We start from the raw sequence: 56,977 nt of genomic DNA, 5'->3' as shown, positions 1-56,977 counted from the left end.
TTCCGGACGCATGATTTCAAAGGTTTCTGCGTTTTTCAGCATGCCATCCTGGTGAATACCGCTTTCATGGGCAAAGGCGTTTTTGCCAACAATTGCTTTGTTGTATTGTACCGGGAAGCCAGACACAGTCGCAACACGACGCGAAATTTGCATCAGTTTGCGGCTTTCAATACCCGTGCGATAGGGCATGATGTCATTGCGCACTTTCAGCGCCATTACGACCTCTTCCAAGGCGGTGTTGCCTGCGCGTTCGCCCAGTCCATTGATGGTACATTCGATCTGACGCGCACCGGCTTCCACAGCGGCCAGAGAGTTCGCCGTCGCCATGCCCAAATCATTGTGGCAATGGGTTGCAAAGATGATGTCATCGGCACCCGGAACACGTTCCAACAGCATCTTAATCAGATCCGCACTTTCGCGGGGGGCGGTGTAACCGACGGTATCCGGGATGTTAATTGTGGTGGCACCCGCCTTGATCGCGATCTCGATTGTGCGACACAGGTAATCTTCCTCGGTGCGGGTCGCATCCATCGGGGACCATTGCACATTGTCGCAGAGATTGCGCGCATGGGATACGGTTTCGTGGATTTTATCCGCCATCTCATCCATGGACAGGCCCGGAATTTCGCGGTGCAAGGGGGATGTGCCGATGAAGGTGTGAATACGCGGCTGGGCTGCGTGTTTTACGGCCTCATAGCAACGATCAATGTCTTTGAAATTCGCGCGGGACAGGCCACAGATCACAGAGTTTTTTGAACGTTCTGATATCTCAGATACGGCCTTGAAATCGCCTTCAGATGCAATCGGGAAACCGGCTTCGATAATATCGACACCCATCTCGTCCAGCATTTCTGCGATTTCAAGCTTTTCGTCATGGGTCATGGTGGCGCCAGGGCTTTGTTCGCCGTCGCGCAGTGTCGTGTCAAAAATTAAGACGTGATCTTGGGTGGATGTATCAGACATAGTCGTATCTTTCGGTTCGGGCCGCAGCTTGAATATTTGTTTGCGGGGGAATCAGTTTCTTCTGTGAAGTCCGGCGCTGTATACCCTCTGAGCGGTCGCGCCGAAAGGCACGCTCAGAGGCGAGTAAGCAGAAGAAGAGCAGATAGCGCACGTACAGACTGCGCGGTGGCGCAGGGCAGGGTGGCGTTATGTGCTTTGATCAACATGGGCGCGATCATATCCGCAGTTTCAGATTTGAAAAGAGGGTTTGAACAAAAAAGTAAAATTACCGCCTTGATCAGTTTTCAACGGCTGGTGTCTCTAGCGCTCCCGGTACGGGTTCTGTTGGTGTCGAAACTGGCAATACATCGTTCTCCCAAACCCCTTCGGAAACCTCACCGCTGGCATAACGCAGCGTGCCCTGTCCATGGCGTTTATTGGCCATAAAGGCACCATCATATACATCACCATTTGCATGGGTCAGAATGCCTTGGCCTTCGATTTTTCCGTTAACCCACTGGCCAATATAACGGAAGCCATCCGGTACATCGAGTTCACCATGCCCATTAGGCAGATCCTGCGTATGTTCGCCGGTATAGATCGCCCCACTGGCATATGTTGTGACGCCTGGCCCATCTCGGTGACCACCAATCCAAGCCCCATCATAGGTGAATTTTTCGGGAACCTCGATCCGTCCTTGGCCATGGGGGCGGCCATCGCGAAAGCCACCGACATAGGTGACACCATTGCTATAGGTCGCGGTGCCTTCACCATCGATCAGGCCGTTCTTCCATTCACCATCATAGCTGCCACCACCCGGGTATTCGATGCGCCCGGTGCCATGGGCAACACCGGCGGCCAGATAGCCTGTATACACAGACCCATCAGGGTAGGTGACAACACCTTCTCCCATAATCTGACCTTCCGCCCATAGACCAGTATAGGCGTAACCATCTGTCAGGGTCAGCGTGCCCTGGCCATGGCGCAGGTCATTCTGATAGTTGCCTTCATAAACATCGCCATGTGTTGTAGTCATGACCGCCGCACCAGACCGTCGCCCGTTTTCAAAGTTGCCTTCAAAGACATCGCCGTTCTGATAAGTCAGACGGCCTTCGCCATGCATCTGGTTGTTGTCCCAGTTTCCCGTGTAATGCAGCCCGTCTTCAGACGTGAATTCACCTGTGCCATGACGCCGATTGTTAACCAATGCGCCGTCATAACGTGCGCCATCTGGATAGGTCACGCGACCCTCGCCTTCACGGCGCCCTTCTACCCATTCGCCCTGATAGACAAAGCCGTTGGGGTTTCGCAGGGTGCCCGGGCCATGGTGTTCAGATCGTTGAAAACCGCCTTCGTAGACAATGCCATTAGCATAGATCGCGATGCCATTGCCTGTGAAATCCCCCTGCTGCCAATCTCCTTCGTAGGTGCTGCCATCGGTTAGGGATAGTTTGCCAAAGCCATCAGGAATGCCTGCGATCAATTCGCCAGCATAGGTCGCACCATCTGAATATGTCATTTCACCCTGGCCGGAAATGGCATCGTCGCTCCATTGTCCGACATAGCGAAACCCGGAAGGCAGGCTGTAAGTGCCATGCCCTTGACGTTTTCCATTCAGCAATGTGCCTTCGAAGATACCACCATGGCTATCTTCGATACGGGTCACTTCCGATAACACCAAAGGGGTTTCTTCCTGGACAATCGGTGTGTTCGTGTCCTGTGCCTGCGCTGGCAGTATCAGAGGAACAAAGGCGACAGAGGCGAGGGGCAACATGCACAAACGATGAAAAATGCGAGGTTTGGCTGGCATGAAACTCTCCGGATGGGGGCAGCAGATGTGTGGATCTCGCCACGGTTTTTCCGCAGGTTAACGGTGCCTGGTGTGGCTGACAACGGAAATTCACATGTTTTACAAAACAGTTTCTGAACAATTCAGCCGGGGTGGTTTCACTTGCCGAAATCTCTGTTAAGAAGTTGCCAGAGTACCGGTTGTTCAACAGGTCGGAATACGGAGACTAACATGGCAGATCGTTTTAAACTGACACTGGCTCAGCTGAACCCAACCGTTGGCGCGATTGAAGCCAACGCGGATAAAGCACGGGCCGCTTTTGCCGAGGGGCAGGCCGCAGGTGCAGATATGGTGGCGCTGCCTGAAATGTTCATTTCTGGCTATAATACCCAAGATCTGGTGATGAAACCTGCGTTTCAGGCCGCCTGCATGACTGCTGTCAAAGCTTTGGCCGTGGACTGTGCGAATGGTCCGGCGTTGGGCGTTGGTGGGCCTTTTGTGGAAGATGGTAAGCTGTTCAACGCTTATTTTATTCTGAAGGGGGGCAAGATTGCATCAACCGTTCTGAAACATCATCTGCCCAATGAAACCGTTTTTGATGAAGTCCGGATCTACGACAGTGGCCCGCTTGGCGGCCCTTATTCCGTGGGCAATACACGCATTGGTACGCCGATATGCGAAGATGCTTGGCATGAAGATGTTGCTGAAACCCTGGCCGAAACCGGGGCGGAATTCCTGTTGGTGCCCAATGGATCCCCTTACTTCCGCAATAAAATGGATGTGCGTTATTCCCATATGATGGCGCGGGTGACCGAAACAGGCCTGCCGCTGATTTATCTCAATATGGTCGGTGGTCAGGATGATCAGGTCTTTGACGGTGGTTCTTTCGTGCTGAACCCCGGCGGGGAAATTGCCCTGCAGATGCCGGTGTTTGACGAAGCGATTGCCCATCTGGAACTGGAACGCACTGATGATGGCTGGCGCGCGGTGAAATCTGATTTGGCTTCACTGCCGGATGAGTGGGAACAGGATTACCGCTGTATGGTGGAAAGCCTGCGTGATTACATGGGTAAGACCGGTTTCAAAAAGGTGTTGCTGGGTCTGTCTGGCGGCATTGATTCTGCCATCGTTGCAACCATTGCCGCGGATGCATTGGGCCCGGAAAATGTGCGTTGCGTGATGTTGCCGTCTGAATATACATCCCAAAGCTCGCTTGATGACGCCAAAGACATCGCAGAACGTTTGGGATGCCATTATGATTTCGTGCCGATTGCTGAAGGGCGTAGTGCGATCACCAATACCCTTGCCCCGCTTTTTGCCGGCCGTGATGAGGATGTGACCGAGGAAAACATTCAGTCCCGTTTGCGTGGTCTGCTGCTGATGGCTATGAGCAATAAGTTTGGTGAGATGCTTTTGACGACTGGCAATAAATCTGAGGTCGCCGTTGGCTATGCCACGATTTATGGTGATATGTCAGGTGGTTATAATCCGCTGAAAGACATGTATAAAGTGCGCGTCTTTGAAACCTGTCGCTGGCGCAATGCCAATCATCGGCCTTGGATGGCAGCGCCTGCGGGGGAAGTTATTCCGGTGTCTATCATCGACAAACCACCTTCAGCGGAATTGCGCGATGACCAGAAAGACAGCGATTCACTGCCGCCCTATGAGGTTCTAGATGCGATCCTTGAAGGCCTGGTGGATGATGAAAAATCCGTTGCTGATTTGGTTGCCGAAGGTCATGACCGCGCGACGGTGAAGCGGATCGAACATCTGATCTATATTTCGGAATACAAACGCTTTCAATCTGCCCCGGGCACACGTCTGACGCAAAGTGCCTTTTGGCTTGATCGTCGTTATCCGATTGCCAGCCGTTGGCGCGATAACGGCTGATTAGTCAATGCCTTCGGGCATGTCCCCGACCAGATAACGCGCGCCGGTTCCATTGTGGCGGGCGTTGTCTAAGGGGTTGTAAAGTTCACATTTTTTCAAGCTGAGACAGCCGCAACCAATGCAACCGTCCAACTTGTCACGCAACCCTTCTAGGGTTTTGATCCGGGCGTCTAGGTCGGCGCGAAAATGTCGGCTGATCTTGCCCCAGTCGGCCTTGGTTGGTGTGCGGCCTTCGGGCAGGCGGGACAATTGTTCTGCGATTTCTTTTAGGGAAAAATCAAACTGTTGCGCGATCTGCACAAAACTGAGACGCCGGATATCGGCGCGACGAAATCGGCGTTGACCGCCTGCGTTTCGTTCTGAAAACACAAGCCCTTCTGTTTCGTAATATCGAATGGCGGACACCGCCAGGCCAGTGCGTTTGGCCAGTTGCCCAATGGATAGAAAGTCACGGTGATGCATGATCTGGCCTTTCGAATTTTTTGCTTGATCTCAAGTTAACTTGAGGAATTAAACATCAAAAATCAAATGAAATCAACGACAGGAAATGTCATGTCAGAAGCGATGCTTGAACATATCAATATCACCGTTAAAGATCCGGATGCCACTGCAGAGATGCTGAACCAGCTGTTTGGCTGGCGGGTGCGCTGGCGTGGGGAGGCGAAATACAAAGGCACGACGCTGCATGTTGGCGGGGAGAACAGCTATATCGCTGTGTATAGTTCCGGCGGCAATGATCCGGTGAATTTTGATCGTTATAAAACCCCGGGGGCCATGAACCATATTGGGGTGGTTGTAGAGGATCTGGATGCGGTGGAAGCCAAGGTCAAAACCCTGGGTTTCACGCCGCATAACCATGGCGATTACGAACCCGGTAAGCGGTTCTATTTTGATGATGCGGATGGGATCGAGATCGAGGTGATCAGCTATGTTTAAAGCCCGGATCTGGGGCTGAGTATGCCATGCACAAAGCATGCACATGTTATGCATATCTTATGCATACACAGCGTTCGCCCCGTTAACGGATATTAAGGGGGCGATTTCCCTTGAAACTGGACATTTGCGCGTGGGTATGAAACACCACGCGCGACCTGATATTGTGTCAGGGTTCAGAGGAAACGTATCAGATGACCACCACCCGTTTTGCACCGTCGCCCACCGGCTATATTCATATCGGCAACCTGCGCACAGCACTTATGAATTACCTGATCGCACGACAGAACGGCGGACAGTTTATTCTGCGCCTGGATGACACCGACCCTGAGCGTTCCAAAGAAGAATATGTCGATGGTATCAAAGAGGACCTGACCTGGCTTGGCCTGACCTGGGACCGGGTTGAACGCCAATCTGACCGTTTGGATCGTTACAATGAGGCGATGGATCAACTGCGGGCCTCTGGCCGTCTGTATGAATGCTTTGAGACCCCGGTTGAACTGGACCTGAAGCGTAAGAAGCAGCTGAACATGGGCAAACCACCGGTCTATGACCGGGCGGGTTTGAACCTGACGGATGCGGAAAAAGATGCGCTGCGTGCGGAACGTGGCAATGGGCACTGGCGGTTCAAGCTGGATCACGAACGCATTGAATGGAACGACGGTGTTCTTGGCGATATTTCGATTGATGCGGCATCCGTGTCAGACCCGGTTCTGATCCGTGCGGATGGGCAATATCTGTATACGCCTGCGTCCGTTTGTGATGATATTGATTTCGGCGTGACCCATGTTGTGCGCGGTTCTGACCATGTGACCAACACGGCAACCCAGATCCAAATCATCAAAGCGCTGGGCGGGACTGTGCCAGAATTTGCGCATCATTCCTTGCTGACCGATGCGGATGGCGGGGCGCTGTCCAAACGTCTGGGCACCTTGTCCCTGCGTGATCTGCGCGCGGCAGGGATTGAACCTATGGCGATGCTAAGCCAGCTTGCGCGTCTTGGGTCTGCTGATCCGGTTGAACTGCGTTCACAGATGCAAGAACTGGTCGATGGGTTTGACATCAGCAAGTTCGGATCTGCCCCGACAAAGTTTGACGTGGAAGACCTGAAGCCGCTGACGGCGAAGGTGAACCATGGGCGTGATTTTGCAGATGTATCTGATTACATTTCGAAAATCGGTGTGCCTGCGGATCAGGCCGAAGCATTCTGGACCTTGATGCGTGAAAACATCACGTTGCTGTCTGATCTGGAGGGCTGGTGGGCCTTGCTGCGTGATGGCGCCGAACCAGTGATTGAAGACGAAGACACAGATTTCGTTGCGCAAGCCTTGTCTATGATGCCTGAGATGCCATTTGACGAGACATCCTGGGGCACCTGGACCAAAGCCGTGAAAGACGCCACCGGACGCAAGGGACGCGGGCTGTTCATGCCGCTGCGCAAGGCACTGACCGGTCAGGCACATGGCCCTGATATGGGGCAGCTTTTGCCGCTGATGCAGGTCATTCGCGCGAAATGATGGATTTTGGCCTGCCCGATTTGATTGGTGTCTGCGGCACTTTGATGGTTGGGCTGGCCTATCTGGCGACACAGATGCGCTGGATGAATTCTGACGACCTGGCCTTTCCGGTTGTGAACCTGGCCGGGTCGTTTTTGATTGCATTTTCCCTTTGGTATAACTTCAATCTGGCGTCTGCCCTGATGGAAGGTTTCTGGATTGTGATCAGCCTGATTGGCATTGTGCAATATCTGCGCACACGTTGATTTTTTGCACAAAAATGTGAATGCCGCGGGTGATGTGTGCGCTGGCGCAGGTTTTCATTTGCGACCGGGCCGTTCACAGTAGCGTGAACAGCGACGGGAGCCAGCATGTCCGATAATCCTCAGGCCAAATTTCTTACGGGGAACTTATTCAAACACGTGACGACCATGTCGCTGACGGCCTCTATCGGGTTGATGGCGATCTTTATGGTCGATTTCGTGGATATGGTTTTCATTTCGATGTTGGGCAAAGCAGAGCTTGCGGCGGCGGTCGGATATGCGGGTGCGATCCTGTTTTTCACGTCAAGTTTTGGCATTGGCATGTCGATTGCGGCGGGGGCATTGGTAGCCCGGGCTTTGGGGCAGGGTGACACGCAAATGGCCAGTCGTCGGGCGGCCAGTGCGATGTTATACGGTGTTGGCGTGGGTGCGCTGTTTGCGGCTGCGATCTGGATGAACCTACATTTCCTGGTGGGGCTGATGGGCGCCACGGGGGAAACACAGGATTTGGCTGTCAGCTATATGCAAATCATTGTTCCGGCTTTGCCTTTGCTGATCATTGGGATGATTGGTGGGGCGATTTTGCGGGCCCATGGGGCGGCGAAACGGGCGATGTTTGCAACCATTCTTGCGGGTGTTGTGAATGCGGTTCTGGATCCGATCCTGATCTTTGGGTTGAACCTTGATCTGACGGGGGCGGCGCTGGCGTCTGTTGCGTCCCGTTTTGCGATTGCAGGGGCTTCGCTATATCCGATTTTCAAACATTACGGCGGGCTGGCGAAACCCACATCTGAAGAGTTCCGCGAAGATTTTCCAGCCATTCTGACCATTGCGATCCCGGCGATCCTGACACAATTCGCAACCCCCCTGGGCCAGGCGTTTGTCACGCGGTCCATGGCGGCCTATGGCGAGGCGGCGGTCGCGGGGATGGCGATTGTTGGGCGTTTGACGCCGGTTGCCTTTGGCGCGGTGTTTGCCTTGTCCGGGGCGATCGGCCCAATCATTGGCCAGAACGCAGGCGCAGGTCAGCAAGACCGGGTGAGCCAGGCCTTTATGGAGGGGCTGAAATTCTTGGTGCTTTGGGTGGTTGCGATGTCTGGGCTGTTGTTCCTGCTGCGCCCACTGATCGCCGGGTTGTTTGCGGCCGAAGGCCTGACTTTGACACTGGTATTTTTGTTCTGCGGGCCGCTGTCACTGATGTTCTTTTTCAACGGTGTGATCTTTGTCGGCAACGCGGCGTTTAACAACCTGGGCCACCCGTTTTATTCCACATGGATCAACTGGGGCCGTCACACATTGGGTACGATCCCCTTTGTTTGGGTTGGGGCGGCGTGGTTTGGGGCACCTGGCGTGTTGATCGGTCAGGCCGCGGGCGGTGTGATCTTTGGCGCGCTTGCCTTTGTTCTGGCAAAACGTGTGATGGCGCGGGGCACGGCACCTGCAAAACCGCAGGAGTTTTCCCGTCAGGGCCGGCTTATGGCCCTGTTTTCATTGCGTCGTTGATCACCAGAGCGGAAAGTCCGCCTGCAGCACACGCGTCTGGCCCATTGCGGTGAGGCGCGTGTTTGTTTCTGCCTGAAGGCCGGGATCACATAGTTGCGCACGCGGATAAATCGGTGCGGTGCGGTCATCCAGATAGCTGCCGGTCCAGTTGAAGGTCGTGCTGAAAAAGTGATCAACGCCCGCAGCACCGAAGACATCAAAATACCCCTGAACAACCACATCAAGATAGGACAGAAGGATGGGGTTCTTATCGCTGACGGGTTGCTGTTCATCCGGGGCGACGGAATAGACCACGGTGAGGCTGTCATCAGACATATCGCCCATCTTATGGGTCAGTTCCGGGCCAAGGGGCACGCGTTGATAGGCGGCTTCACGTTGATCGAGCGCGTCCCAGCCTTGATCCGGTACTTCTGCGATCAGCCCGTCTATGGCACTGGTGTCATCGCGAATGACGGACAGGTAAGGCAGGGCACGGGCGGGCGTTGCGACCCAGACGCGTTTCCATCCCTGCAACCGCGCAGGCGCATGATTGGCGTGATCATGGGTGCCTTTGTGCACAAGCGACCCGTAACCGAAGAAAAACCGTTTCATAGCTGATCCAGATGTGCGGCGATCATCTGTGCAAGCGCGGGTGCTGTGATATCTCGGGACATATATTCCTGGCCTTGATCGGCGTCGGTTTCAGACAGAACCGTGCCGCGACGGCTTTCAATCAAGGCGCTGGCGTAGTCTTTGGAAAATTCAGGGTGTCCCTGTACGGTGATGGCAAAACCGGGATACCAAAGGGCGGCATGTTCGCAGAAGTCAGAACTCGCGATGGTTTTTGCGCCTTCGGGCAGAATTTCGACCTGATCCTGGTGATAGGCCTGTAGATTAAGGCTGGTTGGCGTATCGCCTAGGGCATCGGGCCAAGCGGATGTATCATAAATATGCGGGCCAACGCCCCAACCTTTGTCTGATTTGCGCACGGTGCCACCCAGGGCCTGGGCGATCAGTTGATGACCAAAGCAAATGCCGATCATCAGGCTGCCTTTGGTCTTTGCATCGCGGATCAAGTTTTCAAGGGGCGCGATCCAAGCATGGTCTTCGTAGACGCCAAATTTTGACCCGGTAATCACCCAGATATCCGCCTGTGCGCCGTCCTGTGGAATGTCGCCAGACAGCACGGGATAGAAGGTGAATTCTGTGTTATACTGGGCGGAAAGTGGTTTCAGCCAGTTTTCGACCATAGACGGGTAATTGCCAAAATCAGGTGCCAGTTCTTCCGGGGGCAGGCCGGTTTCCAATACGCCGATTTTCAGGGTTCTGGTCATGGTGGGCTCCGGTCTTATGGTCCATCCTGGAATGTATACCAGCGATAGAGAAGTGGCAGAATGTGACGGCGATAGCGTCCAAAAGGGAAAGCTGCAAGGGGCTGTTCAAGGAAATTGGGGGCGGTGGTTTCATGCGCCGTGCCCAGCAGTTTCTCTGCCACCAGCTTGCCGCAGTAGCTGCCCATCGCCACGCCATTGCCATGATAACACATGGCAGCGTAAGCATTTGGCAGATCCGGGAGAGCGCCTGCAAAGGGCACAAAGTTGCGCGCGCCCGCGATCAGACCAGACCAGAAATAGGGCGTGCCGATATGGGCCCAGGCGGGGAACATGGTTTCGAAATGCTGACGGGTGGCGAGTTCTGCCTCTGCAAAGGCCTGGGGGGTGGCCGATGTTGCACCGCGCATCCCAAACAACATGCGATTGTCGGGAAGCAGGCGGAAATAGTGTAGCAGATTGCGCGTGTCGTAACACATTTGGCGTGAGGTCCAGCCTTGTTTGGCCAGCTCGTCTTGGGTCAGGGGGCGGGTCACAAGAATGTTGGATTGCACCGGAAGATAGCGTGATTTCAGCTGTGTTGGCAGATTTTCGGAGCTGTAGCCATTGGTTGCGAAGATCACTTTGCGGGCGCGCAGGGTGGCCTGTGGCGTGCGCAGGATGTGGTTGCCATCTTTGAATTCCGCGCTGAGGACCGGCGTGTCGCCATGAAGGGCCGCGCCGGATTTTACCACCGCATCCGCAAGACCCGTGGCGTATTTCAACGGGTTCAGAGCGAAACCAACGGGGATGGTCAGGGCGCCTGCGAAACGGGGGCGTTTGGTGTTAACCGTGGCATTTAAGCCTTGGTCGCTAAGGTGGTCCGCGTCGTGTAGCGGGGCGTCGAGCCCATAGATTTCCCGAATTTCGGCCTGTTCATGGCGCAGATTTTCCATTGCAGTTGCGGTGTGGGCAAGGATGGTTTCGCCGTCAGAATGGCGGTCAACATCTAGGGTGTGATCCTGCAGAAACTGGTCTACATGATCAACAGATGCACGTTGGGTCTGGGCCCAGGCCTGAGCATCCGCAGCACCAAATTTTTTCACAAGTTCAGAATATCCCGCGTGGGCCCCGCCAAGACAGCAGAACCCGCCGTTTCGACCAGAGGCCCCCCATCCCGGTTGCCCGCTGTCAAGGACGACAACATCTTCACCCGCGAGATGCAGAGCGGCGTGCAAGCCGGTGTAGCCTGCGCCAATGATTGCGATGTCACAGGTTTTGTCTGTGGTCAGCGCAGCGTAGGCAGGGGCATTGGTTGTCGTGTGCCAATAGCTGTTTTCATGGGGCAAAGGGCCATAGGCCTCTGCCTCATAAATTCGACTTAAGGGGGCGTCAGAGGCGGCCAAGATAGACCTCATATTCCACCTGTGTCAGGCGGGTGGCGATCTTTTGGATTTCGTCACGGCGCAGGGTGGCGTAGATATCGCGATACTGTTGTCCAAAGATTTCAGCGGCGATGTCGGCCTGTACAAAACGTTCCACGGCCATCAGCCAGTCATGGCCAAGTGGGGCGGATGGTGTTGCCTGTGGATCATCAAGTGACAGGGGCAGGGCAGGTTTGGTTTCGATCCCGTGCAACATGCCGCCAAGGATGGCTGCGAAGGCGAGATAAGGGTTCACATCCGCGCCAGAAATCCGGTGTTCCAGGCGTGCGCCGGGGCCTTTTGTCGCCGGAATGCGCACAGAAGCCCCGCGATGATCCAGCGCCCAATCCGGCGCGGTTGGCGCGAAACTGTTGGGCTGAAAACGGCGATAGCTGTTCATATGCGGGGCAAAGATTGCCTGAAGATCGGCCATGGTGGACAGCACGCCAGCCACCGCGTTTTGCAGGGTTTCCCCCACGCCGCTTGCTGCTGAAAACACATTGTCGCCAGCGCCATTCACAAGGGACGCATGCAGATGCATCCCGTTGCCGGGAAATTCTGCATAGGGTTTGGCCATGAAGCTGGCTTCCATCCCGTGACGCGCCACAACCGCACGCACGAGACGACGGAACAATAGGGCAGTGTCTGCGGCCCGCAGCACGTCGCCTGTGTGGTGAAAGTTGATCTCAAACTGGCCAGGGCCGTATTCCGCGATCAACGTGTCTGTGGCCAGACCCTGGGCCGAACATGCAGCCTGAATTTCAGTCAGGATGTCTTCCTGCCGATCCAGAATTTCCAGATCATAGTTCTGCGCATCGGGGGTGCGGGCCGGGGGGATGGGCGCATCTGAGGCATTGGCGCGCGGTTTGAAAATGTAGAATTCAAGTTCGCTTGCCACCACCGGAAACATATCTTTTGCAGCAAAGCGATCCAGAACAGATTTCAGTATGCCGCGGGGGGACAGTGGATTGCTGTCCTTGCCCGGTTCGACCATTTCCACCAGCATCTGGGCGACATTTCCCTTGGCCCAGGGGACGGGCGCAAGGCTGCTTGTGACAGGGGTAAGATGACCGTCGGGATCCCCGGCCACAATGCCGAGACCGGTTTCTTCAACCTCTTCGCCCAGAATGTTCGGGGCATAGGTGGAGAGGGGCAGGCGTACGTCACCTTTGGCGAATTTACCGGTCTGATCGCCCGGCAGCCATTTGCCCCGCAGGATGCCGTTGAGATCGCACAGCATCAATTCGATCCGGTCAGGTTCACCGAAGGTGGTGCAATATCCGGCAAAGGATTTTTCGAAGTCAGACATCTGCAGCGGCCTCTTGTTCAGCGCGTTTCTTGCGGGCGGCGGATTGTTTGGCGGACAGGGATGCCACGATGACGCCAATGGCCACGATTGTGATCATGATGGTCGACAGCGCGTTGATTTCCGGTGTGACGCCCCGGCGCACACGACTGAAAATTTCAATCGGCAGGGTTGATGCACCCGCACCTGAGGTGAAGCTTGCGATCACGAAATCATCCAGCGACAGGGTGAAGGCCAAAAGCCAGCCCGAAATCACAGAGGGCGCGATGATTGGCAGGGTCACCAGACGGAAGGCCTCGAACGGCGTGCAGCCCAGATCAAGCGCGGCTTCTTCCAAGGATTGATCAAAGCTGACCAGACGCGAAGACACCACAACTGATACGTAACACATTGAAAACGTGGTATGCGCCAGGATGATGGTGAACAACCCGCGATCAACGTTCAGAGCGATAAACATCAACAAAAGCGACAGACCGGTGATGACTTCGGGCATCACAAGCGGGGCGTAGATCATGCCGGAGAACAAAGTGCGCCCCCGGAATTTCCCACCACGCACAAGGATCCAGGCGGCCATAGTGCCAAGGACTGTCGCGAATGTTGCTGAAGCGATGCCGATTTTCAATGTGGCCCATGCGGCCTTAAGGAAGGCCTCGTTCTGCATCAATTCGCCGTACCATTTGGTCGAGAACCCCGCCCATACGGTGACAAGTCGGCTTTCGTTGAAACTGAAGATGATCAGCAACAGAATGGGCAGATATAGGAAGGCAAAACCAAGTGTCAGGGATGTGACATTAAACCATGATAAACGTCTCATAGGCCTGCCTCCTGGTTTTTCTGCTGGTTGCGCTGAAAGAGCACGATGGGGATGATCAGGATCAGCAGAAGGATGACAGCAACGGCGCTGGCAACGGGCCAGTCGCCGTTTTTCTCAAATTCTTCCACCAGAACCTTGCCGATCATCAGGGTGTTTGAACCGCCCAGAAGTTCCGGGATCACATATTCGCCAAGCGCGGGAATAAAGACCAAGAAGCAGCCCGCAATCACACCAGGTCGCGATAGGGGCACAGTCACCAGCCAAAAGGCAGATGTACGGGTGCAGCCCAAGTCAATCGCGGCCTCATTCAGGCTTTCGTCCAGCTTTTCGAGCGTCGCGTAGATTGGCAGCACCATGAACGGCAGATAGGTGTAAACGATGCCAATATAGACGGCGATATTGGTGTTCAAAATGACCAAGGGTTCATCAATAATTCCAAGCGCCATCAAGATCTGGTTCAGATAGCCGGTCTGGCTGAGGATACCGCGCCATGCGTAGACCCGGATTAGGAAAGACGTCCAGAAGGGCAAGATCACAAGCATCATCAGCATGGGGCGATATTGTTCGGGGGATCGCGCCATGGCCCAGGCGAAGGGGAATCCAACAGCTAGGGTTAGGCATGTCGAAAATAATGCGATTTTCAGGCTGGACAGATAGGCCGTGTAATAGAGGTGGTCTTGTAGTTCAACAAACCCTGACAAAGAGGGGAAGAACCATGAGAGAGCGATGACGCCAAGAATGACCAGAACGGCGGCGGCCGCAAGGCCCAGCAAAAATGCGGCGAGACGATCGGAGAGTGACCCGTCAGTTTCCCCACTGAAGGCCGAGCGGAGCCTCGGGTAAAACAGAAGGATTAATGCAGCGAGCAGGGCAATACCGGAGAGAACCGCAATCACGGCACCGGCGCCAATCAGGCGATAGTTTTCGAAACTCAGCTGAGTGATCAGGTGCCAAATGCCCGTTTCTGGGTCGTATTGCGGCATATAGCGCGGAATCGACAGGGCGTATTCCGACAGAGAGATTTTGAAAACGATCGCAAAAGGGATCAGGAACAGCATCAGCAGCCAGAGATATGGCGGCAGGATGAGGGCGGTGCGGCGCAGAATATTCATGATTACTGCGCCAGTACGACACCGGCGGTGTCTGTAAAGCTGAGGTAGACTTCGTCGTCCCAGGTGAAGCTGCGTCGCGAAATTCGGCGGTTGTTGGCGGCCTGCGCTTTGATCACTTCACCCGTGGCCAGCTTGACGTAATAGGTCGAAATATTGCCAAGGTAGGCGATGTCTAGAACCTTGCCTTTCAGCACGTTCGCTGCGTCGGGCTTTTCAGCAGAAACCGCGATCTTTTCCGGGCGGATCGCGTAATGAACGGCGCCGTGCAGGTCGGTGCCGCAGGATGTGTTGATCTTTGGTTGGCCTTCGCCCCAGGCAATGGCGCAGCCCGCGTCGGTCTTAGAGGCATGACCTTTCAGGATGTTCACATCCCCAATGAAGTCAGCCACATAGGTTGAATTTGGGTTCTCATAAATGCGGTCGGGCGTGTCGACTTGAACCAATTTTCCGTGGTCCATCACAGCAACACGAGAGGCAACCGTCATGGCCTCTTCTTGGTCGTGGGTCACGATGACAAAGGTGGTTCCGGTGCTTTCTTGGATGTCCATCAGTTCAAACTGGGTTTCCTGGCGCAGCTTTTTATCCAGCGCGCCGAGCGGTTCATCCAGCAGCAAAAGTTTCGGCGCACGGGCAAGTGCGCGGGCCAGTGCCACACGTTGACGCTGACCACCTGAGATCTGATCGGGTTTGCGTTTGGCGAATTTACCAAGCTGCACAAGGCGGATCATTTCATCCACGCGGGCATCGATATCGCCTTTGGCCATGCCATCACGTTTCAGACCAAAAGCGATGTTATCGGCGACTGAAAGATGTGGGAACAGCGCATAGGACTGGAACATCATATTGGTGGAACGCTTGTTCGGAGGGATCGGAGCGATGTCCTGACCATCCAGAATAATTGTGCCTTCGGTCGGGTTTTCAAAGCCCGCCAGCATGCGCATCAGGGTGGTTTTACCACAGCCAGAGGGGCCAAGCAGGGCGAAGAATTCGCGCTCATAGATTTTCAGGTTCAGATTGTCGATTGCGGTAAATTCGCCGAAACGTTTGGTGACGTTCTGAAATTCAATCAGTGGCGTTTCTTCGCTGTTTTCCCAAGGCGCAAAATTGCTGTCGATGGCCTGTGTATTCATAACTACCCCTCCCCGATATTAGGGCGCGGGCGATGTGCCGCCCGCGCCAATATTTTGACAATCTGGCTTAAACGCCGGACTTAATTTTTGTCCACAGACGTGTCACTACGCGCTGTACGCGGGCAGGGTATGCGTTTGTGATGTATAGGTTTTCCAGTGTCGCCTCATCCGGGTAAACGGCGGTATCGGCGAGGATTTCTGGATCAACAAATTCATGCGCGGCAGAGTTGCCGTTGGCATAATTCACATAGTTTGTTGCGGCTGCGATGTTTTCTGGCTGCATCAGGAAGTTGATGAATTTATGCGCGCCATCCGGGTTGGGGGCGTCAACCGGAATTGCCAGCATGTCAAACCACATCTGCGCGCCTTCAAGCGGGGCGTTATATGCGATTTCGATGCCATTCTCTGCTTCGGCTGCACGGTCGCGGGCCTGTAGAACGTCGCCTGAGAAACCATAGCCAACACAGATGTCACCATTTGCCAGCGCGTTGATGTATTCTGAGCTGTGGAATTTCTGGATATAGGGGCGCACAGCGGCGAAGACGGCTTCGGCCTTTGCGATGACTTCCGGATCATGGCTGTCTGGATCTTCGCCAAGATATGCCAGCGCGGCGGGGATCATTTCGGATGGGGCGTCGACCATCTGAACACCACAAGCGGCTAGTTTTTCCATGTTTGCGGGATCAAAGATCAGCGCAAGGGAATTGATCGGGGCGTCTTCGCCCAGCAGTTCCTGAACCTTGCCAACATTCACGCCAATACCGGTGGTGCCCCACAGGTAGTTTACGGCATGTTCACCATTTGGATCATATTCATTGGTGCGTTCTTTGATGGCATCCCAGAGGTTGCCGCTGTTGGACAGCTGGCCGTAATCCAAAGTTTGGAAAGCGCCCGCTGTAATCTGACGTTGCAGGAAGGTCGCGGAAGGGACCACAACATCATAGCCGGAACCACCTGCCAGCATTTTGGTTTCAAGCAGCTCGTTTGAATCAAACACATCATAGATCAGATCGATGCCGGTTTCGGCTTCGAACTTTTCAAGAATGCTTTCGTCGATATAATCGGACCAGTTGTAAACGCGGACTTCTTCAGCATACGCTGTGGTCGCGCCCATCGCCAGTACCAGCGGCAGTGTGAGTTTCTTCATGATTTGGTCTCCCGTTCTCAAGGTATTTGCACCTTTGATCAAGGATATGATCAAATTTATTGATTCGGCGCAACAGGAGACGTAGAACAGGTAGAAACCGGGGGAACAAGCATCGTACGGTATGGTGCTTTGTCTTTTGTAAAGATTGGGGAATTGCCCCACCAGGAGAGGTAACGTGGAACAACGAAAAATCCCGGAACATGAGGCAATTTACCTGCGTATTCGTGAAATGATCCTTTTTGGTGTGCTCGTTCCGGGGCAGCCTGTGACCATTCAGGGTTTGGTTGAAACGCTGGAAGCCGGGACGACACCTGTGCGTGAAGCTTTGCGCCGTTTGACGGCGGAAGGGGCCCTGGAATCAAAGGGCAATCGTCGAATTTCTGTGCCGCAATTGAATATTTCACAGGTTGAAGAGCTTTATTTTGCAAGGCTTTCTATCGAACCCAAGCTTGTGCAGATTGCAGTGCCCCGTATCGGAGATACTGAGATTTCTGAACTTCGGGACATTGATAACCAGTTGAATGAAGCCATTTCTTTGGGCGATATCGAAGGCTATCTGAAGTATAACTACCGGTTCCACTTTGCCCTTTATGAAGCGGCGGGGGCGGGGATTTTGCTGACGCTGGCGCAATCTTTGTGGCTGCGGGCTGGACCATCTTTGCGTGTGGTGCTGACACGTTACGGGGCGTCGGCCCTGCCGGATCAGCATGATGTTACGATCCGGGCGCTGGAAACGCGCGATCTGCAAAAAGCCTGTAATGCCATAGAAACGGACATTCGTCAGGGCATGGATCAGGTGCGACAGGTGCTGGTTTTCGGTGAAACTTCGGCGTGAAGGTGCCTCTTGGATTGACAGCCTGAATATTTTGATCATATTTTTGAATCACCGGGATATCCCGCTGGATAAGCCCCGAAATCAGGAAAACTCCCATGGCAAAGCGCCCCACACCCGCAGAGAAGACGACCACCCCTTGGATTGAAACCTTGCCACCGGCCTTTATGGAATATCTCGGGGATCGGCGCCTGGATGAGGTTGAAATTATCACGCCTGACCTTGTGGGGATGTCCCGTGGTAAGGCGATGCCGTCTTATAAGTTTGACCCTAGCGGCACTTTCTTTCTGCCTATTTCACTGTTCTATCAGACAATTTCCGGTGAATATGTGGACATGGAAATTGAAAATCAGTGGCTGGAAAAGGACATCGTCCTGCGCCCTGATATGAGCACCTGCACGGCTGTGGCCTGGGCCGAAGATCCGACCTTGCAGCTGATCTGTGATCTGGAAACCCGGGATGGTGAACCGCTGGGGATCGCGCCGCGCAATGTTCTGAAACGCGTTCTGAAGCTGTATGAAGACAAAGGTTGGAAACCCGTCGTTGCGCCGGAAATTGAGTTTTTCCTGACCAAACCACACACCGACCCGAATGAAGACATTGAACCACCCCTAGGCCGGACTGGCCGCCGTTCTGCATCGCGCCAAGCCTATTCGATGGATGCGGTTGATGAATACGGTGAAGTTATTGATACAATTTATGATTTTGCCGAAGCGCAGGGTCTGGCGATTGATACGATCATCCAGGAAGGCGGTGCGGGGCAGATTGAAATCAATCTGCTGCATGGCGATCCGTTGAACCTTGCGGATCAGGTGTTTTTCTTTAAGCGGTCGATCCGTGAAGCGGCTTTGAAGAACGGCATCTTTGCAACCTTTATGGCGAAGCCGATGCGGGATGAACCGGGGTCTGCGATGCATATCCATCAATCGATTGTGGATGCCAAAACTGGTGAAAACATCTTTTCCGATAAAGATGGAAATCCAACGGATCATTTCCATCACTTCATTGGTGGATCGCAGAAATACCTTGTGCATTCGGTGCCGCTGCTTGCGCCTTATGTGAACAGCTTCCGCCGGTTCAGCAAAGAAGGCATGAGCGCGCCGACCAATGTGGAATGGGCTGCGGATAACCGGACAACCGGGATCCGAATTCCGAATTCTGGACCGGAAGCGCGCCGCGTGGAAAACCGGGTGATTGGCATTGATACCAACCCGTATCTGTCCATCGCTGCCAGCCTTGCCTGTGGTTATCTGGGGATGGTTGAAAAGGTTGAACCGCGTGAACCTGTTAACCATGAGATCTATGAGGGCGGGGCGGAATTGCCTGGCAGCCTGACCAATGCGTTGGACCTTTTTGAAGAAGACACAGCCCTGCGAGACGTTCTTGGGGAAGAGTTTTGCCAGCTTTATTCTGATATCAAACGCGCCGAACTGGAAGAATATCAACGCGAGATTTCCCCATGGGAACGTCAGCATCTGTTGCTGAATGCGTGAGCGAAATACATCAATAAATATCTGAAATACCTCTGTTTCTGCAGGAGAACACTATGAACAAGATCACAAACCATCTGCCCACCGCAGAACTTCAGGCGCTGGACGCGGCCCACCATTTGCACCCGTTTACAGACGGCAATGCCCTGGCCGCCAAAGGTGCACGTGTCATTACGCGCGCAACGGGCGTGACCCTGACGGATAGCGAAGGGAATGATTACCTGGATGCGATGGCGGGTCTGTGGTGCGTTAACATTGGGTACGGCCGTGACAGCATTGCCGATGTGGCCGCACGTCAGATGAAGGAACTGCCTTACTATAACACGTTCTTTCAGACCACCCATGTTCCGGTTATCGCGCTGGCAGATAAGCTGGCACAATTGGCCCCTGGTGATCTGAACCACACGTTCTTTTCTGCCGGTGGATCTGATGCGAATGACACCAACATTCGTTTGGTGCGTCATTACTGGGCGGCCAAGGGCAAGCCTGAGAAGAAAGTCATCATCTCTCGTCACAATGCTTATCATGGCTCTACTATGGGCGGCGCAAGTCTTGGCGGTATGAAGCCAATGCACGCCCAGGGTGGTTTGCCGATCCCGGATATTGCCTTTATCGATCAGCCGAACTGGTATGCGGAAGGCGGCGATATGGATCCGGCTGAATTCGGTCTGGAACGTGCGCGTCAGCTGGAAGCAAAGATTGCGGAACTGGGCGAAGGTAAGATTGCGGCCTTTATTGCGGAACCTGTGCAGGGTGCGGGTGGTGTGGTTATTCCACCAGAAACCTACTGGCCCGAAATTCAGCGCATTTGTGATGAACATGAAATCCTGCTGATCGCGGATGAAGTGATCTGTGGCTTTGGCCGTACCGGCAATTGGTTCGGGTCTGAAACCTTCAACATCCGTCCTGACGTGATGACCATCGCGAAAGGCCTGTCGTCTGGCTATGCGCCGATTGGTGGTTCCATGGTGACGGATGAGGTCGCGGCGACCCTGAACGCAGGCGGTGATTTCAACCACGGTTACACCTATTCCGGCCACCCGGTTGCGGCGGCTGTTGCACTGGAAAATCTGCGCATTCTTGAAGAAGAAAATATCGTGGAAACCGTGCGCAACGAAACGGCGCCTTATCTGGAAGAAAAATGGATGCAACTTGGCGATCACCCGCTGGTGGGGCAGGCTGGTATCTGTGGTATGATGGGTTCCATCGCGATGACACCTGACAAAGCCGCACGCGCAGCCTTTGCCGGTGGTGCGGGGAATATCGGTCTGATCTGCCGTGATCATTGTTTCAACAATGGCCTGGTGATGCGTCACGTGGGCGACCGAATGATCATTTCTCCGCCACTGGTTCTGACCAAATCTGATATCGACACACTGATTGACCGGGCGTCCAAAGCTTTGGACCTGACGCTGAAAGATGCGACGGATCAGGGTTTGATGAAGTCTGCGTAATGGCGCTGAACCTTCTCACTGCAAATGACCGACCCGGGGCATACCCCGGGTCTTATTACGCTGCATCCGCCGATCAGCTTGCACCTTTTAGCGTTGCAGAAGGCGACATGCGTGCGGATGTCTGCGTGATTGGCGGTGGCTTTACAGGCCTGTCCGCGGCGCTGCATCTGGCAAAGTCTGGTTTTGATGTTGTGCTGTTGGAAGCCCAGCGTGTCGGATTTGGGGCCTCTGGTCGCAATGGCGGACAGGTGGGCATGGGCCAGCGTCTGGAACAGGATGAACTTGAAGGTATGGTTGGCCTGCCCCGTGCGCGGGAGCTTTGGGATCTGGCCTGTGAAAGTGTGTCCCTGACGCGTGAACTGGCCGAGGCCGGTGGCGTGACGTTTCATGAAGGCATCATCCACGCCGATCATAAACCGGGGTTTGTGCCGGAACACCATGAATATGTTGAGAAACTGCGCGATGAATACGGTCACGATAAGATCCGTTCGCTTTCAAAAGATGCGATGCGCGAGATGGTGGGGTCGCCCGTCTATCACGGTGGTTCCATCGATATGGCGGCTGGGCATCTGCATCCGCTGAATTACGCGCTGGCGCTGGCGCGGGCCTGTGTTGATGCAGGCGTACGCATCCATGAAAACAGCACCGTGTCTGAGGTTGTTGAGGGCACACCAGCGACCGTGAAAACGGATAAGGCGCAGGTTGTTGCGGATTATGTGCTGTATGCCTGTAATGGATACCTTGGAAAATTGCAGGGCAAAGTTGCCGCGCGTACGATGCCGATCAACAACTTTATTGTTGCCACGGAACCGCTGTCACCTGAGGCGCAGGAAGGCCTGATCAAAGGCAATCACGCGGTGGCAGACAGCAAGTTTGTGGTGAATTATTTTCGCTTTTCTGATGATGGACGGATGCTGTTTGGCGGGGCGGAAAGCTATGGCTATCGTTTCCCAAAAGATATCCGCGCGCTGGTCAGTAAGCCGATGCTTGAGATTTATCCGCAGCTGCATGGGATCAAACTGGATTACGCCTGGGGTGGGACCCTGGGGATCACGATGAACCGTATGCCCCATTTTGCACGCCTGTCCGGCAATATCCTGTCCGCATCCGGATATTCCGGTCACGGGGTGGCTATGGCAACGCTGGGTGGCAAGCTGATGGCCGAAGCCGTGCAGGGCCAAGCAGAGCGGTTTGATTTTATGGCTGATGTACCTACACCGCGCTTCCCCGGAGGTGCCGCCCTGCGCAGCCCGCTATTGGTGCTGGCGATGCTGTGGTATTCCTTGCGGGACAAGCTGTAAATTTCGGAGCTGTCACAGCCCAGAAATCCCATTAGAAGTCACTTTGGCCTGCCGCAGGTAAATCACCGGGCAGGCCATGTTATTTTGGGAACGTTTATTTCAGTCGTTTGCGCAGTTCGAACTTTTGGATCTTGCCTGTGGATGTTTTGGGCAGTTCTCCGAATTCAAAGGCTTTTGGGCATTTGAAACCGGCGAGGCGGTCGCGGGCGAAGGTGCGGAGATCTTCGGCACTGACCGATGCGCCATCTTTGAGTTCAATGAATGCGCAGGGCACTTCGCCCCAGGTTTCATCGGGTTTCGCAACCACAGCACACAGCAGCACGGCAGGGTGGTGCATCAGGGCGCCTTCGACTTCGACGGATGAGATATTTTCCCCACCGGAAATGATGATGTCTTTCGCGCGGTCGGTGATGCGGATGTAGCCATCGTCATGCTGATAAGCCACGTCTTCGGAATGGAAATACCCCCCGGCAAAGGCTTTTTCCGATGCTTCTGGGTTTTTCAGATACCCTTTCATGACGGAGTTGCCCCGGATCATGATTTCGCCCGCGGTTTCGCCATCCCATGGCACTTGTTCCATGCTATCCGGATCCAGCACGGTGATGTCTTCCATATGCGGCATGAGGATGCCTGTGCGGGCTTTGATGTCGGCGCGGTCCGTCCCTTTCAGATCAGACCAGCGGGTGTCATCCCAGAGACATTCGGTGACATGGCCATAGGTTTCGGTCAGCCCGTAGACCTGTGTGACGTTAAAGCCCATGGGTTCGATGGCTTCGAGAACCGCAGCGGGGGGTGGGGCACCGGCGGTGAAAACTTCGACGATGTGATCGAATTCGCGACGATCACTTGCGGGCGCATGGATCATCATATTCAGCACAATTGGCGCGCCGCCGAAATGGGTGACGCCTTCGTCAGCAATCGCGTTAAAGATATTTGCCGCAGAAATATCGCGACAGCAGATCAGCGTGCCGCCAAGCGCGGGCATCATCCAGGTATGGTTCCAGCCGTTGCAGTGAAACAGCGGCACAATCGTCAGGTAACGCGGGTACATGGTCATGCCCCAGGAAATTGGCGTGCCCATGGTTTTCAGATACGCGCCCCGGTGATGACAGACGACGCCCTTGGGGCGGCCAGTGGTGCCTGAGGTGTAGTTGAGGGAAATGCTTTCCCATTCATCCTGTGGCATGATCCAAGGAAAGTCAGTATCGCCACCTGCGATGAAATCTTCATATTCCACATGGTCGCCGCTGGCGGGAATGCCTGCCTGTTTATCTGCAACTTCGATGATCAGGGGCTTTGGGCCAGACATTTCAGACACGGCAGTTTTTGCAAGCGTCATAAGGGCGCTGTCCACCAGCAAAGCTTTGGCTTCGCCATGATCCAAGATGTAGGAAACTGTATCGACTTCAAGGCGCGTGTTGATCGTGTTGAGAACCGCGCCACAGGCGGGCACGCCGAAATGGGCTTCGGCTTGAGCGGGGATATTGGGGAGAAGCGATGCCACCACATCCCCGGGTGCGATCCCTGCTTTTGTCAGCGCCGAGGCCAGCTGTGAACACCGGGCATGATATTCACCGTAATTCAGGCGAAAATCGCCATAAACCACGGCTTCGCGACCGGGGAAAACAGTTTTGGCACGTGCAAGATGTGACAGGGGCGTTAGGGGTACAAAATTTGCGGCATTCTTTTCCAGCCCGCGTTCATCATTCATCCAACCCATTTTATTTCCCCCATGTGCAGGCCGCTCTCCCGGCTGGCCCTGTATATTTCGTAACTGGCAGTATTGACGCGCCGCCCTGGTTTTGGGAAGCCTGTTTACGACTGGTTAAGTAATTTTTCCAGACAGGCCCATTCCGACAGGTAAACATATGACAATGACTGCCCCGGCCTCGCGCTCCCTTCTTGCTGCGGGATTCATCCTTTTGGGGATGGCTTCGATTTCGCTGGTGGATCAGTTTATTGCTTTCCTGAGAACCGAAGCCAGCGTCTGGCAGTTTTTCTTCGTTCGGGGCGGGCTGATGCTGGCGGCTTTGCTGGCCTTTTCTGCCATGCGCGGGCTGTCGTTTCGGCCGCAGAAAACGGGGGCTGTTTTGCTGCGGTCGCTGTTGATGTCGCTGGGGCTGGTGGTGTATTTCGGGGCCCTTGGTTTCGTAAGTGTCGCCACTGCGGCTGCGGGGTTGTTTACCTCTCCGATATTTGTGCTGCTGATTTCCGCGCTGGTGTTCCGGCAGAAGGTTGGGATCTGGCGTATCAGCGCGGTGGCCTTGGGTTTTTTCGGCGTGATCTTTGCTTTGACACCGGGGAGCGAAAATTTTCTGATGGATCCGCTGTCCTTGTTTGACGGATCTGCTGCGGCGGGTCAGGTCGGATGGGTGCGTTATCTGCCTGCGATTGCCGGGCTGTTTTACGGTATCTCTGTGATGATGACCCGGCGCAGCTGTGCCGGTGAAACCACGATGACACTGCTGGTTGCCTATATTGGGACGCTGACCGTTATGGGGGGGCTGGTGACTGGGGTTCTGACCCTGTTCCCGGATCTGGTGGATCTGGATCCTTACCTGTCGCAGGGGTGGGTCCCTTTGACGGGGCAGTTTTGGTTCTGGGTTGTGATACAGGCCGCCGGATCTTTGATCGGTATTGTGTTTCTGACACTGGGCTATCAATCCGGCGAGGCATCCTATGTGACGATTTTCGAATACAGCGGGCTGATCTTTTCGGCATTTTTCAGCTGGGTCGTCTTTCGCGAGGTGCCGACGGCAGGGGTTCTTGTGGGGTTGACGTTGATCATCTGTGCCGGAGTGGTGATTGCGTTGCGTTCACGTGGAACAGCACAGGATTAACCCGAATCAAGTCGCAGTTTCTATGCTGTTAAGATTTTAATGGCCATCAGGTATTATAGTTAAATATCATTAACTTAGTTGCTTTATGGTTTCAGCCCTGTTAACATTCCTTAACGTTGCAGAACAGTTGCGTCATGTGTTTGGGGATTGTCCCTGATCCGGCATCACTGACGTTTTCTTACCGATATTTAGACCTGATCCTGCCGCAAATGCCTGTCCAGAATTTCCCATCGCCGCATTTCTGCCGCGAAGAAGTTATGAACGGACAACAAGGGAAGATCATCATGTTTACACGCAACAGAACTGCTTTCGCCGAATATGAACGTGTCATTCTGTCAGAGGAGATCCATTCGCCCGGTGCATTTACCAGAACGGGCATGACCGCAGGTACGTTGCTTGAAACCCAACACGGCTGGTATCCGGTGGAACAGTTGAATGTCGGGGACCGGATCGCCACGCTGGATGGCGGCATGGCGCGCATCATCGCGACACGACATGATTTCGCAGAACCGGTGTCACTGAATACGCCGTCGGATGGGTTTTTGCATGTGCCGGGAGGGGCGTTTGAAAACTGTGCCGCGCTGATGTTGCCGGTGGATCAATATGTGGGAATTGAAAGTGCAGAGGCAGAGAAGCTATTGGGCGAACCTGCGGTTCTGATCCCTGCGACTGCGCTTGAGGGCTATCGTGGCATTTCGCGCCGTTTCCCTGAAAACCGGGTCGAAGTGATCAATCTGCAATTTGAGGATGAGGAAATTGTTTTCGCCAATACGGGTGTGCAGATTTATTGCGGTTCCGGTTCTGAGACCGATTATTTCACGCGCCTTGATGTAAACCATGCCCGGTCCCTGCTGCAGCTGATGGACAGCGAACTTGGGTTTCTGTCGCCGATTGCCGAGGCGCGCTTTGCCGCCTGATACGGAAACGGAAAAGGCCGGGGAAATCCCCCGGCCCCGATTGTTAAGTCAGTCTGAGATCAGGCGGCTTTACCGAAGCGATCATAAAACCCTTCACCTTTTGCTGCGAGATCACGCAGCAGGGCGGGGGCTTTGAAGCGAACGCCATGACTGGCTTCGAGCGCGTCACAGATTTCCACCGCTTTATCGGCACCAATGATGTCGATCCAGGACAGTGGACCACCGGACCAGGGGGCAAATCCCCAGCCAAGGATTGCCGCAACATCGCCTTCTCGGATGTCCATCAGAACGCCTTCTTCCAATGCACGGACTGCTTCCAGCGCCTGGGCCATCATCAGACGATTTTGCGTATCTTCAAGGTCACGTTTGGATGTATCGACCGGGTATTCGTCGGCCAGACCTTCCCAATATCCCTGACGTTTGCCTTTCTCATCATAGGAATAGAAACCGGCTTTGGCTTTGCGCCCCAGACGTCCCAGTTCTTCCATGCGGAAGATGACCGCATCCACGGCCCCATCCGGGTAATCATCGCCCATGGCCGCCCGTGTCGCACGCGCGATTTTGGCCCCCAAATCGATGGATGTTTCATCCACCAACTGCAACGGCCCCACAGGAAAGCCCAGCATTTGCGCGGCGTTATCCACCAGAGCAGGCGCAACACCTTCGGCAACCATGCGGATGCCTTCGTTGATATAGGGGATGATACAACGGTTGGCGTAGAAGAAGCGCGCGTCATTGACCACAATCGGCGTTTTCTTGATTTGACGTGCGAAATCAAGGGCTTTGGCAACCGCACCGTCGCCGGTTTTTGCACCTTTTATGATTTCCACCAGCATCATTTTTTCAACTGGGCTGAAGAAATGGATGCCGATGAACTGTTCGGGGCGGGACGATGCTTTGGCCAAATCAGAGATCGGCAAGGTTGAGGTGTTCGATGCAAAGATGCAATCTTCCCCGACCACGGCCTCAACCCGTTTGGTGATTTCAGCCTTCACAGTCATGTCTTCAAACACGGCCTCAACAATCAAATCACACCCTTTCAACGCGTTCACGTCATCGGTTGCGGTGATGAGGTTTAGTAGGGCTTCTTTACTTTCGGGCGTCGCCTTTTTGCGCGCGATGCCCTTGTCCATGTAGGCCTCAGAGTAGGCTTTGCCTTTGTCGGCGGCGTCCTGGTTTTGATCCAGAAGTACCACTTCGATACCGGCCCGTGCAGAGACCAGCGCAATGCCCGCGCCCATCATGCCAGCACCCAACACGCCAACTTTGGTGACCTTCTGGTCTGGTACGTCTTTGGGACGCACAGCACCTTTTTCCAAAGCTTCCTTGTTGATGAACAGGCTGCGGATCATGGCACTTGAAGAAGGGTTCATCAATACTTTGGTGAACCAGCGGGCTTCAATGCGAATGGCTGTGTCAAAGTCGACTTGTGCACCCTCATAGACAGCAGACAGCAAGGCTTTCGCGGCTGGGAACGCACCTTTGGTTTTGCCGTTGATCATGGCATTTGCACCGACAAACTTCATGAAACCGGCCGGGTGATATGGCGCGCCGCCTGGCATTTTATAGCCTTTTTCATCCCATGGTTTCACGAATTTGGGTTCTGACAGGATCCAGGCTTTCGCCGCATCCAGCAGTTCATCTGCAGGCACGACTTCATCGACCACACCGGCCATTTTGGCCTTTTTCGGATCGTTCAATTTGCCTTCCAGCAACAAAGGTGCCGCCGCCATCGCGCCCATTTTGCGCACCAGACGTGTCGTGCCACCAGCGCCGGGGAAGATGCCAACCATGATTTCCGGCAGGCCGATCTTAGCCTTTGGGTTGTCCGCTGCAAAGATGCGGTGACAGGCCAGCGGGATCTCAAGGCCAATGCCAAGGGCCGTGCCGGGCAGGGCGGCTGCGATGGGTTTGCCGCCTTTGTTCTTGTCGTCCATACCGCCGCGTTCAATGTGGCGCAGCATACGGTGCATATCCATGACGCCGTCAAACAGGCCCTGTGCCGGATTGTCGCCCGCGCTTTCTTTCATCTTGGCGATGATGTTCAGATCCATGCCACCTGCGAAAGAACCTGGCTTGCCAGAGGTAATAACGATGCCTTTGACAGTATCATCCTTCAGGCCCGCATCAACCAGATTATGCAGGTCAAGAAAGCCCTGTTGGTTCATCACGTTCATGGATTTGTTCTGGGTGTCCCAGGTGATCACTGCAACGCCATCAGCGTCAGTTTTCATAGTGAAATCAGTCATATCTCTATCTCCCCGACTCGCTTAAACGCGTTCAATAATGGTTGCGGCACCCATGCCAGATGCAATGCAGAGGGTGGCAAGGCCAACTTCCTGATCGCGTCGCTCTAACTCATCCAGCAACGTGCCAATGATGATCGCGCCGGTCGCGCCCAGCGGGTGACCCATGGCGATGGAGCCGCCGTTGACGTTGACTTTTTCCGGGTCCACGTCAAAGGCCTGCTGGAAGCGCAGCACGACAGATGCAAAGGCCTCATTCACTTCAAACAGATCAATATCACCGATGGCCATACCGTGATCCGCAAGGATTTTCTCGGTCACAGGAACGGGGCCGGTCAGCATGATGGTCGGGTCGGTGCCGATTTTGGCGGTTGCACGAATGCGGGCACGGGGTTTGAGACCATGGGCCTCGCCAAATTCTTTGTTGCCGATCAACACAGCGGCGGAACCATCAACGATACCAGAGCTGTTGCCCGCGTGGTGGATGTGGTTGATCGTCTCAAGGTGGGGGTATTTCAGCTTGGCGATATTGTCGAAACCTGGCATGGCCTCGCCCATATCTTTAAAGCTGGCTTTTAAGGCACCAAGGCTTTGCATGTCTGTGGTTGGGCGCATGAATTCGTCGTGATCAAGGATCAAAATCCCGTTTTGATCGCGCACGGCGACGACGGATTTGGCAAAACGATTGTCATCCCAGGCGGCCTTGGCGCGACGTTGGCTTTCGACGGCCAAGGCGTCTGCGTCTTCGCGTGAAAAGCCATATTCGGTTGCGATTAGGTCAGCAGAAATGCCTTGCGGGACGAAATATGTGCCCATGGCAAGGGTCGGATCAACGGCGATTGCCGCACCATCTGATCCCATGGGAACGCGGCCCATCATTTCGACACCGCCGGCGATATAGGCCTGGCCCGCGCCGCCTTTGATTTGGTTTGCGGCAAGGTTCACGGCTTCCATGCCAGAGGCGCAGAAACGGTTGATGGCAAGGCCCGGGATGGATTGATCGAGGTTGGATGCCAACACAGCGGAACGGGCCAAGCAGCCGCCTTGTTCTTTGACCTGGGTGACATTGCCCCAAATCACGTCTTCCACAGCGTGACCTTCTAGGCCATTGCGATCCTTCACGGCGTTTAGCATTTGCGCGGACAGGCTGACGGCGGTGACTTCTTGTAGGCTGCCGTCTTTGCGGCCCTTGCCACGTGGAGAGCGCAGCGCGTCATAAATATAGGCTTCGGTCATTGTAGTGTCCTTCCTTTATGCGCGATCGGCGGGAGAGCCGGGCATGAGATCATAGGGATGTTTGTAGCCGGGCAGGGCTTCGATACGAGAAAGCCAAGCGTCGATATGCAGCCAAGCTGCGCGATCAAACCCAAAGGGTTCCGGGTAGAAGAGATAGCCGCAGCATGAGAAATCGGCATTGGTCGGGCCATTGCCCACCAGCCAGTCACGATCCGTGAGGGCGGCGTTCAGGGTTTTGTAAGCGTTTTTTAGGCGGCCTCGGCTGAAGGTAATGACTTCCTGTGGGCGTTTGTCTTCAGGCAGGAAATTCATAAGGAACCGCGTCATGCCCGCCTGAGATGACAGTTTGTGATTGTCCCAAAGCACCCAGCGCAGGACTTCGCGTTTTTCTTCGGGTGTTTCACCGGCGAACTTGCCGGATTTCTCAGAAATGTAAGCTTGGATCGCGCCGGATTGGGTCAGGGTTAGGTCGCCGTCAACAAGCGCGGGCACTTCGCCCATGACGTTCATTTCGAGAAATTCTTCCGTGCGCGAAGCACCGTTAAAGAAATCTACGTAAACAGCGTCCCAGGAAAGGCCTGAAAGTTCAAGCGGCAGGGCCGCCTTATAGGCGTTACCGCTTTCGCCGAAGCAATAGAGTTTAATGGTCATGCGCAACCTCCCCGTTGGCATATGTGGTGAGTTCGGAATTTGAGTATTTTGGGCAAGATGAAAGAAGCGCGTTACCAAGTGTTAACCAGAATCGCGCCAGATTGGACGCACGGTACAGGCTGGAGAGCCGATGGCCGTGCAAGGTGAAGCCCCGCCGCTGGGCCCGGTCAGAATGCGTTTCAGGCGTCCGCGTCCGGAGGTGGGGTGATGCTTTTTCATCTTGCGACAAATACTCCCGCCGGAGGCATCGCGCCTCTTCAACATGCGGGAATATTCGTGTGTTTTGTATCATCGACGTCTTCAGAATGCTTCTGCCACCAAATCCATCACCGGATCTGCGCCGCTTTCAATGCGTGCAAGATGCATCTTGGTCGCGGGCAGCTGGCGGGCCATATAGTAACGGCCGGTCTTGATTTTATTTTGATAGAATTCAGCATCCTCAGCACCGTTTTCAAGCGCATCCATCGCGGCCTTCCCCATTTGTGACCAGATGAGGCCAAGGCAGACATGCCCGAAGAGATGCATGAAGTCGGTAGAACCTGCCAGCGCATGGTTCGGGTTCTTCATGCCATTTTGCATGAAATACATCGCGCTTGCCTGCAAATCCTTTGAGGCGGCTTTCAGGGGCTCAAGGAAGTCGTTGTTCAGGGCTTCGTTGTCGCTGTTTTCTTTGATGAAGCTTTTGACCATATCAAAGAAGGCCATGACATGTTTGCCGCCATCCAGGGCCAGTTTACGACCGACAAGATCCAGGGCCTGAACACCATTTGCGCCTTCATAAATCTGGGTGATGCGGGCGTCGCGGGTGAACTGGCTCATGCCGTGTTCTTCGATATAGCCGTGACCGCCGTAAACCTGTTGGGCTGCGACACACATGTTAAAGCCCTGATCTGTCAGGAAACCTTTGACCACAGGGGTGAGCAGGGAAATCAGCCCATCGGCGTCTTTGTCTTCCGCACGATGGGCGCGGTCGATCATGCTTGCTCCCCACATGGTGAAAGCGCGCGCGCCTTCCGCAAAGCTGCGTTGATCCATCAGCGTGCGGCGGATATCCGGGTGGACAATCAGGGGATCGGCTGGGCCATCCGGGTTTTTCACGCCGGTTACATCGCGGCCTTGAAGACGGTCATGCGCGTAGGTGACAGCATTCTGATAGGCGATTTCTGCCTGGGCATAGCCCTGCAGACCAACGCCCATGCGTGCCTCATTCATCATCGTGAACATGGCGCGCATGCCTTTGTGTTCTTCGCCCAGAAGCCAACCGGTGGCTTCGTCATAGTTCATGACGCAGGTGGCATTGCCGTGGATGCCCATTTTCTTTTCGATGTTGCCAACGGATACGCCATTGCGGGTGCCGGGGGTGCCGTCTTCGTTTACGATGAATTTTGGCACGATAAACAGAGATACGCCTTTGATGCCATCCGGGCCACCGGGGATTTTCGCTAGCACCAGGTGGATGATATTGTCTGATAAGTCGTTTTCACCAGCAGAGATAAAGATCTTCTGACCGGAAATCTTATAGCTGCCATCAGTCTGCGGTTCGGCCTTTGTGCGCATCAAGCCCAGATCGGTGCCGCAATGCGGTTCGGTCAGGTTCATGGTGCCTGTCCATTCACAGGACACCATTTTGGGCAGGTATTTCGCCTTTTGTTCGTCCGTGCCATGGGCGTGGATCGCAGAATATGCGCCATGGGTCAGGCCCGCATACATGTTAAAAGCCATATTCGCAGAAGAGAACATTTCGCCCACCGCAGTGTTCAAAACATATGGCATGCCCTGGCCACCATATTCTGGATCGCAATCCAATGCGGTCCAACCGCCATCACGCACCTGATCAAAGGCCGCTTTAAACCCGGTAGGCGTGCGCACAACACCGTTTTCAAGTGTACAGCCTTCCTGATCGCCAACCGCGTTCAGGGGGTGCATGACTTCGGAGGCGATTTTACCTGCTTCTTCCAAAACAGCGGAGGTGAAATCAGCTTCTAGTTCGTCATATCCAGGAATGCCGGAGGTGGATACATCCAGCATTTCGTGCAGGATGAATTGCATGTCTTTTACGGGGGCGGTGTAGGTGGTCATGGCGGGCTCTCCTGTCAGGAATTCTTTTTCTTCATTTCGGCGAGATGATCTTCGACCCAAACCAGCTGATCTTCGAGATCAGCAATGGCCTGTGCCAGTTCTTCGCGCTGGGCAATCATTGCGGCGTGACGTTCGCGGGCGACATCAAGGGTGCGGGTCAGCTGGGTTTCCTGCTGATCGCCCACGTCATATAGGTCGAGCAGCTGTCGGATTTCTTCCAGAGAAAACCCAAAACGTTTGCCGCGCAGAATAAGTTTCAACCGGGCTGCATCCCGTCGGGTGAACAGGCGACGCTGACCGTCCCGGATCGGGAACAAAAGTTCCTTGGCTTCATAAAACCGCAGCGTACGGGGGGTGACGTCGAAAGCGTCACACATCTCGCGAATGGAGCGGCAGTTCTCAGCGGTGTCAGGTCCGGTAACCTCTGTCACGTGTTTCTCCTCAACTTGGCCACGGGGTGGGCGTTGGTATGAGGATAGGCATAAGTTGACGTTCACGTAAACGAAACGTCACGTCAAAATTGTGTGAATTTTATCAGACGACAAAGGAAAACCCCTGCCGCGGATTTGCGTGCAGAGGTTAAGGAATTGTTTTATATAGTAAATTTACTATTCTGTGGCGGGTTCCCCAAGCGTGTCCCGATGCAGTTTTTCCAGTTCAGAAATGGTTGCATCTAGGTCGACACGCTGCTGGCGCAGGATTTTCAGCTGGCGATCCGCCATATCACGCCATTCTTCGCGTTGGGCATCTGTGCCTTCCGTTTCGTAAAGTTCCAGCCACTGGCGCATTTCTTCTAGGGAAAACCCGAATCGACGGCCACGTAGGATCAGCACCATACGTGCGACTTCTGTGGGCCCGTAAAACCGGCTGCGGCCTTCTTTTTCCGGCTGCAGAAGTTCGATATATTCGTAATAGCGTAAGGTGCGTGGCGTGACTTCAAATCGTGCGCACATGTCTTTGAAGTTCAGGCGGATAGCTGTGTCGTCTGTGGGCATGGATTTGTCGTATTTCCGTCGTTCGTGGTGGCCACAGACTAGGGTTTCTGACCATGAAGTCAATTGTCTGCAATTTTCCCGAGTGATGAGCAAATTGCATAAGGCGCGACGCGGGGGCGTTTGCGAAAACTCTTGCACCGCAGGCGCGCGCATCGGTAGATGAAAGAAAGCCCGCAATTGCAGGAAGATCGGATGAATGAACAAAAAACAAAGCTGACACGCCAGTTTATGGAGGCGCTGCCCCATGGCAAGGCGCTGGATATGCAGGTGGCTGGGGTTGGTGATGGTTGGGCAGAGCTGACGATGAATTATGACGAACGCTTTGTCGGGGATCCTGAAACCGGGGTTATTCATGGCGGCGCGATTTCGGCACTGATGGATACATGTTGCGGGGCAGCGGTGATGAGCCATCCACAATTGGCAACGATCACGGCAACGATTGATTTGCGTATCGATTATATGCGTTCGGCCACGCCACATCAGCGCATTCTGTGTCGTGCGGAATGTTACCATGTGACCCGGTCCGTCGCTTTTGTACGGGCAACAGCATATGATGAAGACGGGGCAAACCCGGTGGCAACGGCAACGGCAACGTTCACCGCGTCTGCCAATGATCCGCGTGATCCGGAGCGTCTGAAAAACGTGGGCGCAACCGTGGAAGGGACCGTATTATGAGCCGCACGCCTGAGCCCGTTCAAGTGATTAAACAGCGCCGTGACGGTGCATTAAAAGCACTTGTTGGTCGTATCCCCTATGCGCAGTTTCTGGGCATTCATTTTGACCGCCGCGGAGATGAGTTGACCGGGATTATGCCGTTCAAAGACGATCTGATTGGCAATCCAGTGCTGCCTGCGTTGCATGGCGGGGCCATCGCAGCCTTTCTTGAGATGACAGCGATTACGGAACTAAGCTGGTCGATGCTTTGGGCGGATATTGAACATGGGGAAATTGACGAAAGCGATTTCCCGCGTTTGCCTAAGACGATTGATTTTACGGTGGACTATCTGCGATCGGGCCTGCCGCGTGACGCCTATGCGCGGGCGCGTGTGAACCGGTCGGGGCGACGCTACGCAAGCGTGCATGTTGAGGCCTGGCAGGACAATAGAACCAAGCTATTTGCCCAGGCCACCGGGCATTTTTTGATGCCATCGAAAGACTGAAACAGTGACACATAGCCGTGCAACGCCAGCTGACATCACCCATAAACGGATCCTGGCGATTGCCGCCCCGATTGTGCTTTCCAATGCGACGGTTCCGATTTTGGGGCTGGTGGATACAGGCGTTGTCGGGCAGATGGGCGAAGCAGCCCCAATTGGTGCCGTGGGCATTGGCGCGGTTATTCTGTCTGCGATTTACTGGATTTTCGGTTTTTTGCGCATGGGGACAACTGGTCTTGCGGCGCAGGCGCGCGGTGCGGGGGATCTGAAAGAAGGTGGTGCGCTGTTGATGCGCGGGCTGATGATTGGTGGTGCGGCCGGTCTGATATTTATCCTGACACAGTGGTTCCTGTTTGCCGGGGCGTTCTATCTGTCGCCTGCATCGGACGAGGTCGAGACGCTGGCGCGGCAGTATATGACCATCCGGGTCTGGGGCGCGCCGGCGACAATTGCGTTGTTTGCGATCACTGGCTGGCTGATTGCGATGGAGAAGACGCGTGGCGTGTTGATCCTGCAGCTGTGGATGAACGGGCTGAATATCGGGCTGGATCTGTTTTTCGTTCTGCAGCTTGGGTGGGGTGTGGAGGGGGTGGCAATTGCAACCCTGATGGCCGAGTGGAGTGGGCTGGCCCTTGGGCTTTACCTGTGCCGAAGCGCTTTTTCCGGCAATCAATGGCGGGACTGGGCGCGAATTTTTGACAAGGCGCGCTTGAAAAATATGATGCTGGTCAATGCCGATATCATGATCCGATCCGTGGTGTTGACCGGGTCTTTCACGGCGTTTCTGTTTCTTGGGTCTGATTTTGGGGATGTCACTTTGGCAGCCAATCAGGTGCTGTTACAGTTTGTGGAAATCACGGCCTATGCGTTGGATGGGTTTGCGTTCTCGGCAGAGGCTTTGGTGGGGGGGGCTGTCGGTGCCGGAGATCGTCGGGCTTTGCGCCGGGCATCGCTTATGTCATCCCAATGGGGGCTGGCGGGCGCTGTGTTGTTGGGCGCTGTGTTCTGGTTTGCAGGCCCTGCGATCATTGATGTGATGGCCAAAGCGCCAGAGGTGCAGGTGGCGGGGCGAGAATATCTGTTCTGGGCGGCGATTTTGCCCCCGATCAGTCTTGCCTCTTATATGTTTGATGGAATTTTTGTGGGGGCGACGTGGACACGGGAAATGCGCAACGCGATGTTGGTTTCTGTCGCGATTTATGCGGTGTCGCTGCTGTTGTTATTGCCCTTGATGGGCAATCACGGGCTTTGGGTGGCACTTGTGGTTCTGAATATTGCACGTGGTGCGACGCTGGGTTGGTATTACCCGCGCCTTGAAGCGCGGGTGGGGATGCCCGTTTGATCTGATGGGCCTTGCTGTGGTTACAGGATATCCAGAACATTTTCAGGCGGGCGACCAATGCGGGCCTGACCGGATTTGCGCACAATAGGGCGTTCAATTAGGCCTGGATTTGCCACCATTGCCGCGATCAGCGCGTCATCTGGCAGATCTGAGGACAGGCCCAGATCTTTGAACAGCGCGTCTTTTGTGCGCATGATCTCAGACGCGGATTTTCCCAGGGCTTTCAGGACATCCTGTACTGTGGCCGCGTCGGGGCCATCCTGAAGATATAGACGGATTTCTGGCGTGATCCCCCGTTCTTCCAGCAACGCCAAGGTTTGACGTGATTTGGAACAGCGTGGGTTGTGCCAGATTTCAACAGCGTCACTTACAGCCATTTTTCAATATCCGTTCCCCGGGCATCTTCGATGCTGGAAAACCCATGGTATCCAAGCAGTTGATCAAGACCACACCGAATGTCTTTCACCAGAGACATCCCGTTATAAACAAGACCCGAGTAAAGCTGAACTGCAGATGCGCCCGCCTGAATTTTGGCAAATGCGTCTTCCGCAGACGAAATGCCCCCAACCCCCATCAGAGGGATTGCTCCGCCGGTTTCATTGGCGATACGTGCCAGAACGCGGGTGGATTTTTTAAACAGGGGAACACCGGACAGACCACCGGCCTGAGATTTATGGCGTCCGTGCAGGCCTTCGCGATCTAGGGTGGTGTTGGTTGCGATAATGCCGTCGATACCCGTGTCAAAGGCCACCGCAACAATGTCAGAAATCTCGGCATCGGTCAGATCCGGCGCGATCTTTAGAAACACAGGAATGCGGTTTGTAAGATTGTCGCGGGTTTCCATTACGCCGTTTAACAGGGCGGTCAGCGCATCTGCGCCCTGCAAATCCCGCAGCTTTTCGGTATTTGGCGAGGACACATTGACGGTTGCGAAATCGATATGCGCGCCACAATGTTCCAAGACACGGGCGAAATCACCAGCGCGATCTTCACTGTCTTTGTTTGCGCCAAGGTTCAACCCGACAACACCCGCCCGACGGCCTGTATCAACGTGGGTGTCACGATCTGCCAGACGTGCGCCAATCACTGACATGCCTTGGTTGTTAAAGCCAAAACGGTTGATGACGCCCTGATCATAGGGCAGGCGGAACAGGCGCGGTTTTGGATTGCCATCCTGTGGACGCGGGGTGGCGGCACCCACTTCGATAAAGCCAAATCCCATCTTCAGAAGAGGTGCAATGACTTCGGCGTTTTTGTCAAAACCAGCGGCAAGACCAACAGGATTGGACAGTTTCAGACCCGCAAATTCGCATTTAAGCCGTGGCATGTCTGGCAGGGCGGCTGGCATTGGGGCCAGGCCGGATTTCAAAGCTTTAATTGCAAGGCCATGGGCGCGTTCAGGATCGATCTGGCGCAAGACCGCAAGACCGGCACGTTCAACGATACTCATTCCATCCCCTCAGGAAAAACATGTTTGCCATCTGTCAGCGGCAGTTCACGTGCCCAGACTAATCCGTTAAGCGTTAAGCTTTGGTAGAGATGCGGAAATAATGCATCATTCCGGGACACTTCCCATTTCAAGTCATCCCCGAACAGCGCAGGATCATAGGCCAGCAGCATCAGATCGTTGACACCCGCGAAGTGTTTCGCAGCTGTTTCTTCTGCCTGTGCAGCGGTTGAAAAATGGATATAGCCGTCAGCGACATCAATTGGCGCGCCGGCGCTTTTGCCAGCACTTTCAAGTTCAGCCCACTCTGGGGCGCGCAGGATCTTATAGATATACATATACAGTCAAATGCCCGGCTGATGCGTCAAGGTCAAGAGGAGGACAGTCAGCCATTGCGTAATCTCGCGGCGGGCCCTAGGTTTCTGAGATGACATTTATACAAAACAAAGCCAGCGGCGAAATCCGCAATTATATCCGTCTCTGATACAGAGGCGGCCATCTGAGTTTTGTGAAACGGTGCCGTCGCAGGATGGCATTTTGGTCCTGTGACGCCCACAGGAGACGAGAATGAAAAAGCCGAACGAACCCCACACCATAGAAATTCGCAAGGCAAACCGTGCGGATGCGGAATGTTTGTTTTTGATGATCAAAGGCCTTGCGGCGTATCACGATGATATTCCGTCCATCAGCCTGGAAACGCTGGAACGTGATATGTCCGGTGACAGGCCATGGGTTCATATTCTTATCGCAAAGGTTGATGGAAAGGCGATTGGTTATTCTGCCCTGTGCCCCCTGATGCAGCTACAGTTTGGGGTACGGGGAATGGATATGCATCACCTGTTTGTTGAATCCGGGTTTCGGGGCAGGGGCGTGGGGCGGGCGCTGATCCAGGCGTCGCTGTCCTTGGCGCGTGATTTGTCCTGTTCATATATGATGGTAGGAACCCATCCGGACAATGTGACTGCGCAGGCGGCCTATATTGCATGTGGATTTGAAAGGCGGGAAAGCTCTGGACCACGGTTTCGAATTTCGCTGGCCGATAGGTGACAGAAACAACAACATTTTTTCGTTTCGTCATATGGCTGTCTTAATCTCACACCTAGAAGCTGTAGCAGGATCATGCCGCTGATCTGTCGCTGGGGTTTTGACTCTGGCTCTGATTGGCGTAAGTCTATGAGCATTCCAACCAGGGGGATTCCCATGAAGAACCGTTTTCTGACGACAGCAGCTGCGCTGGTGATGACAACAGGTGCTGCAAGCGCCGATTATTCACTGACCGTTCTGCACACCAACGACTTTCACGCGCGCTTTGAGCCGATCAGCAAGTATGACTCTGGCTGTTCTGCAGAGAAAAACGCAGAAGGCGAATGTTTTGGCGGTACCGCCCGCCTTGTAACGGCCGTGACCGATGCACGTGCACGTTCCAATAACTCTATCCTTGTGGATGGGGGCGATCAGTTCCAGGGCACGCTGTATTACACCTATTATAAGGGTGCCGTTGCAGCGGAAATGATGAACCAATTGGGTTACGACGGCATGACCGTTGGTAACCATGAATTTGACGATGGACCGGAAGTTCTGCGTGGCTTTGCCGAAACCATCAACTTCCCGATCCTGATGTCCAACGCGGATTTTTCTAATGAGCCGCTGATTGCGGATGTCATCCAGAAATCTGTCATCATTGAGCGTGGGGGCGAAAAGATCGGCATGATCGGCCTGACACCACAAGACACAGACGAGCTGGCAAGCCCGGGCCCGAATGTGACGTTCTCTGACCCGGTTCCTGCGGTGCAGGCTGAGGTGGACCGTCTGACAGCTGAAGGCGTGAACAAGATCATCGTTCTGTCGCATTCCGGTTATGTTGTGGATCAACGCGTTGCTGCGGAAACCACCGGTGTTGACGTGATCGTTGGGGGGCATTCTAACACGCTGCTGTCCAACACCAATGAACGTGCGGTTGGCCCTTATCCAACAATGGTTGGCGATACAGCGGTTGTTCAGGCCTATGCCTATGGCAAATTCCTTGGTGAGCTGAACGTTACCTTTGATGACGAAGGCAAAATCACCGAAGCTGTGGGTGAGCCTCTGATTATGGATGGCGGCGTTGCAGAAGACGAAGCCACTGTCGCGCGTGTTGCGGAACTTGGTGTGCCACTGGATGAGATCCGCCAAAAGGTTGTTGCTGCCTCTGCTGAGGCGATTGAAGGTGACCGCGCCGTGTGTCGTATTCAGGAATGCCCAATGGGCAACCTGGTAGCGGATGCGATGCTTGATCGTGTGAAAGATCAGGGCATTTCGATTGCGATTGCGAACTCTGGCGGGATCCGTGCATCTATGGATGCGGGCGAAGTGACCATGGGCGAAGTGCTGACTGTACTGCCGTTCCAGAACACGTTGTCGACCTTCCAGGTTTCTGGTCAGACTGTGATCGATGCGCTGGAAAACGGTGTAAGCCAAGTTGAAGAAGTCAAAGGCCGTTTCCCACAGGTTGCAGGTCTGCGTTTCACATTTGATGCGTCCATTGCTGCAGGCGAAGGTCGGGTGACCGAGGTTCTGGTTGCGGATGGTGATGCCTGGGTCGCGATTGATCCGGCCAAGACCTATGGTCTTGTGTCCAACAATTATGTGCGTGGAGGCGGTGACGGATACAAAATGTTCCGCGACGCAGAAAATGCATATGACTTTGGCCCAGATGTGGCGGATGTTCTTGCTGAATATATGGCAGCACAGGGCGATTACACGCCGTACACCGACGGCCGTATTGCGCAGTAACGCGCATCCGAACTGAGACATAAAAAGGGGCGTGGCAGTGATGTCATGCCCCTTTTGCTTGCCTGTGCGGGGGCGTGGTGGCACATTATGCCCATGTGTGGCCGACTTGCAGTGACCCTTCCCCATGACGCAATGGCGCAGATGTTTGCGGCGCAACCCGCCAATAATCTGCCGCCGGATGTGAACTATAACCTGTGCCCGACAGATCAGATTGCGGTGGTCACAGGGGGGGACGCCCGCAGATATATGTCGATGCGCTGGGGATTTGTGCCGCATTGGTACGCAACTGAAAACGATGGTCCGCTGTTGATCAATGCCCGCGCTGAAACCTTGGCCGAAAAACCGGCGTTTCGCGAAGCTTGCCGAACGCGCAGATGCCTGATTCCTGTGACCGGCTGGTATGAATGGAATAAGGATGAGGCGGGCAATCGTTTGCCTTGGTATTTCTGGCCGACAGATAAAACGCCCGCGGTGCTGGCTGGAATATGGCAAACTCGAACCGATGGCAGCAACAGCTGTGCTATTGTGACCACCTCGGCAAATGCTTCTTTATCTGAGGTGCATCACCGAATGCCGGTGACGTTATTGCCTGATCAATGGGCCTTGTGGCTGGGCGAAGAAGGGCATGGCGCTGCACGATTGATGCAACCTGCACCTGACAGCAGATTTCAGATGCACCGTGTCCGTCCTGAAGTGAATTCGAACAAAGCCAGCGGTGCACAGCTTATCCTGCCTTTGGAGCAATAGGTTTGTGACCTGACCTGGTCAGTCGTTTGGTGCGGTGCCCCAGATGATTTTTCCGTTGTGGATATCCCCAGTGTTCCCGTTTATGCGGTTTCCATATTGGTTCGCGCTATAAAACCGACGTTCTGCACCACTGTTAAATTGCACCACCACCCGGCCATTTGGGGGGATTGCATAGGTTTGCCAGCTGCCGTTGTTTGCACGCACATAACGCGTGCTGCTGGTAGAATAGTTTTTAAACGAAATCGCATCCCCATCCTGCAGATAGATATTGGGTGGCATGAAATCATCTCTGATGACCAGCACTTCGTATACATTATGGGATTCCTGGAAGGAGGACACTGAGCCAGACGGAATAATAGTCTGTGCCTGTGCAGAGAGTGTTGTAATCCAAAATGAAATCAGAACTGAAATAAGCTTCAAAGACGTGTTCATTAGGTTCCCTCAGGCAGAAAATAGATGCGATATACCAAGAAGAAAAATACCCGCGGATTAAGGCCGTTTTGTGGCGGTCTTTAAGTGATGGCGCCGGTGTCGGGATTTTTAAAACAGATTTCCCAGAGAACGCTTGACCTTCCCAGATGGCTGGCATACTCAGACTTTAAGCAAGCGGGTATGGTGAAATGGTATCATAAGAGCCTTCCAAGCTTAAGGTGCGGGTTCGATTCCCGCTACCCGCTCCAAATGCTTTATCCAATAAAATCAACGTTCTGAACCTGCTCTTATCCAAAGGTTCCGCTGCCATGTGAACAACTCTTTGGGCGTTTTGTGATCGAAACCTGTCGTTGCATCCCTGGGGGATCTTGGGGCGTGGAGCCTTCACAAATCAGGGGGGATCAAAGTTTTAAGGCTTTCTTCCCGATCATGGCGTTTGTTCTGCGAAACAAAAAAGAACCGACTGCCCCTAATCGTCACGCATAGGTTCATATTCTGGAAACTATAGGGGTCGGCGTTGTGGCATGGATCGTGGTGAGTGCCCCACTATATTGGACAATTGGTGTTTGCTGTTTGCATGCTAAAATCTGCGGCGAAATGGGTCTTGTTTTCGATGGGTTACCTGCTAACTAAGCCTTTAACAGATGCATCTGTGCCTCCAGGTCATCAGATGGGCTATCATGACAGTGAAGGCGAAATTATTCACTGTTGTTCCATCTTTTTCCTGACGCACGGTAAACAGGCGGATATTGCCAGATATTCGTGAGAAATTGAAAGTTTCAGGCCATGGCCAGATCGACGGAAAGCTCTGCGGAAGATCGCGGTAAATCTAAACAAATCAGCGCATTGCGTGGGCTATCGCCTTTTGTGAAGCCCTATCGAATGCAGGTGGTTCTGACACTTCTTGCGTTAACCGCAACGGCGGCATTGTCGCTTATTCTGCCATTGGCTGTACGCCGGGTCGTGGATGGGTTTGGTGCGGGTGATGTGGCGCTTTTGGATAAGTATTTTGGGGCTGCAATCGCGGTGGCTGGTTTGTTGGCCGTCGGAACGGGATTGCGTTACTTTCTGGTAACGCGATTGGGTGAACGTATCGTTGCGGATATGCGCAAAGCGGTGTTTTCCCGTGTGATTTCGCTGTCACCTGAGTTTTACGAAAAGACGCTGACCGGCGAGGTTCTGTCGCGGATCACAACGGACACAACGATCATTCAGTCGGTTATTGGGTCATCATTGTCTGTCGCCCTGCGCAATATTCTAATGTTCATTGGTGGTATGGTTCTGATGCTGTTTACCAGTGCCAAACTGACCGGGTTGGTTTTGCTGATCGTACCGGGTGTTTTGATCCCGATTATCGTGTTGGGCCGGCGGTTGCGTGCCCTTAGCCGGGAAAACCAAGATTGGATCGCGGCAAGTTCAGGGTCCGCTTCAGAAGCGCTTTTGGCTGTGACCACCGTGCAGGCTTATACCCACGAAGCCCGCACGACGGCAAAGTTTGATGACGTTAGCGAGAAAGCCTTTGGTGCGGCAGCAAAGCGTATATTTACGCGCGCTATCATGACGGTGATCGTGATTTTCCTGATCTTTTCGGGCGTTGTTGGTGTGCTTTGGATTGGTGCGCGGGATGTGCAGGACCAATTGATGAGCGCGGGCGAACTGGTGCAGTTCGTGATCTACGCGATTATGGTTGCTGGCGCGGTTGGTGCATTGTCCGAAATCTGGAGCGAACTTCAGCGGGCTGCTGGCGCAACTGAACGTCTGATTGAATTGCTGGAAACACAGGACCAAGTGAATGACCCGGTGACGCCCCAGGTTTCAACGGATCGTGCGCAAGGGAACATTGGTTTTGATAATGTAACATTCCATTATCCGTCACGGCCTGACACAGCTGCGCTTAAGGGGTTGGATCTGACGGTAAAGGCCGGGGAAACTGTTGCATTGGTCGGCCCGTCTGGGGCGGGGAAATCCACCATCCTTCAACTGCTTTTGCGGTTTTATGATCCTGTGCAAGGGCAGGTTTCCCTTGATGGAATTGATCTGACAGATATGACCCGGGCGGATTTTCGGCGTCACATCGCGCTGGTTGCGCAAGATCCTGTGATTTTCGCTGGATCAGCGATGGAAAATATTCGGTTCGGTCGCCCAGAGGCCAGTGATGAAGATGTGAAAGCGGCTGCGATGGCTGCCGCAGCGCATGAATTCCTGATGGCATTGCCGGATGGGTATCAGTCCGAACTGGGGGAACGGGGCGTGATGTTGTCCGGTGGCCAGAAACAACGCATCGCCATTGCGCGCGCGATCTTGCGGGATGCACCGGTGTTATTGTTGGATGAGGCAACCTCTGCCCTGGATGCAGAAAGCGAACGTGCGGTGCAGGGTGCGATTGATGATCTGGCCAGAGATCGTACAACTCTGATTGTGGCGCACCGTCTGGCAACTGTGAAAAAAGCGGATCGAATTGTGGTGTTTGAAGAAGGGCAGATTGTTGCGCAGGGCACCCATGAAGAGCTGGTGAAAGAAGGTGGCCTGTATGCGCGTCTGGCCAAATTGCAGTTCACCACCGAAGTTTAAGTCACAAATTCAGTGAAATTCCCCGTAATTCCTGCCCCTCAAAGGGGCAGGGGGCGCAGCGTCAGGCTTGCGTCGCGCCCCTGTTGCGCCCATTGTGTGACAAAACGTCCATAAAAACGGGACATCAGGGAGGGAAATAACAGATGGGTAAATTTGCCAGTCTGGAGGATCTGTTAAAGATCGAAGGCGAAGCTGAAAGTTTTGAAGCGCGGGATCTGCCGCGCACGATGCATGATTTTCTGGCATCTGCAAAAGACAAAAACCCAAATGGATCTGCGATCAGTTATCAGATCACGTCGGGGCCCCGGGATAAGGCTGAGACCCAGACCTGGACCGGGGTTTATGAAAAATCCGTTCAAGCCGCGAACCTGTTTCGCAGCCTGGGTGTCGGCGAAAATGATGTCGTAGCCTTCCTTCTGCCCAATGCGATGGAAACGGCTTATACACTTTTGGGCGGAATGATTTCAGGCATTGTGAACCCGATTAATCCTTTGTTGGATCCGGAACAGATTTCGGCCATTTTGCGTGAAACCAATGCGACGGTTCTGGTCACTCTGAAATCTTTCCCCAAGACGGATGTTCCACAAAAGGCATCTGAGGCATTGAAAGATGCGCCGAATGTGAAGACGGTTCTTGAGATCGATTTGCTGCGCTATCTGACCCCTCCGAAATCATGGATCGTTCCGCTGATCCGTCCGAAGAATCCGGTGTCACATACCGCGAAGGTTCTGGATTTCAGCAAGGAACTGGTCAAGCACAACAAGACGCTGGATTTTGAGGATAAGAAAGAAGATCGTGTTGCGGCTTATTTCCATACCGGTGGGACAACCGGCATGCCGAAAGTGGCCCAGCACAAATATTCGGGGATGATTTATAACGGCTGGCTGGGGTCAACCTTGTTGTTCCGTCCGGAAGATAACGTCATGTGCCCGTTGCCACTGTTCCATGTTTTTGCGGTGTATCCGATCATGATGTCGATGATTGGTGCGGGCTCTCATGTGATTTTTCCCACCCCTGCCGGTTATCGCGGTGACGGGGTGTTTGACAATTTCTGGAAGCTTTGCGAGCGCTATAAAGTTTCCTTCCTTGTGACGGTTCCTACGGCACTGTCAGCCTTGATGCAGCGCCCGATTGATGCGGATATTTCTACATTGGATGGGGCGTTTTCAGGGTCTTCTCCTTTGCCGCTGGAACTGTATCGCCGGTTTGAAGAAGCGACGGGTGTTCAGATCATCGAAGGTTACGGCCTGACCGAAGCCACCTGTTTGGTTTCCTGTAACCCTCCGGGTGGGAACAAGAAAACTGGATCTGTGGGCATGACGTTCCCGCATTGTGACGTGAAAATTCTAAAGAACACTCCTGACGGGCCGGTCGAATGCGCGGTTGATGAAATCGGCGAGATCTGCATTGATAACCCTGGTGTTTTTGAAGGCTCGACCTACACAGAAGTCGATAAAAACCACGACCTGTTCCATCATGATGTGTATTTGCGTACGGGTGATCTGGGACGCATCGATGCGGATGGCTATCTGTTCATTACAGGGCGGGCGAAAGATCTGATCATCCGTGGTGGCCATAATATCGATCCGGCAGAGATTGAAGAAGCGCTGGCAGGGCATCCAGCTGTTGGATTTGTGGGTGCAATCGGTCAACCCGATGCCCATGCCGGCGAGATCCCATGCGCCTATGTTGAGCTTGTGGAGGGGGCTTCCACGACACCGGAGGAGCTGATGGCCTATGCGAAGGAGCATATCCACGAACGTGCCGCGAATCCAAAGTTTATCGAGATCATGAATGAACTGCCGAAGACGGCGGTGGGCAAAGTATTTAAACCGGATCTGCGCAAAAGTGCGATCATGCGGATCTATAATGCATCCCTGACAGAGGCGGGGGTCGCTGCCCAGGTGTCTGTCGTGATTGATGACAAGAAGCGTGGCCTTGTTGCACAACTGGAGAAAACCGGTGACACCAGTGACGAAGCTGTGGTCGCTTGCCTTGGCCAGTTCACGCGTCCATGGGAATGGGCGATTTAATCTATTTCTGAGACAAGAATGGCGGGGAAAACCCCGCCATTTTCTAACTTGCCCAAATTTACGTTCCAGCTGGGATACGTCCGTACCGGCAGGTTCATCCCCTGGTTATTCTGTGCAGGGCACTTCAATCTGTGTTTTATTTGCTCCGAAGCCTTGGGAAATATAGCAACGTTCATCCTGAACCCGTTCCCCCAGAAGATCACCGGTTCTTGTGACGATGACTTCATTTTGGTCCACTGGATCGCCGGCTTCATTGACGTTTAGCAAGGATAAGTTCAACCGTCCGCTGGCCTGTGCCTGAGCAAGCAGTGAAACCTGTTGACGTGAAACTTCGACCGTCACCGTGCGGGCAATCGTTGCACCAAGCTCTTCAGCGTTTTCTTCTTGGTCGATGGCAATAATACGAACCGCATTCTGAATAAGTTGTGTCACGCCTTCCCCATCACTGCTGCCGGTCCAATAGACATCAACAAGGTCACCAGGACGCAGAAAGCCGGACACACCTGAAACGGCGTCGACTTTAATTGCAAAGGCGCGCATGCCAGGGGAAAGCTGGGATTGAATACCAACCTCTTCGCCGGGGGCTGTGATTTTTACAGCCAGTACGGGTTCGTTGATTTCCATGACACGTGACACACTGCGGTAGTTTGCAGCGCCTGCAGGAAACAAAGCATCAATAGAAGAGAATACCCCTTCAGGCAGGGAATCAGATGGCCATTTGATAATTTTGACGTGTTCAGCCGTAAGTTGTTCCCCGTAGGAAATTCTCTGGTTCACAACAAAGACATCTGTTGTGGCAATCGCAGGCACCCTTGCAGCGTTTGCCTGGGCCAGTGCCCCACGATATCCGTCGACTTGTTCTTTAACTTTCAACACGGCAAAACCAGCCAGACCAACACCTGCAACAAGCACGAGGCCAAATATTGCGCGCATTCTTAATCCTTTCAGAATTACGTCCCTACATCACGTTGGGGGACGAAAGCTTTCATCGCCGAATTTAGTCCGGGAATCAACCAAAGCGAGATCATCACTGTTTTTTGTGACCTAATTATCAAGATAAAGAAAAATAGTTAATTTTTAATCGAACTCAATTTCAGTGGATGGAGCTGGCATAGCGCCGACATTGGTCCCAATTTTCTGAGCAAGTGTATTCGTCTCTGTGCCAACAGGTATTGCGATGGCGACACCTAAAAAGACTATGGCCGCAGTTAAGACCACCCAGTCAACTGTCACCGCCGCTGTTTCATCATTCACAAACTGTTTAACCATTTCTACCATTGGGCTGCTCCGAATTGCTGATCTTTGGGTATCGGTGCCTAAAAATGTAGGTGGAAAATATGTCTGAAAAGTGATGTTCATCTGTCGAGAATTAGGTGAAATGTCACTATCTGGATGATTGAACAATCGAACGAAATTAGCCACGCGATTGCCGCGTGGCTAATTTTTAACTTAGTATAGCAGGATATCGCCTGCTAATTGCTATGGATTAGCTGCCAGTACCAGTGCCAGTGCCAGTACCAGTGCCAGTGCCAGTACCAGTACCAGTGCCAGTACCACCGAAGGTGGTGTCAGTGCTGACTTCCATTGTGGTCAGGCCAGTCTGGATGTCGCCTGCAAGGTCAGCAGCGCCTGTGCCAACAGAGTTGATGATCACGATGCCAAGGCCAACGATGGCTGCGGTCAGAACAACCCAGTCAACAGTTACAGTTGCCAGATTCGTCGTGTGCGAAGTTTTTGATGAAGTTAAGCATTTTATTTCCTTACTATGTTTATCGCCGCGGTCGCGGTTTGTCTCGTGGCCCACCGGACCGGTTACTGCCTGCTACTGTCTACTCAGATGCTACAGCCGGGGTACTGGGACATATAGCCGTGGGAATGGGGCGATACTTGGGCGGAGGTCGGGTATTTTTGGCCTTCGTTAACAAAAGGTGTGATTTTTGATAACTGTTTGAATTTTGGTAACAAAAGCGCCGAGATCTACTTAATATCGTTAACCGTTGTGACCAATTTGGTTCAAGGTGCTGAAATGTGGTCCAAATATGACGGAGAATCTCGTAATTTGCTGGTTTTGACGAGTCGGATTTGACAGACTCACCTATAAGGATGAACGGGGAAACATGGACAGGGAATGCTTGTGATCGGACGCACTATTATGATGCCCCGCGGTTTATGTCGCGCCACGTTTCTTTCTATTGGATTCGTTTCAACTTTGGGTGGGGTTGGTGGATCGGCACTTGCAGATGGGTTGCCGAGACCTGGTGATTTCTCAGCCAAATGGATTTCAGTGCCGGACAGTTTTGAAGGGCGGCGTAGAATAGATGTTCAGATTGACCCGGTGGAACAAGCTGCTGCATTGGCGCTGCCGTCGGGATATGGTGTGTTCACGCCTTTGGAGGATGAAACATCACCGGGACCGCAAGATACGACCGCGGAAACGTTGCCTTATTCTTGGTTCTGGAATGAAATATCCCCTTCGCTTGAACATTCGGCACCTGACAGCCTTGAAGCTGCGGAAGTGCTGATTACTTCGCCATCGCGTGACGGTGCAATTGCAATTCCAGCGATGCAGAATCTGCAGGTTGTCGCTGAAAAATATGGCAGGGATATTCTTGGGGCGACTGTTGGGACACGGGTTTCTCCGGCATTTGTTCTGGCTGTGATTGGCGTGGAATCATCCGGCCGGTCTGATGCCGTTAGCAGTGCAGGCGCGTCCGGCCTGATGCAGCTTATGCCCGCAACGGCTGAACGGTTTGGGGTGACGGACCGAAGTGATCCTGTCCAGAATATTAAGGGCGGCGTGGCTTATCTTGACTGGCTGATGAAGGAATTCAATTACGATCCAGTCATGGTTCTTGCAGCGTATAATGCAGGTGAAAATGCTGTGCGCAGGAACGGCGGTGTTCCGGAATATGCGGAAACGCGGGGTTATGTCCCTAAGGTTGTTGCGGCTTGGACAGTTGCGCGGGGCTTGTGTTCAACGCCGCCTGAACTGGCGACAGACCCTTGTATATTCTACGTGAATTTGGCTGGAAATGACGGATGATTGCAAAGCAATTGAAACTATCTGAGTTCAGTCTAACAGACGAATATTTAAACTATTTAAAAGTGTGTTTGCGGAAAGTTTGAAATCTTTACATTCCAATATGATATTCTTCGCGCTGCAGGGGTATTCCAAGAAAAATGCGCAATGAGGGGATCCACATTGTGATATTTTATTTTCTCTTGAAGAATATTTGGAGCGGGCGAAGAGATTCGAACTCTCGACCCCAACCTTGGCAAGGTTGTGCTCTACCCCTGAGCTACGCCCGCATCCTTTCGGTGAGGCATCATCTATTGAACCTGCCCCCGGCCTGCAAGTAGAAAATGCACCCGGGCGACAGATTTCTTCGCAAACACCCCAGAATACCGCTGGCGTGCCGGATCAGAAGATTGCATGCCCGATATTGGCAAGGGCGGCGAATGTCAGCATGGCAAAGGTGATAATCATGCCGTTTTTACGCAGTGGCACGATCTGGGGTTGGGCGGCCAGGCCATGGGCGTGCATGACACGGCCAGCTACCAGCATAATGCCTAGAATATGGCAGATCCAGATGGGTGCGCCCTGTAATTCTGCCATCAAAAGCAGGATCAGCCCCATAGGTGCGTATTCCACAAAGTTTGCATGCACCCGGATTCGTTTGTTCAACATACTGTCATCGCCATCCCCCAATGAAACTTTCGCGCTTTGGCGGCGGAAAATGACTTTGAAACTGAGATATACCAGCAAGAGAGCAAGAATACCGGCGTAAATAGGTGTGACTGTTGGGATCATCGAAGGTGCCTTTATGTTGACTGGCGCAACAGAAACACGGTTTGCCAACGATCACAACAGATGCATCTGATGATTTGTCCATGAACGCCATACGCAGGGTTCTGTCGGGTTTCAGCAGGTTTTTGTCCGATTGCAATCTGTTCGCATCGCTTGCCTTCCTGTCTGTTGTCGCAAGCTGCAGAGGAAGAGTGATGCGATATTCTGGCTTTAAAGTGATCAAAGAGGCCCTGACCGGCCATAAAGGATGGGAGCCGCAGTGGCGGAACCCTGACCCCAAGCCCCATTATGACTTTGTGGTCATTGGCGGCGGTGGGCATGGGCTAGCGACGGCTTACTACTTGGCGAAAGAATTTGGCGAAAGTCGGATCGCGGTTCTGGAAAAGGGCTGGATTGGCGGCGGCAATGTCGGGCGGAACACGACGATTATCCGGTCAAACTATCTGCTGGATGGGAATGAACCGTTTTATGAATTCTCTCTGAAGCTTTGGGAAGGGTTGGAACAGGATTTCAACTATAACGCCATGGTCAGCCAGCGTGGCATTCTGAACCTTGTGCACACAGATGCACAACGCGATGCGGCGCGACGCCGGGGCAATGCGATGATCCTGAACGGGTCCGACGCTGAGCTTTTGGATGTGGAAGGCGTACGCAAACTCTATCCTTTCCTGAATTTTGACAATGCCCGTTTCCCGATCAAAGGCGGGCTTCTGCACCGGCGCGGTGGCACGGTGCGCCATGATGCGGTGGCCTGGGGCTATGCGCGCGGGGCGGATATGCGCGGTGTTGATATTATTCAGAACTGCGAAGTCACGGGCTTTAAAATTGAAGATGGCAAATGTCTGGGCGTTGAAACCACGCGTGGGTTTATTGGCGCGGGCAAGGTCGGGGTTTCTGTTGCGGGGTCTTCCAGCCGCGTGATGGAAAAAGCCGGCATGCGCCTGCCTATGGAAAGCCATGTGTTGCAGGCCTTTGTGTCAGAAGGGCTGAAACCCGTCTTGCCTGGCGTGATCACCTACGGCGCGGGGCATTTTTATTGCAGCCAGTCTGACAAGGGTGGTCTGGTGTTTGGCGGCGATATTGATGGTTATAATTCCTACGCACAGCGCGGCAACATGCCGGTTATCGAAGATGTGGCCGAAGGCGGTATTTCCCTGATCCCGGCCCTTGGGCGTGTGCGTCTGTTGCGCGCCTGGGGCGGCATTATGGATATGTCGATGGATGGATCCCCGATCATTGATAAGACCCATATCGACGGGCTCTACTTCAATGGTGGCTGGTGCTACGGCGGGTTCAAGGCAACCCCGGCGGCGGGTTGGTGTTTCGCGCATCTCCTGAAAACCGACACCCCGCATGACACGGCCACGGCCTATCGGTTTGATCGGTTCCAGACCGGTCACATGATCGATGAAAAAGGCCAGGGCGCACAGCCCAACCTGCATTAAGGAGCCACAGAGATGATAATTAACCACCCGCTGCTTGGGCCCCGCGATGCCCAGGAATTTACATATCTTGGCGATGCATCCCTGATCAATCGCCCGGATGCTCAGGATGATAATGCGGCCGAAAAATTCCATGATTATCTGTATTTGCGTGACAATCCCGCAGGACTGCACCGTGAACTGTGGTTCCATGAAGCTGGTGACAGATCTTGGCTTGTGGTGACCCGCAACACAGTCACCCATGAAATTACAGATGTGCAACTGGCCCGTGATGTGGCCCGCAATGAGGGGCGCAGCAAATGAGCGGAATAAACCGATTGAACGGCGGTCTGATTGATCGCACAACTTCTGTAAATTTCAGCTTTGATGGCAAGACCTATCAGGGGCATGCGGGGGATACGCTGGCCTCTGCCCTGTTGGCAAATGATGTGCGCCTGATGGGACGGTCGTTTAAATATCATCGTCCGCGTGGCGTGGTGACCGCCGGATCAGAAGAACCAAATGCCCTGGTCGAACTGCGCAGCGGCGCGCGCCAGGAACCCAACACCCGGGCCACAGTAACCGAGCTGTTTAACGGGCTTGAGGCCCGGTCTCAGAATCGTGGATTTTCCCTGAAATATGATTTCATGGCGATCAATGACCGGTTCAGCAATTTCCTGACAGCAGGGTTCTATTACAAGACGTTCATGTGGCCCCGGGCGTTCTGGGAAAAGCTGTATGAACCGATCATTCGTAAAGCAGCGGGGCTTGGTTCGGTTTCCTTTGAGGATGACCCGGATGAGTATGACAAAGGCTTTCTGCACTGTGACCTTCTGGTAATCGGGTCCGGCCCGGCCGGGTTGATGGCGGCTTTGACCGCAGGGCGCGCGGGGGTCCGAGTGATCCTGGCGGAAGAAGATTTTATCACTGGTGGCCGTCTAAACGCAGAAACCCATATGGTTGATGACATGTCCGGCAGCGCCTGGGCGGCCTCTGTGATGGCAGAATTGTCCAGTCTTGAAAACGTGCGGATTATGACACGCACCACGGTGATCGGGGCATTTGATCACGGGATCTACAGTGCGGTTGAACGGGTTTCTGATCACCTAGCGATCCCTGCAACGGGAAAGCCGCGTCAGGTTCTGTGGCGCATCTATTCAAAACGCGCGGTGCTGGCTGCGGGGGCAACGGAACGCCCGATTGCTTTTGAAAACAATGATCGCCCTGGCGTGATGATGGCGGGTGCCATGCGCGCTTATGCCAATCGCTGGGCCGTGACGCCGCACCAAAAGGTTGCCGTGTTCACGAACAACGATGATGGGCATCGCACCGCTGCGGATCTGATTGCAAAAGGCGTTGAAGTCACCGGCGTGATTGATGTGCGCCCGGATGCACCGAAGGTTGCCGGCACAGAACTGTTTGCCGGTGCGCAGGTTGTGAACAGCACGGGGCGTCTTGGGTTGAAAACGGTGCAGATCCGTCTGGCGAATGGCGAATTGCGGGATCTGCCTTGCGGGGCGCTTGCTGTGTCTGGTGGTTGGAACCCGAATGTGCATCTGACCTGTCACCAACGTGGAAAACCCGTTTGGAACGAAGAACTTGCCGCGTTTGTTCCCGGTGGGGAACTGCCCGTTGGTCTGTCTGTTGCGGGGGCTGCCAATGGCGATCTGACGACGGCTGCGGCGTTGAAATCTGGGGCAGGGGCCGCAGTTCAGGCCTTGTCTGATCTGGGTATTCAGGCGCAGATGTCTGATCTGCCGCAGGCAGAAGATACGCCTGTTTCACTGACACCGTTCTGGTATGTGAAGGAAGGCAAGGGGCGCGCCTGGATTGATCAGCAAAACGATGTCACGGTGAAAGATATCAAGCTTGCGCATCAGGAAAATTTCCGTTCGGTTGAGCATCTGAAACGCTACACCACGCTGGGAATGGCGACGGATCAGGGCAAGACGTCGAACATGGGCGGCCTTGCGGTGATGGCGGAATTGACGGGGAAATCTATCCCGGAAACCGGCACGACAATTTTCCGCCCGCCTTATACGCCTGTGTCTTTGGGCGCGTTGGCGGGGCGTTCGGTTGGGAAGGAATTTCACCCAACACGTGAAACCCCAAGCCATAAATGGGCCGTGGAGCAGGGCGCTGAATTTGTCGAGGTCGGCAACTGGTTGCGGGCGCAATGGTTCCCGAAGGCTGGCGAAACCCATTGGCGACAATCTGTGGATCGCGAGGTTCTTCAAACCCGGAAATCTGTTGGCATCTGTGACGTCACCACATTGGGTAAAATCGATGTGCAGGGCAAAGATGCGGCGGCATTTCTGAACAAGATTTACGCCAACGCATTCGCGAAACTGCCCGTGGGCAAGGTGCGCTATGGCTTGATGCTGCGCGAGGATGGCATTGCTTATGACGACGGCACGGCCGCGCGCTTGGCTGAGGATCATTTTGTTGTAACAACCACCACGGCCAATGCGGTTTTGGTGTATCGGAACATGGAATTTGCGCGTCAATGTCTGTGGCCTGATCTGGATGTGCAGCTGATTTCCACCACCGAAGCCTGGGCGCAATATGCGGTGGCCGGCCCGAATGCACGTAAGCTTTTGCAAAAGATTGTGGATCCGGAATTTGACATCTCAAACGAAGCATTTCCTTTCATGGCATGTGGTGAAATCACGGTCTGTGGCGGGCTGCGGGCACGTTTGTTCCGGATCTCATTTTCAGGTGAATTGGCCTATGAAATCGCGGTGCCTACACGTTACGGCGACGCGTTAATTCGTAAGCTGATGGAGGCGGGTGAAGAATTCGATGTTACGCCTTACGGGACAGAAGCCTTAGGCGTGATGCGGATCGAAAAAGGCCATGCTGCGGGCAATGAATTGAACGGTACAACATCGGCCGTGAACCTTGGAATGGGGCGTATGGTCAGCAAGAAAAAGGACTGTATTGGTAATGTGTTAAGCGAACGTCGGGGGATGAACGAAGCGGGTGATTTGAACATCGTTGGCCTGCGTCCATTGGATGCGAAAGACCCGATTCCAGCGGGGGCGCATTTGATGAATGCAGATGGTGCGGTGTCCGCCAAAACCGATCAAGGTTACGTCACATCTGCGGCTTATTCGCCAGTTTTGGAATGCTCTATCGGACTTGCTTTTTTGAAAGGCGGTGCTGATCGCATGGGCGAGGTTCTTCGTGTGGTGAATCCGCTTGAAGGAAGTGAAACCCGGGCCGAAGTTGTCAGCGCCCATTTTGTCGATCCAGAAGGGGAGCGTCTTCGTGCATAATTTGAAACCCATCACCGCACTTGGCGGCGCGACGGCTCAGGTTGATCGGTTCGATGGCCTGATGATTTCGGAAAACCCGGACCGTGCTTTGGTCTCAATGACCGCGCGCGAAGGTCAAGGCGATGCAGTGCGCGACAAAGCTTGGCCTTTCCTGAAAGTCGACCTTCCAGATGTTGGGAAATCCATGATGGGAACGGAATATTCCGCCTTTTGGATTGGCCCGGAAAGTTGGATGATCGACGCGCCATATGCCGGGAATGCCGATCTTGCGAAACAGGTGAAATTGGCCGTTGGTGATACGGCATCTGTGGTGGAGCAAACTGATGGTTGGTGCCGGTTTGATCTATCCGGCGTGGCCGAGATTGCGGCATTGCAACGGCTTTGCAACGCGGATGCCGCACAAATGGACGTCGGGGATGTGACCCGAACGCAGATCCATCATTTGGGATGTTTCCTGTGGTGTCAGGACGGCGGATTTGCAGTTATTGGGCCACGTTCATCGGCCAAATCATTGCATCATGCGCTGACAACTGCAGCGAAATCCGTGTGTTGATTTGATTAAACCGATGGCAGGCAACTGCCGTCGGTGACCCGGAAACTGTTGCGGTTTTTGCGGTCATCCTGGGGGGACACCCCATAGACTTCTTTATAATGGTTTAACATTGGTGATGTGGATGAATAGCCCACGGAATACGCGATCTCTGTAATCGTGTCGCTTGAATAGAGAACCAATTGGCGGGCCTGTTTGAGTCGCAATAGGCGATAGTATTTCAACGGGCTTTCGCCCGTGGCGCGCCGAAAACTGCGCTCTAAACTGCGGGTGGACATATTGACCGCAGCGGCGACATCTTTGATCTGCACAGGATCTTCTATATGTTCCGCAAACATTTGAATTGCCTTGGTAATTTGTTTCGGCATGCTGTCGGTCGTATCCGCTGTGGTCAGGCTTGGTGTTTTTTGGGTGACCTCGCCTGTGCGCACAAAAGGGTGCTGAAACCAACAGGCGACTTCCGTCATGATTTCGGCACTGAGTTGGGTTTCAATCAACCCAAGCATGAGGTCAAAAACCGCCGCGGCGCCTGAGGCCGTGAGACGTTGTTCGCCTTTGCAAATCACGGTCTGAACTGGTTTTAATTCCGGGAATTCGGTGCAGAATGCCGTATCGTAGCACCAATGTACCGATGTCGGGTGACCCTTCATGAGGCCGGTGCGAGCCAGGGGAAAGATGCCACCGCTGAACCCGCCAATGGTTTTTCCTGCGCGCAGATGGCGTTGCAAAATGGCCTGCGCTTTGCCTGGCGTTTGGAAGGTGCCGGTTGGGCTTGAGGTGAGGAAGATATAATCTAGATTTTGCGCGTTTTCCAATGTGTCATCTGGTGCGAAAACCACTCCGGCGGAGGAGGTCACAGGAGCGGAGGTTTCCGACAAGACCCGCCAAGTAAAAGCCGCGCGACCTGCGATTTCATTCGCGGCGCGCAGCGGTTCGATGGCGGAGGTCAGGCAGGCCATGGGGAAGCCTGGGAAAATTACAAAACCAAGGGTTACTGTACCGGTCATTGCAGGGCCTCTGATTGAAGTTCGGTGACGGTTTGGAAGATCTGCTTTTCAAGCTCGCGCGCAGCGGGGGAGGTTGGGGTATCCGCCTTGCGCAACATGTGGATTTGGCGTTCAGGCAGGGAATCACCGGGTGATCCAGGGAGGGGAATGAAAGCCAGTTTCTGGCTTTCTGCCATTTTGACGGTCATTTCGGGAAGAATTGTGATGCCCAAATCGGCCCGCACCATGGCCAGCAGCGATGTGATGTTATGCACGGATAAAAGCGCTTTGCTGTGGATGTCCTGAAAGGCGGGCACGGTGATCAGACGGGCCAGATCATTGGCGATAAAACGATGCGGTGTCAGGTCAGACCAGGTTAGTCTGAGGCCGGGTTTTGCCAGGGGATGGTCACGCGGACAGACCAAACCAAAGGGATCGGAAAGCAAGTCTTGGCGATGCAAACTGCCGCCGCTTAAGCCCGCAGATGCGATCCCAATATCAATGCGACCACGGGACAGTTCGTGCAGGATAGTGGTTGAATCCATATCACGCAATTCGATCTGAACGCCGGGAAATTCATTGATAAAACAGGATATTGCCCGGGGCATGATGGCGGAGGCAACCGAAGGCACCGCTGCGATGCGCACACGGCCATGGCGGGCATTTGCAAAGCTTTCAATGGCGTGAACCGTGCTGTCGAATTGATACAATTCGCGTTCGGCCTGTTCCAGAACAAAAGTGCCAAGGGCAGACAGACGGTTCTTACGGTCGGTTAGAAACAGGGGCTCACCCAGATGATCTTCCAGCTGTTTCAGCATCATGGAAACTGCCGAAGGCGTACGGCCCAATTGATGGGCGGCCTCGGATAGTTTTCCGCTGCGCGCGACGGCTGCGAAACAGCGGAGCATTTCAATTTTCAGGGCCATAGTTCAATTTTTCTGAAATTAGGTTCATTTGTTTGAATTTGACTGAAGTTCTGCCGGATGTCCATAAAGGATGTGCAATTGCGCGCAGAACACAGCGGAGATTCCCGATGACCGACACAAAATTGAACCTTATCGCAGGCACCTGGACCGCAGGCGAAAGCGAAATCGAAAACCGCAACCCATCTGATCTGTCTGATCTCATCGGCATGTTCGCGCAGGCGTCAGCGGATCAATTGGAAGCGACCCTAGATCAGGCGAAAATTGCCCAAGCTGAATGGGAAGCATACGGCATCGAACGTAAATACAACGTCCTGATGGCCATCGGCACTGAGATGATGTCACGCGCGGAAGAGCTGGGCACATTGCTGGCACGCGAAGAAGGTAAACCTTTCGCAGAAGGCAAAGGCGAAGTGTATCGCGCGGGTCAG

53 protein-coding genes and 2 tRNA genes (1 of these 55 cut by a window edge) are annotated in these 56,977 nt (G+C 53.9%); 26 read left to right on the top strand and 29 right to left on the bottom strand.

Annotation, left to right across the window (positions count from 1 at the left end; all coding sequences use genetic code 11):
- Together ACPGUT_RS06085 and ACPGUT_RS06080 are read right to left on the bottom strand one after the other, a co-directional pair.
- A protein-coding gene (locus ACPGUT_RS06085) for a 2-isopropylmalate synthase (RefSeq protein ID WP_423989428.1) crosses the window boundary here: on the bottom strand, positions 1–963 show its 5' portion. It extends 615 nt beyond the left edge of the window; 963 of the gene's 1,578 nt are visible here — the first part of the coding sequence; it begins with the start codon at positions 961–963; its stop codon lies off the left edge, out of view.
- A 277-nt stretch (positions 964–1,240) separates the two neighbouring features.
- Complete coding sequence (locus ACPGUT_RS06080; RefSeq protein ID WP_423989427.1) at positions 1,241–2,752, bottom strand: MORN repeat-containing protein; 1,512 nt, start codon at positions 2,750–2,752, stop codon at positions 1,241–1,243.
- Between the two features lie 210 nt (positions 2,753–2,962).
- Between ACPGUT_RS06080 and ACPGUT_RS06075 the strand changes: the two genes are divergently transcribed.
- Positions 2,963–4,621, top strand: coding sequence for an NAD+ synthase (locus tag ACPGUT_RS06075; protein ID WP_423989426.1), 1,659 nt, complete (start codon positions 2,963–2,965; stop codon positions 4,619–4,621).
- Here the strand turns inward: ACPGUT_RS06075 and soxR are convergent, their stop codons facing one another.
- Positions 4,622–5,083: a redox-sensitive transcriptional activator SoxR gene (gene soxR / locus ACPGUT_RS06070; RefSeq protein ID WP_423989425.1), complete on the bottom strand. Its 462-nt coding sequence runs from the start codon at positions 5,081–5,083 to the stop codon at positions 4,622–4,624.
- Positions 5,084–5,173: 90 nt separating this feature from the next.
- Here soxR and ACPGUT_RS06065 point away from each other — a divergent pair, with 90 nt between their 5' ends.
- The 4 genes from ACPGUT_RS06065 (at position 5,174) to ACPGUT_RS06050 (ending at position 8,816) form a co-directional block, all read left to right on the top strand.
- A complete protein-coding gene (locus tag ACPGUT_RS06065; RefSeq protein ID WP_423989424.1) occupies positions 5,174–5,557 on the top strand; it encodes a VOC family protein in 384 nt (127 codons plus the stop codon).
- Positions 5,558–5,748: 191 nt separating this feature from the next.
- A complete protein-coding gene (gene gltX, locus ACPGUT_RS06060; RefSeq protein ID WP_423989423.1) occupies positions 5,749–7,071 on the top strand; it encodes a glutamate--tRNA ligase in 1,323 nt (440 codons plus the stop codon).
- Positions 7,068–7,316 (top strand): CBU_0592 family membrane protein, encoded by a 249-nt coding sequence (locus ACPGUT_RS06055; protein ID WP_423989422.1) that lies wholly within the window; start codon positions 7,068–7,070, stop codon positions 7,314–7,316. Before gltX ends, ACPGUT_RS06055 begins: the two co-directional genes overlap by 4 nt.
- Before the next feature lie 105 nt (positions 7,317–7,421).
- A complete protein-coding gene (locus ACPGUT_RS06050; RefSeq protein WP_423989421.1) occupies positions 7,422–8,816 on the top strand; it encodes an MATE family efflux transporter in 1,395 nt (464 codons plus the stop codon).
- Here the strand turns inward: ACPGUT_RS06050 and ACPGUT_RS06045 are convergent, their stop codons facing one another.
- The 8 genes from ACPGUT_RS06045 to ACPGUT_RS06010 all read right to left on the bottom strand — a co-directional run bounded on the left by ACPGUT_RS06045 (position 8,817) and on the right by ACPGUT_RS06010 (position 17,038).
- Entirely contained in the window at positions 8,817–9,407 is a 591-nt protein-coding gene (locus ACPGUT_RS06045; RefSeq protein ID WP_423989420.1) for a gamma-glutamylcyclotransferase family protein, read from the bottom strand.
- Positions 9,404–10,129 carry a type 1 glutamine amidotransferase gene (locus ACPGUT_RS06040; RefSeq protein WP_423989419.1) on the bottom strand — a complete coding sequence of 242 codons (726 nt, stop codon included), beginning with the start codon at positions 10,127–10,129 and terminating at the stop codon, positions 9,404–9,406. The genes ACPGUT_RS06045 and ACPGUT_RS06040 overlap by 4 nt, the downstream gene beginning before the upstream one ends.
- A gap of 14 nt (positions 10,130–10,143) precedes the next feature.
- The gene (locus ACPGUT_RS06035) at positions 10,144–11,511 is read right to left on the bottom strand and encodes an NAD(P)/FAD-dependent oxidoreductase (protein ID WP_423989418.1); all 1,368 of its coding nucleotides are present in this window, start codon (positions 11,509–11,511) and stop codon (positions 10,144–10,146) included.
- Positions 11,498–12,838, bottom strand: a complete 1,341-nt coding sequence (locus ACPGUT_RS06030) for a glutamine synthetase family protein (RefSeq protein WP_423989417.1) — start codon at positions 12,836–12,838, stop codon at positions 11,498–11,500. The genes ACPGUT_RS06035 and ACPGUT_RS06030 overlap by 14 nt, the downstream gene beginning before the upstream one ends.
- Entirely contained in the window at positions 12,831–13,649 is an 819-nt protein-coding gene (locus tag ACPGUT_RS06025) for an ABC transporter permease (RefSeq protein WP_423989416.1), read from the bottom strand. Before ACPGUT_RS06025 ends, ACPGUT_RS06030 begins: the two co-directional genes overlap by 8 nt.
- Entirely contained in the window at positions 13,646–14,761 is a 1,116-nt protein-coding gene (locus ACPGUT_RS06020) for an ABC transporter permease (protein WP_423989415.1), read from the bottom strand. The genes ACPGUT_RS06025 and ACPGUT_RS06020 overlap by 4 nt, the downstream gene beginning before the upstream one ends.
- 2 nt (positions 14,762–14,763) lie before the next feature.
- Entirely contained in the window at positions 14,764–15,891 is a 1,128-nt protein-coding gene (locus tag ACPGUT_RS06015) for an ABC transporter ATP-binding protein (protein ID WP_423989414.1), read from the bottom strand.
- 67 nt (positions 15,892–15,958) lie between these two features.
- Complete coding sequence (locus tag ACPGUT_RS06010) at positions 15,959–17,038, bottom strand: polyamine ABC transporter substrate-binding protein (RefSeq protein ID WP_423989413.1); 1,080 nt, start codon at positions 17,036–17,038, stop codon at positions 15,959–15,961.
- A 175-nt stretch (positions 17,039–17,213) separates the two neighbouring features.
- Here ACPGUT_RS06010 and ACPGUT_RS06005 point away from each other — a divergent pair, with 175 nt between their 5' ends.
- From ACPGUT_RS06005 to ACPGUT_RS05990, 4 genes are all read left to right on the top strand, one after another.
- Complete coding sequence (locus ACPGUT_RS06005; RefSeq protein ID WP_423989412.1) at positions 17,214–17,873, top strand: GntR family transcriptional regulator; 660 nt, start codon at positions 17,214–17,216, stop codon at positions 17,871–17,873.
- Positions 17,874–17,968: 95 nt separating this feature from the next.
- Positions 17,969–19,363 (top strand): glutamine synthetase family protein, encoded by a 1,395-nt coding sequence (locus ACPGUT_RS06000; RefSeq protein ID WP_423989411.1) that lies wholly within the window; start codon positions 17,969–17,971, stop codon positions 19,361–19,363.
- Between the two features lie 53 nt (positions 19,364–19,416).
- Positions 19,417–20,814, top strand: coding sequence for an aspartate aminotransferase family protein (locus ACPGUT_RS05995; RefSeq protein ID WP_423989410.1), 1,398 nt, complete (start codon positions 19,417–19,419; stop codon positions 20,812–20,814).
- Positions 20,815–20,819: 5 nt separating this feature from the next.
- Complete coding sequence (locus ACPGUT_RS05990) at positions 20,820–22,115, top strand: NAD(P)/FAD-dependent oxidoreductase (RefSeq protein ID WP_423989443.1); 1,296 nt, start codon at positions 20,820–20,822, stop codon at positions 22,113–22,115.
- 94 nt (positions 22,116–22,209) lie between these two features.
- Here the strand turns inward: ACPGUT_RS05990 and ACPGUT_RS05985 are convergent, their stop codons facing one another.
- Positions 22,210–23,835: an AMP-binding protein gene (locus ACPGUT_RS05985; protein WP_423989409.1), complete on the bottom strand. Its 1,626-nt coding sequence runs from the start codon at positions 23,833–23,835 to the stop codon at positions 22,210–22,212.
- 148 nt (positions 23,836–23,983) lie between these two features.
- On the opposite strand from ACPGUT_RS05985, the gene ACPGUT_RS05980 reads away from it, so the two are divergent.
- Complete coding sequence (locus ACPGUT_RS05980; RefSeq protein WP_423989408.1) at positions 23,984–24,955, top strand: DMT family transporter; 972 nt, start codon at positions 23,984–23,986, stop codon at positions 24,953–24,955.
- 284 nt (positions 24,956–25,239) lie between these two features.
- Positions 25,240–25,872, top strand: a complete 633-nt coding sequence (locus tag ACPGUT_RS05975; RefSeq protein ID WP_423989407.1) for a Hint domain-containing protein — start codon at positions 25,240–25,242, stop codon at positions 25,870–25,872.
- Positions 25,873–25,931: 59 nt separating this feature from the next.
- Here the strand turns inward: ACPGUT_RS05975 and ACPGUT_RS05970 are convergent, their stop codons facing one another.
- From ACPGUT_RS05970 to ACPGUT_RS05945, 6 genes are all read right to left on the bottom strand, one after another.
- On the bottom strand, positions 25,932–28,121 hold the full coding sequence (locus ACPGUT_RS05970) for a 3-hydroxyacyl-CoA dehydrogenase NAD-binding domain-containing protein (protein ID WP_423989406.1): 2,190 nt from the start codon (positions 28,119–28,121) through the stop codon (positions 25,932–25,934).
- A 21-nt stretch (positions 28,122–28,142) separates the two neighbouring features.
- Entirely contained in the window at positions 28,143–29,354 is a 1,212-nt protein-coding gene (locus tag ACPGUT_RS05965; RefSeq protein ID WP_423989405.1) for an acetyl-CoA C-acetyltransferase, read from the bottom strand.
- 15 nt (positions 29,355–29,369) lie between these two features.
- Positions 29,370–30,005, bottom strand: coding sequence for a glutathione S-transferase family protein (locus tag ACPGUT_RS05960; protein ID WP_423989404.1), 636 nt, complete (start codon positions 30,003–30,005; stop codon positions 29,370–29,372).
- A 300-nt stretch (positions 30,006–30,305) separates the two neighbouring features.
- Positions 30,306–32,084: an acyl-CoA dehydrogenase C-terminal domain-containing protein gene (locus ACPGUT_RS05955; RefSeq protein WP_423989403.1), complete on the bottom strand. Its 1,779-nt coding sequence runs from the start codon at positions 32,082–32,084 to the stop codon at positions 30,306–30,308.
- 14 nt (positions 32,085–32,098) lie between these two features.
- Positions 32,099–32,461 (bottom strand): MerR family transcriptional regulator, encoded by a 363-nt coding sequence (locus ACPGUT_RS05950; RefSeq protein ID WP_423989441.1) that lies wholly within the window; start codon positions 32,459–32,461, stop codon positions 32,099–32,101.
- Positions 32,462–32,692: 231 nt separating this feature from the next.
- Positions 32,693–33,079 (bottom strand): MerR family transcriptional regulator, encoded by a 387-nt coding sequence (locus tag ACPGUT_RS05945; protein WP_423989440.1) that lies wholly within the window; start codon positions 33,077–33,079, stop codon positions 32,693–32,695.
- A 192-nt stretch (positions 33,080–33,271) separates the two neighbouring features.
- On the opposite strand from ACPGUT_RS05945, the gene ACPGUT_RS05940 reads away from it, so the two are divergent.
- The 3 genes from ACPGUT_RS05940 to ACPGUT_RS05930 are packed head-to-tail and all read left to right on the top strand — an operon-like array spanning position 33,272 to position 35,578.
- Positions 33,272–33,754: a PaaI family thioesterase gene (locus tag ACPGUT_RS05940; RefSeq protein ID WP_423989402.1), complete on the top strand. Its 483-nt coding sequence runs from the start codon at positions 33,272–33,274 to the stop codon at positions 33,752–33,754.
- On the top strand, positions 33,751–34,239 hold the full coding sequence (locus ACPGUT_RS05935) for a PaaI family thioesterase (protein WP_423989401.1): 489 nt from the start codon (positions 33,751–33,753) through the stop codon (positions 34,237–34,239). Before ACPGUT_RS05940 ends, ACPGUT_RS05935 begins: the two co-directional genes overlap by 4 nt.
- 4 nt (positions 34,240–34,243) lie before the next feature.
- Positions 34,244–35,578 (top strand): MATE family efflux transporter, encoded by a 1,335-nt coding sequence (locus ACPGUT_RS05930; protein WP_423989400.1) that lies wholly within the window; start codon positions 34,244–34,246, stop codon positions 35,576–35,578.
- 20 nt (positions 35,579–35,598) lie between these two features.
- Here the strand turns inward: ACPGUT_RS05930 and arsC are convergent, their stop codons facing one another.
- From arsC to ACPGUT_RS05915, 3 genes are read right to left on the bottom strand one after another with little or no spacing between them, the layout of a single operon-like run.
- Entirely contained in the window at positions 35,599–35,955 is a 357-nt protein-coding gene (arsC, locus tag ACPGUT_RS05925) for an arsenate reductase (glutaredoxin) (protein ID WP_423989399.1), read from the bottom strand.
- Complete coding sequence (locus tag ACPGUT_RS05920; RefSeq protein WP_423989398.1) at positions 35,946–37,028, bottom strand: quinone-dependent dihydroorotate dehydrogenase; 1,083 nt, start codon at positions 37,026–37,028, stop codon at positions 35,946–35,948. The genes arsC and ACPGUT_RS05920 overlap by 10 nt, the downstream gene beginning before the upstream one ends.
- Complete coding sequence (locus ACPGUT_RS05915) at positions 37,025–37,363, bottom strand: DUF952 domain-containing protein (protein ID WP_423989397.1); 339 nt, start codon at positions 37,361–37,363, stop codon at positions 37,025–37,027. Before ACPGUT_RS05915 ends, ACPGUT_RS05920 begins: the two co-directional genes overlap by 4 nt.
- 229 nt (positions 37,364–37,592) lie before the next feature.
- On the opposite strand from ACPGUT_RS05915, the gene ACPGUT_RS05910 reads away from it, so the two are divergent.
- From ACPGUT_RS05910 to ACPGUT_RS05900, 3 genes are all read left to right on the top strand, one after another.
- Complete coding sequence (locus ACPGUT_RS05910; RefSeq protein WP_423989396.1) at positions 37,593–38,072, top strand: GNAT family N-acetyltransferase; 480 nt, start codon at positions 37,593–37,595, stop codon at positions 38,070–38,072.
- Between the two features lie 153 nt (positions 38,073–38,225).
- Positions 38,226–39,797 carry a bifunctional metallophosphatase/5'-nucleotidase gene (locus tag ACPGUT_RS05905; RefSeq protein ID WP_423989395.1) on the top strand — a complete coding sequence of 524 codons (1,572 nt, stop codon included), beginning with the start codon at positions 38,226–38,228 and terminating at the stop codon, positions 39,795–39,797.
- Positions 39,798–39,890: 93 nt separating this feature from the next.
- A complete protein-coding gene (locus ACPGUT_RS05900; RefSeq protein ID WP_423989439.1) occupies positions 39,891–40,544 on the top strand; it encodes an SOS response-associated peptidase in 654 nt (217 codons plus the stop codon).
- A gap of 18 nt (positions 40,545–40,562) precedes the next feature.
- Here ACPGUT_RS05900 and ACPGUT_RS05895 read toward each other — a convergent pair whose 3' ends face one another.
- Positions 40,563–40,976, bottom strand: a complete 414-nt coding sequence (locus ACPGUT_RS05895; protein WP_423989394.1) for a hypothetical protein — start codon at positions 40,974–40,976, stop codon at positions 40,563–40,565.
- A gap of 174 nt (positions 40,977–41,150) precedes the next feature.
- Here ACPGUT_RS05895 and ACPGUT_RS05890 point away from each other — a divergent pair.
- The 3 genes from ACPGUT_RS05890 to ACPGUT_RS05880 all read left to right on the top strand — a co-directional run bounded on the left by ACPGUT_RS05890 (position 41,151) and on the right by ACPGUT_RS05880 (position 45,580).
- Positions 41,151–41,224: transfer RNA gene (locus ACPGUT_RS05890), tRNA-Gly, on the top strand.
- A gap of 538 nt (positions 41,225–41,762) precedes the next feature.
- Positions 41,763–43,547 (top strand): ABC transporter transmembrane domain-containing protein, encoded by a 1,785-nt coding sequence (locus ACPGUT_RS05885; protein ID WP_423989393.1) that lies wholly within the window; start codon positions 41,763–41,765, stop codon positions 43,545–43,547.
- A gap of 143 nt (positions 43,548–43,690) precedes the next feature.
- Positions 43,691–45,580: an acyl-CoA synthetase gene (locus ACPGUT_RS05880; RefSeq protein ID WP_423989392.1), complete on the top strand. Its 1,890-nt coding sequence runs from the start codon at positions 43,691–43,693 to the stop codon at positions 45,578–45,580.
- A gap of 105 nt (positions 45,581–45,685) precedes the next feature.
- Here the strand turns inward: ACPGUT_RS05880 and cpaB are convergent, their stop codons facing one another.
- The 3 genes from cpaB to ACPGUT_RS05865 all read right to left on the bottom strand — a co-directional run bounded on the left by cpaB (position 45,686) and on the right by ACPGUT_RS05865 (position 47,384).
- Positions 45,686–46,513, bottom strand: a complete 828-nt coding sequence (gene cpaB / locus ACPGUT_RS05875) for a Flp pilus assembly protein CpaB (protein WP_423989391.1) — start codon at positions 46,511–46,513, stop codon at positions 45,686–45,688.
- Positions 46,514–46,657: 144 nt separating this feature from the next.
- Positions 46,658–46,858 carry a hypothetical protein gene (locus tag ACPGUT_RS05870; protein ID WP_423989390.1) on the bottom strand — a complete coding sequence of 67 codons (201 nt, stop codon included), beginning with the start codon at positions 46,856–46,858 and terminating at the stop codon, positions 46,658–46,660.
- Positions 46,859–47,066: 208 nt separating this feature from the next.
- Positions 47,067–47,384 carry a hypothetical protein gene (locus ACPGUT_RS05865; protein WP_423989389.1) on the bottom strand — a complete coding sequence of 106 codons (318 nt, stop codon included), beginning with the start codon at positions 47,382–47,384 and terminating at the stop codon, positions 47,067–47,069.
- A 330-nt stretch (positions 47,385–47,714) separates the two neighbouring features.
- On the opposite strand from ACPGUT_RS05865, the gene ACPGUT_RS05860 reads away from it, so the two are divergent.
- Positions 47,715–48,623: a lytic transglycosylase domain-containing protein gene (locus ACPGUT_RS05860; protein ID WP_423989388.1), complete on the top strand. Its 909-nt coding sequence runs from the start codon at positions 47,715–47,717 to the stop codon at positions 48,621–48,623.
- A gap of 191 nt (positions 48,624–48,814) precedes the next feature.
- Here the strand turns inward: ACPGUT_RS05860 and ACPGUT_RS05855 are convergent.
- Both ACPGUT_RS05855 and ACPGUT_RS05850 read right to left on the bottom strand, forming a co-directional pair.
- A tRNA-Gly gene (locus ACPGUT_RS05855) sits at positions 48,815–48,889 on the bottom strand.
- A 112-nt stretch (positions 48,890–49,001) separates the two neighbouring features.
- Positions 49,002–49,391 carry an MAPEG family protein gene (locus ACPGUT_RS05850; RefSeq protein ID WP_423989387.1) on the bottom strand — a complete coding sequence of 130 codons (390 nt, stop codon included), beginning with the start codon at positions 49,389–49,391 and terminating at the stop codon, positions 49,002–49,004.
- 191 nt (positions 49,392–49,582) lie between these two features.
- Between ACPGUT_RS05850 and ACPGUT_RS05845 the strand changes: the two genes are divergently transcribed.
- From ACPGUT_RS05845 to ACPGUT_RS05830, 4 genes are read left to right on the top strand one after another with little or no spacing between them, the layout of a single operon-like run.
- The gene (locus tag ACPGUT_RS05845) at positions 49,583–50,833 is read left to right on the top strand and encodes a sarcosine oxidase subunit beta family protein (protein ID WP_423989386.1); all 1,251 of its coding nucleotides are present in this window, start codon (positions 49,583–49,585) and stop codon (positions 50,831–50,833) included.
- 12 nt (positions 50,834–50,845) lie between these two features.
- Positions 50,846–51,133, top strand: a complete 288-nt coding sequence (locus tag ACPGUT_RS05840) for a sarcosine oxidase subunit delta (RefSeq protein WP_423989385.1) — start codon at positions 50,846–50,848, stop codon at positions 51,131–51,133.
- Positions 51,130–54,087 carry a sarcosine oxidase subunit alpha family protein gene (locus ACPGUT_RS05835; RefSeq protein ID WP_423989384.1) on the top strand — a complete coding sequence of 986 codons (2,958 nt, stop codon included), beginning with the start codon at positions 51,130–51,132 and terminating at the stop codon, positions 54,085–54,087. The genes ACPGUT_RS05840 and ACPGUT_RS05835 overlap by 4 nt, the downstream gene beginning before the upstream one ends.
- Positions 54,080–54,640, top strand: a complete 561-nt coding sequence (locus ACPGUT_RS05830) for a sarcosine oxidase subunit gamma (RefSeq protein WP_423989383.1) — start codon at positions 54,080–54,082, stop codon at positions 54,638–54,640. The genes ACPGUT_RS05835 and ACPGUT_RS05830 overlap by 8 nt, the downstream gene beginning before the upstream one ends.
- A 5-nt stretch (positions 54,641–54,645) precedes the next feature.
- Here ACPGUT_RS05830 and ACPGUT_RS05825 read toward each other — a convergent pair whose 3' ends face one another.
- Complete coding sequence (locus ACPGUT_RS05825; protein WP_423989382.1) at positions 54,646–55,644, bottom strand: GlxA family transcriptional regulator; 999 nt, start codon at positions 55,642–55,644, stop codon at positions 54,646–54,648.
- Entirely contained in the window at positions 55,641–56,549 is a 909-nt protein-coding gene (locus tag ACPGUT_RS05820; RefSeq protein WP_423989381.1) for a LysR family transcriptional regulator, read from the bottom strand. The genes ACPGUT_RS05825 and ACPGUT_RS05820 overlap by 4 nt, the downstream gene beginning before the upstream one ends.
- Positions 56,550–56,656: 107 nt before the next feature.
- Here ACPGUT_RS05820 and ACPGUT_RS05815 point away from each other — a divergent pair.
- Positions 56,657–56,977, top strand: a 321-nt coding sequence (locus ACPGUT_RS05815) for an aldehyde dehydrogenase family protein (protein ID WP_423989380.1), incomplete at its 3' end; no start/stop codon positions are given.

The sequence above is a fragment of the Halocynthiibacter sp. genome (genome assembly GCF_049608145.1).
GTDB lineage: Bacteria > Pseudomonadota > Alphaproteobacteria > Rhodobacterales > Rhodobacteraceae > Halocynthiibacter.
Note: the sequence above shows the minus strand (reverse complement) of the source record. Positions and strands in the feature narration are given on the sequence as shown.

Excerpts from the sequence above, each read along its gene's own strand:
- ACPGUT_RS06055 (WP_423989422.1), top strand. The coding sequence starts at position 7,068 with ATGATGGATTTTGGCCTGCCCGATTTGATTGGTGTCTGCGGCACTTTG.
- ACPGUT_RS06045 (WP_423989420.1), bottom strand. The coding sequence starts at position 9,407 with ATGAAACGGTTTTTCTTCGGTTACGGGTCGCTTGTGCACAAAGGCACC.
- gltX (WP_423989423.1), top strand. The coding sequence starts at position 5,749 with ATGACCACCACCCGTTTTGCACCGTCGCCCACCGGCTATATTCATATC.
- ACPGUT_RS05840 (WP_423989385.1), top strand. The coding sequence starts at position 50,846 with ATGATAATTAACCACCCGCTGCTTGGGCCCCGCGATGCCCAGGAATTT.
- ACPGUT_RS06025 (WP_423989416.1), bottom strand. The coding sequence starts at position 13,649 with ATGAGACGTTTATCATGGTTTAATGTCACATCCCTGACACTTGGTTTT.
- ACPGUT_RS05835 (WP_423989384.1), top strand. The coding sequence starts at position 51,130 with ATGAGCGGAATAAACCGATTGAACGGCGGTCTGATTGATCGCACAACT.
- ACPGUT_RS06030 (WP_423989417.1), bottom strand. The coding sequence starts at position 12,838 with ATGTCTGACTTCGAAAAATCCTTTGCCGGATATTGCACCACCTTCGGT.
- ACPGUT_RS05915 (WP_423989397.1), bottom strand. The coding sequence starts at position 37,363 with ATGTATATCTATAAGATCCTGCGCGCCCCAGAGTGGGCTGAACTTGAA.
- ACPGUT_RS06015 (WP_423989414.1), bottom strand. The coding sequence starts at position 15,891 with ATGAATACACAGGCCATCGACAGCAATTTTGCGCCTTGGGAAAACAGC.
- ACPGUT_RS05825 (WP_423989382.1), bottom strand. The coding sequence starts at position 55,644 with ATGACCGGTACAGTAACCCTTGGTTTTGTAATTTTCCCAGGCTTCCCC.
- cpaB (WP_423989391.1), bottom strand. The coding sequence starts at position 46,513 with ATGCGCGCAATATTTGGCCTCGTGCTTGTTGCAGGTGTTGGTCTGGCT.
- ACPGUT_RS05910 (WP_423989396.1), top strand. The coding sequence starts at position 37,593 with ATGAAAAAGCCGAACGAACCCCACACCATAGAAATTCGCAAGGCAAAC.
- ACPGUT_RS05870 (WP_423989390.1), bottom strand. The coding sequence starts at position 46,858 with ATGGTAGAAATGGTTAAACAGTTTGTGAATGATGAAACAGCGGCGGTG.
- ACPGUT_RS05935 (WP_423989401.1), top strand. The coding sequence starts at position 33,751 with ATGAGCCGCACGCCTGAGCCCGTTCAAGTGATTAAACAGCGCCGTGAC.
- ACPGUT_RS06000 (WP_423989411.1), top strand. The coding sequence starts at position 17,969 with ATGGCAAAGCGCCCCACACCCGCAGAGAAGACGACCACCCCTTGGATT.
- ACPGUT_RS05955 (WP_423989403.1), bottom strand. The coding sequence starts at position 32,084 with ATGACCACCTACACCGCCCCCGTAAAAGACATGCAATTCATCCTGCAC.
- ACPGUT_RS05995 (WP_423989410.1), top strand. The coding sequence starts at position 19,417 with ATGAACAAGATCACAAACCATCTGCCCACCGCAGAACTTCAGGCGCTG.
- ACPGUT_RS05850 (WP_423989387.1), bottom strand. The coding sequence starts at position 49,391 with ATGATCCCAACAGTCACACCTATTTACGCCGGTATTCTTGCTCTCTTG.
- ACPGUT_RS06050 (WP_423989421.1), top strand. The coding sequence starts at position 7,422 with ATGTCCGATAATCCTCAGGCCAAATTTCTTACGGGGAACTTATTCAAA.
- ACPGUT_RS06010 (WP_423989413.1), bottom strand. The coding sequence starts at position 17,038 with ATGAAGAAACTCACACTGCCGCTGGTACTGGCGATGGGCGCGACCACA.
- ACPGUT_RS05820 (WP_423989381.1), bottom strand. The coding sequence starts at position 56,549 with ATGGCCCTGAAAATTGAAATGCTCCGCTGTTTCGCAGCCGTCGCGCGC.
- ACPGUT_RS05885 (WP_423989393.1), top strand. The coding sequence starts at position 41,763 with ATGGCCAGATCGACGGAAAGCTCTGCGGAAGATCGCGGTAAATCTAAA.
- ACPGUT_RS06075 (WP_423989426.1), top strand. The coding sequence starts at position 2,963 with ATGGCAGATCGTTTTAAACTGACACTGGCTCAGCTGAACCCAACCGTT.
- ACPGUT_RS05880 (WP_423989392.1), top strand. The coding sequence starts at position 43,691 with ATGGGTAAATTTGCCAGTCTGGAGGATCTGTTAAAGATCGAAGGCGAA.
- ACPGUT_RS05980 (WP_423989408.1), top strand. The coding sequence starts at position 23,984 with ATGACAATGACTGCCCCGGCCTCGCGCTCCCTTCTTGCTGCGGGATTC.
- ACPGUT_RS06080 (WP_423989427.1), bottom strand. The coding sequence starts at position 2,752 with ATGCCAGCCAAACCTCGCATTTTTCATCGTTTGTGCATGTTGCCCCTC.
- ACPGUT_RS06020 (WP_423989415.1), bottom strand. The coding sequence starts at position 14,761 with ATGAATATTCTGCGCCGCACCGCCCTCATCCTGCCGCCATATCTCTGG.
- ACPGUT_RS05975 (WP_423989407.1), top strand. The coding sequence starts at position 25,240 with ATGTTTACACGCAACAGAACTGCTTTCGCCGAATATGAACGTGTCATT.
- ACPGUT_RS05985 (WP_423989409.1), bottom strand. The coding sequence starts at position 23,835 with ATGGGTTGGATGAATGATGAACGCGGGCTGGAAAAGAATGCCGCAAAT.
- ACPGUT_RS05940 (WP_423989402.1), top strand. The coding sequence starts at position 33,272 with ATGAATGAACAAAAAACAAAGCTGACACGCCAGTTTATGGAGGCGCTG.
- arsC (WP_423989399.1), bottom strand. The coding sequence starts at position 35,955 with ATGGCTGTAAGTGACGCTGTTGAAATCTGGCACAACCCACGCTGTTCC.
- ACPGUT_RS06040 (WP_423989419.1), bottom strand. The coding sequence starts at position 10,129 with ATGACCAGAACCCTGAAAATCGGCGTATTGGAAACCGGCCTGCCCCCG.
- soxR (WP_423989425.1), bottom strand. The coding sequence starts at position 5,083 with ATGCATCACCGTGACTTTCTATCCATTGGGCAACTGGCCAAACGCACT.
- ACPGUT_RS05900 (WP_423989439.1), top strand. The coding sequence starts at position 39,891 with ATGTGTGGCCGACTTGCAGTGACCCTTCCCCATGACGCAATGGCGCAG.
- ACPGUT_RS06065 (WP_423989424.1), top strand. The coding sequence starts at position 5,174 with ATGTCAGAAGCGATGCTTGAACATATCAATATCACCGTTAAAGATCCG.
- ACPGUT_RS05965 (WP_423989405.1), bottom strand. The coding sequence starts at position 29,354 with ATGACCGAAGCCTATATTTATGACGCGCTGCGCTCTCCACGTGGCAAG.
- ACPGUT_RS05970 (WP_423989406.1), bottom strand. The coding sequence starts at position 28,121 with ATGACTGATTTCACTATGAAAACTGACGCTGATGGCGTTGCAGTGATC.
- ACPGUT_RS05920 (WP_423989398.1), bottom strand. The coding sequence starts at position 37,028 with ATGAGTATCGTTGAACGTGCCGGTCTTGCGGTCTTGCGCCAGATCGAT.
- ACPGUT_RS05845 (WP_423989386.1), top strand. The coding sequence starts at position 49,583 with ATGCGATATTCTGGCTTTAAAGTGATCAAAGAGGCCCTGACCGGCCAT.
- ACPGUT_RS05895 (WP_423989394.1), bottom strand. The coding sequence starts at position 40,976 with ATGAACACGTCTTTGAAGCTTATTTCAGTTCTGATTTCATTTTGGATT.
- ACPGUT_RS05945 (WP_423989440.1), bottom strand. The coding sequence starts at position 33,079 with ATGCCCACAGACGACACAGCTATCCGCCTGAACTTCAAAGACATGTGC.
- ACPGUT_RS05960 (WP_423989404.1), bottom strand. The coding sequence starts at position 30,005 with ATGACCATTAAACTCTATTGCTTCGGCGAAAGCGGTAACGCCTATAAG.
- ACPGUT_RS05905 (WP_423989395.1), top strand. The coding sequence starts at position 38,226 with ATGAAGAACCGTTTTCTGACGACAGCAGCTGCGCTGGTGATGACAACA.
- ACPGUT_RS05950 (WP_423989441.1), bottom strand. The coding sequence starts at position 32,461 with ATGTGTGACGCTTTCGACGTCACCCCCCGTACGCTGCGGTTTTATGAA.